Origin of the sequence: Streptomyces sp. NPDC021225, assembly GCF_044332865.1 — a bacterium.
In the GTDB taxonomy this organism is placed as follows: domain Bacteria; phylum Actinomycetota; class Actinomycetes; order Streptomycetales; family Streptomycetaceae; genus Streptomyces.
The window spans coordinates 629219-685909 of record NZ_JBIRPV010000004.1 but is presented as its reverse complement, the minus strand read 5'-3'; the positions used below and the strand labels follow the sequence as shown (position 1 = coordinate 685909).

Genomic DNA, 56691 nt, shown 5'->3' with positions numbered 1-56691 from the left:
GGAGGTTGTAGACCCTGCCGGAGAGCGCGGCCGGGCCGAGCGCGAGCGACCACACCCGGGCGGCGAACCCCTGGAAGGCAAGGGAGGCCGCGACCCTCGGCTCATCGGTGCGCAGCGTCGCGGCGACCGCCTCGACGCGGGCGCGCAGCGGCGGCGCGGCCGTCCCCTCGGGCGTCGTCCGGTAGGCCGCGCCGACCGGCACATAGCCCTGCTCGCGCGGATCGCCGGCGCCGGGGCCGGTGCGCAGGGCGAAGAACGGCCCCACCTCGGACCCCGGCAGCGGCGGGTCAGCCATCGGCGTCGGCCGGCGTCCCGAAAGCCTCCAGCAGCCGGTCGGCGGCCAGCGTCGCCGTCAGCGTGCCGTCGCGCACCTGCTGTTCGAGTACGGGGCCGAGCCGCCGCACCCCGGGGTGTTCGCGCAGCCGGGTCAGCAGCTGGTCGCGGACCATGGACCAGGTCCAGTCGACCTGCTGGTCGCGCCGCTTGGCGTCCAGCGCGCCGGTCGCCTCCAGCACCCGGCGGTGCTGCTCCAGCCGCTCCCACACCCCGTCGAGGCCGGTGCCCTCGCGGGCGCTGCACGTCAGCACCGGGGGGTTCCAGGGCGCGTCCGGGGGCTGGAGCAGCCGCAGCGCGCCCCTGAGTTCGCGGGCGGCGGCCTTGGCGTCGCGCTCGTGGGGGCCGTCGGCCTTGTTGATGGCGACGACGTCCGCGAGTTCCAGGACGCCCTTCTTGATGCCCTGGAGCTGGTCGCCGGTGCGGGCGAGGGAGAGCAGCAGAAAGGAGTCGACCATGCCCGCCACGGCCGTCTCCGACTGGCCCACGCCCACCGTCTCGACCAGCAGTACGTCATAGCCCGCGGCCTCCATGACCACCATGGACTCGCGGGTGGCGCGGGCCACCCCGCCCAGCGTCCCCGCGCTCGGCGAGGGGCGGACGAAGGCGGCCGGATCGACGGCCAGCCGCTCCATCCGGGTCTTGTCGCCCAGGATGGAGCCGCCGGTGCGGGTGGAGGAGGGGTCGACGGCGAGCACCGCGACCTTGTGGCCGAGCCCGGTGAGCAACGAGCCCAGGGCGTCGATGAAGGTGGACTTGCCGACCCCGGGCACACCGCTGATGCCCACCCGGCGCGCCCCGCCCGCGTGCGGCAGCAGTTCGATCAGCAGCCGCTGGGCGAGGTCGCGGTGGTCGGGGCGGGTGGACTCGACGAGCGTGATCGCGCGGGCGATGTAGGCGCGCGAGCCGTCGAGCACACCCTTGGCGTAGGTGTCGATGTCGATAGTGGGTCGCTTCTTCGGCGGCATGGGCCTACAGCTCGTGGCCGAGGTCCGCGGCCAGCGTCCGCACCAGCTCGTACGCGGCGTCGGGGATCACCGTGCCGGGCAGGAAGACGGCGGCGGCGCCCGCCTCGTGCAGGGTCTGCACGTCCTGCGGCGGGATGACCCCGCCCACCACGATGGTGATGTCCTCCCGCCCCGCCTCGGCCAGTTGCTCGCGCAGCGCGGGCACCAGCGTGAGGTGGCCGGCCGCGAGCGAGGAGACGCCGACGATGTGCACATCGGCCTCGACCGCCTGCCGCGCGACCTCCTCGGGCGTCTGGAAGAGCGGGCCGACGTCGACGTCGAAGCCCAGGTCGGCGAAAGCGGTGGCGATCACCTTCTGGCCGCGGTCGTGCCCGTCCTGGCCCATCTTGGCGACCAGGATGCGCGGGCGGCGGCCCTCCGCACGCTCGAACTCCTCGACCAACGCCCGGGTGCGGTCCACGCCGGAGGACGGTCCGGCCTCGTCTCGATACACACCGGAGATCGTACGGATCTGGCCGGAGTGGCGCCCGTACACCTTCTCCAGCGCGTCCGAGATCTCGCCGACGGTGGCCTTGGCGCGGGCCGCGTTCACGGCGAGGGCGAGGAGGTTGCCCGTAAGGCCGGCGCCCGGGCCGGACTCGGCGGCCGCGGTGAGCGCGCGCAGCGCGTCCTGGCAGACGGCGTCGTCGCGCTCGGCGCGCAGCCGGCGCAGCTTCTCGATCTGCTGGGCGCGCACCGCGGAGTTGTCGACCTTGAGGACGTCGATCTGCTCGTCACTGTCGACGCGATACTTGTTGACGCCGATCACCGGCTGCCGCCCCGAGTCGATCCGCGCCTGGGTGCGGGCCGCGGCCTCCTCGACACGCATCTTGGGGATGCCGGCGTCGATGGCCTTGGCCATGCCGCCCGCGGCCTCGACCTCCTCGATGTGGAGCCAGGCGCGCCGGGCCAGGTCGTGGGTGAGCCGCTCCACATACGCGCTGCCGCCCCACGGGTCGATCACCCGGCAGGTGCCGGACTCCTGCTGGAGCAGGATCTGGGTGTTGCGGGCGATGCGCGCGGAGAAGTCGGTGGGCAGCGCGAGGGCCTCGTCGAGGGCGTTGGTGTGCAGCGACTGGGTGTGGCCCTGGGTGGCGGCCATGGCCTCCACACAGGTGCGGGCCACGTTGTTGAAGACGTCCTGGGCGGTCAGCGACCAGCCGGAGGTCTGCGAATGGGTGCGCAGCGACAGCGACTTGGGGTTCTTGGGGTCGAACCGGCCGACCAGCTTGGCCCACAGCAGCCGCGCCGCCCGCAGCTTGGCGATCTCCATGAAGAAGTTCATGCCGATCGCCCAGAAGAACGAGAGGCGGGGCGCGAAGGCGTCCACGTCCATGCCCGCGTCGAGCCCGGCGCGCAGATACTCCACGCCGTCGGCCAGGGTGTAGGCCAGCTCCAGGTCGGCCGTGGCGCCCGCTTCCTGGATGTGGTAGCCGGAGATGGAGATGGAGTTGTAGCGCGGCATCCGCTGCGAGGTGAAGGAGAAGATGTCGGAGATGATCCGCATCGACGGCTGCGGCGGATAGATGTAGGTGTTGCGGACCATGAACTCCTTGAGGATGTCGTTCTGGATGGTCCCGGCCAGCTTGTCGGGCGTCACCCCCTGTTCCTCGGCGGCGACGATGTAGAGCGCGAGGACGGGCAGCACCGCGCCGTTCATCGTCATCGACACGCTCATCCGGTCCAGCGGGATGCCGTCGAAGAGCTGCCGCATGTCGTAGATGGAGTCGATGGCCACGCCCGCCATGCCGACGTCGCCGGTGACTCTGGGGTGGTCGCTGTCGTAGCCGCGGTGGGTGGGCAGGTCGAAGGCGACGGAGAGGCCCTTCTGGCCCGCGGCGAGGTTGCGGCGGTAGAAGGCGTTGGACTCCTCGGCGGTGGAGAAGCCCGCGTACTGCCGGATGGTCCAGGGCTGGTTGACGTACATCGTCGGGTACGGGCCGCGCAGATACGGGGCGATGCCCGGGTAGGTGCCCAGGAAGTCGAGCCCGGCCAGGTCCTCGGGCCCGTACAGCGGCTTGACCCCGATGCCCTCGGGGGTGTCCCACACCAGGTCCAGGGCGTCCTTGCCGATGGCGCCCTGGAGCGCTTCGGCCCATGCCCCGGCGCTGACCGCGCCGGGCGACGCCTCGCCGGGTGTCCCCAGGTCGATCGTGGAGAAGTCAGGGATCTTGCTCACGGTCACGCCACCCCCAGGGTCTCGAGGGTCGAGGCGAGCACCCCGACCGCGTCACAGCCGGCGAAGACGAACGCGTCCACCCCGGCCCGCTCCAGCTCCTGGCGCCGCTCGCCGGGCCTGCCCGCCAGATGGACGCGCAGCGCTCCGGCCGCCTTCAGCCGCTCGGCCACGGCCACCGCCTCCTGCTCGTACACCTTGTCGCTGGAACACAGGCAGGCCACCCGGGCGCCGCTGGCGGCGAACGCCTCGGCGACCGACTCCGCGTCGACCGTGGCGGGTTCGTGCACCGCCTCGATCCCGCCCGCCTGGAAGAGATTGGCGGCGAACGCGGCGCGCGCGGTGTGCGCGGCCGCGGGGCCGAGCGCGGCCAGGAACACCCGGGGCCGGGTGCCCTCCGCCGCCAGGTGGGCGTCGGAGCGGGCGCGCAGCGCCTCGTACGCCTCGTCGCGGCGCACCCGCGGCAGGCCGCCGCCGGGCGGTACGGGCGCGGGCTCGCGCTCCACCGGCTGCTCCGCCAGGTTCGGGAACTCGCTGACGCCGGTGATCGGCTCCTTGCGCCGGGCGAGGTCCTTGGTGCGGCGCTCCCAGGTGGCGGCCAGGCTCCGCTCCACCAGCCCGGAGGACAGGGCCCGCGCCAGCCCCCCGGCGCGCTCGATCTCCTGGAAGAAGGCCCAGGCCGCGTTGGCCACGTCGTCGGTGAGGCTCTCGACGTACCAGGAGCCTCCGGCCGGGTCGATGACCCGCGCCAGGTGCGACTCCTCGAGCAGGATGGTGGAGGTGTTGCGGGCGATACGGCGGGCGAAGTCGTCCGGCAGGCCGATCGCGCTGTCGAAGGGCAGCACGGTGACGGCGTCGGCCCCGCCCACCCCGGCGGCCAGGGCCGCGACGGTGGTGCGGAGCATGTTCACCCAGGGGTCGCGGCGGGTCATCATCACCGAGGAGGTCACCGCGTGCTGGCGCTGGGCGGCCGCCTCGGAGGGCGCGCCGCACACCTGCGCCACGCGCGCCCACAACCGCCTGGCGGCGCGCAGCTTCGCGATGGTGAGGAACTGGTCGGCGGTGGCCGCGTAGCGGAATTCCAGCTGGGCGCAGGCCGCTTCGGCCGACAGCGGCCCGGCGTCGGTCAGCGCGCGCAGATACTCCACGCCCGCGGCAAGCGAGCAGCCGAGCTCCTGCGCCGCCGAGCCGCCCGCCTCGTGGTACGGCAGGGCGTCCACGGTGAAGGCCCGCACGCCCGGATGGTCGCGGTCGCAGACCGCCGCCAGCTCGGTGGCGGCGGACAGGTGTCCCGCGAGGTCGGTGTGGTCGCCGGTGCGGGCCGCCAGGCCCAGCGGGTCGGCGCCGAGGTTGCCGAGGGCGGCGCTCGGCGGCACCTGGCGGTCGGCGAACAGCCGCAGCAGCGCGCGGGCGGCGGGCTCGAAGTCGGCGCCCGCGTCGAGGACGACGGGGGCGAGGTCGAGATAGACCCCCTTGAGGGCCTCCGGGAGCCCTTCCACGGGCAGTCCGGCCGCGCCCACCGCCAGCCACAGCGAGCCGGCCCCGTTCTCCAGGTCCGCGAGCACCGCGCGGTTGGTGTGCGCGGGGTCGGAGTGGGCGTGGCGCTGGCGTACGTCCCAGCCGGAGACCGTGGAGCCCTGCGCCCGCCCGCCGCGCACGAAGGGCGCGAACCCGGGATAACCGGCGTCGGGAGGCGCGTCCTCGGCGGTGTAGAGCGGGTGGACCGAGATTCCGTCCTCGAGGGCGGTGGCGAGCGCCGCAGCGGCCTCCGCCCCCACGGCATCGACCGTGCCGGATTTGCGCAGCACCCCCTCCACGAGGTGGTGCCACTGGTCTCGGGTCGCCTCCGGGAAGTCGGCGGCGAGCGGGAGGTCGTCAGGCAGGACCGTCATGGGAGGAGGCTAGTCCGCGCACCTAAAGCGACAGCAGAGTCTCCTTCTGTGACCTTGCTCTCTAGCCGAATCTCTAGCCCATCCGGACCTGTGATCGCCTTCCGGCGGTCCTGGAACGACGAAGGCCCGCCCGGTGCGACGGGGGATGCACACCGGGCGGGCTCGAGACCTTTTTACCGCATCGAAGCGCAGTTATGCATCAAAAGCGTGTTCGTTTTCCCCGCTACCACGCGACAGGAAGCGAGATCAAGCCATGTGCGCGAATCGTCGGCCGCCGGCGCAGCTCTGCGCGCGGCATGTCGAGACGCAGCCCCGGCAGGCGGCTCAGCAGGGCGTCCAGCGCGGTTTCGGTTTCCAGACGGGCCAGCGGCGCGCCGAGGCAATAGTGGATCCCGTGCCCGAAGGCAAGATGCCCCATTCGGCCATTATTCGGATCAAGTCGGTCCGGTTCCTTGAAGTGGCCCGGGTCGCGGTTGGCCGAGGCCAGGGAGAGCAGCACGGTCTCCCCCGCCGGTACGGTCACGCCGCCGATCTCCAGGTCCTCGAGCGGAAAGCGACGGATCGCCAGCGGCGCCGGGCCGTCGTGGCGCGCGAACTCCTCGACCGCCGCCGCGAGGCCGGCGGGCCGCTCGCGCAGCTCACGCAGCAGCTCGGGGTGGTCGAGCAGCGCGAGCACCGAGTTTCCGATGAGGTGGATCACGTTCTCGTACCCGGCGAGCAGAAGCAGAAAGGCCAGCGAGGTCAGTTCGTCCTCGGTGAGCCGGTCCCCGCCGGGGCCGGTGCCCTCGCCGCCTCCCGCGTCGTCCCGCACCGCGATCAGGTCGGAGAGCAGGTCGTCGCCGGGCTGCTCCCGCTTGCTCGCGATCAGGCCGGTGAAGAAGCGCAGCATGCTGCCGACCGCCTCCTTCGCCAGGTGCGGCCGCGCCGGGTCGGGGGCGATCAGGGCGTCGCTCCAGGCCCGGAAGTCCCGCCGGTCCCGCTGGGGGACGCCGAGCAGGTCGCAGATCACAGTGATGGGCAGCGGCCCGGCGTACGCGGCGATCAGGTCGGCCCGGCCGGCCGGCTCGACGGCGTCCAGCAGTTCGTCCGCGGCGCGCCGGACCGGCTCCCGCATCCGCTCCACGCGGGCGGGGGTGAAGGCCTTGGACACCAGCCGGCGCACGCGCGTGTGGTCCGGCGGGTCCATGTTGAGCAGATTCGCGTCCAGGGCGGGCGGTAGGGCGAAGCCACGGAAGTTGCCGGGCAGCGCGTTGCTCTTGTCCAGGGACAGCCGGGGGTCGGCGAGCGCCCGCCGTACGTCGTCATAGCGCGTCACCAGCCAGGCGGGCCGCCCGTCCGGGCCCGAGATCCGGTGCACGGGGCCCGCCTCGCGCAGCGCGGCGTACGCGGGGTGCGGATCCTCCAGCAGCGCACGGGTGTCGAGCGGCTCGGACGGGCCGGGAACGGCGGTGTTCGCGGTGTTCTGCATGGCCCCGACTCTAGGCCCGGCCCGGGACCTTGACTCCTGCGGCGGGCTCGTCCCCTACCCGCCCCTTCCCGCAACCAGGGGCTTTGCCCCTGGACCCCGGAGGTCTGGGACGGAGCCCCCCCCCGGACCCCGGTCTCCGAGCACCGGCCGTGCATGTGACGCGTGTTGGCCGAGAGGCGGCGCCGGGGCCGAATGTCCCCGGCGCCGCCCTGTGCCACGGGCGGCCCCGACCCCCGTCCAGGGCCGCCTCGTTCTCGGTCCCCCTTCACTGCCGCTGGGCGGCGGACCTTTCGCCCAGCTCTTCGAGCACCTCGTCGACGAGCGGCCGGTGGTACACGTCGGCGACGCGCGCCAGGTGTTCGTGCTCCTGGCCCGGCCCGGCCCCCGTCTCCACCACCACGCTGTCCGCGCCGGGCACCGGCACCCGCCCGGCCGCTTGGTTCAGCAAACCGCGTCGGAGCGCCGCCGCTTCCATGAATGCAACAAGTTGCCAATCCCCGAGTCCCGCGGCACGACCCTTGACACGCGCGATCTCCAGCGCCTCCGGCTCCACATGGCGGCGGACGCCGCGCTGTACGTCCCGGATCTCCGCCATCTGCCGGTTGGCCCGCCACTCCAGGTCCGCGAAGGGCCACCAGCCGGCCCAGCGCGGGCGGCCGATGGGCATGGCCACCTCGGGCGCCTGGGCGGTGACCTCCCGCCACAGCGGGTCCAGTCGGCGCAGCCTGCGCCAGGCGGAGGCGCGCGGCCCGAGCGCCGGGATGGCGAACCCGGCGAGGACCAGCAGGGCCGCGACCGAAGCGGTCAGCGGTGCCACGCCGTTGGACAGCCAGGGCAGACCCCGGCCCGCCCAGGAGAAGAGCAGGCCGATCACCTTGCAGGCGCAGTACGCCAGGCCCAGCCAGCACCCGGTGGCCAGCACCCGCAGCCCCCGGGCCAGCCAGGAGCCGCGCAGGGTGGACGCGTAGCGCCGGCACAGCACCCCGAGCCCCGCCAGGCCCGCGCCGAAAATGGCCAAATACAGCGCCAGGAAGATGACAACGCCGGGGGCGTCCGCGTAGGCGGTGGAGAAGTCGCGGGGGTGCTCGACGGCGTCGGGGCGGCCTACGGCGAAGCCGATGACGGCGACCGACCACGCCGCGCCCACGGCGGCCACCACCGTGCGGGGCCGCACCGCCGAGCCGGTCCAGCGCAGCATCAGCACCAGGGCGCCGGTGGCGAAGACCATCACCGAGGAGTAGAGGAGGACCATGGCCAGGTTGGCGACGCCCACCAGGCGGTCGAACCAGCGGTAGACGCTCGGCGCGGAGAGCAGGAACACATTCGCCACCCCGGCCGTCATGACGCAGGTCAGACCGAGGTCGGCGTTCTGCCGGTCGCGGAACCAGGCGCGGGCCTTGTACGCGACGATCGCCCACGCGGCGGCGCCGAAGCACAGGTACACGACGTCAAACATCCGCGCCCCCGCCTTGGACGCCGTGGGAGCCACCGGCCCGCGCGCCGCGCACATGCCGCAGCGCGGGTCCGAGCGCGGCGGCGAGTTCGGCCGCCCGCCCCTCGAGCGGCAGCCCGTCGTCGGGCGAGGCCGGCACCACGCGCTCCATGAGGAGGGTGCCCAGCACCTCGGTCTCGCGCTCGGTCAGATCGTCGTAGCAGTGGTGGCGGGCGAAGTCCGCGGTCATCCCCAACCGGCGCATGGCGGTGGTCACATCGACCGACGGCGCCCACATGCGCAGCGCGTCCTCTGTCACGGCGGGGTCCTGGTCGTGGCCGAGCAGCAGATGTCCGACCTCGTGCAGCACGATATGGGTCTGGTGCCAGGGGGACGTACGGAGCTCGTAGAAGATCCAGAACCCGTCGTCGGTGCTGGCCGTCATGCCCGAGACCACGCCGCCCAGGCTCATCGGCACCAGGTGGACGGGGCGGCCGACGCGGCCCGCCACGAGGTCGCACAGACCCCGCAGATCGGTCGCGGCGGGCAGCCCGAGCTCCTTGATGAGCTGCTTGCACCGCCGCCGTATCCGCCCGACTCGCACGCCTGCACCGTCCTCGCATCCGGTCCGCCGCCAGGATTGGAACAACCGCTCCTGGTCACCGTCGACCACTGGGCGCCCCGTTGTCCGGATCCCCCGGGTCACCCGGGCCGCCCGCGTCGGCCGGGTCCGGTGGGAGGTTCATCTGCTGTCGGAACTGGGAGATGATGGCGGTCAGGCTGTCCTGGACCTCGGGTGGCAGGCCCACCGAGCGCAGCGCGATGCCGCGCACCCGCTTGTCGCGCATCGCGACGAGAAACCGCACCTCTTCCTCGACCCGCTCGGCCTGCGACGGGGACAGGTCCCCCAGCAGATAGCCGACGGGCACGCCGAAGAACTTCGCCAGGGCCCGCAGCACGTCCGGGCTGGGGTTGGTGCGCTTGCCGTTGCGCAGCATGGACAGATACTGCTCGGTCAGGCGGACCCCGCCGTACTCGTCGCCGCCGCTGATGGCCTCGGCCACATGCGCGTTGGTGTAGGGCGCGCCCGGCGGGTGCATGGCGGTGAACAGATAGTTGAGCCGCCGCGCCAGCGGGCTGTCGTCGGCGTCCGGCGACCGCTCGGTCCCCACTGCCATCCGCACCCCCTCCTGCTGGTCACCGCGCACTCACTCACGGTTGGTTAAGGCGGACTCGGCCGCGCGATGCATCCTGCCATGGGCATCGGGCGACACACCAGCCCACCCCCGGCCGACGATGGCCGGGTGGACTTAACCGTCAGTTGAGGCGCGCGGGCGGCGAGAGGAAGGGGAATGCGGGGAGCGCCGCGTTCTGCCGCGCGGGGCCGTTAAGTTCGACGGGGTCGCCGGGTCAGTCCACGCTCTGGAGGATGTGCGGCTCGGCCAAGTCGTCCTCGTACCCGGCGAGCCGGATCGGGGCCGATCTCGCCCAGACTTCCAGGTTGCCCACCTCCGACCGATCCGCGAGCATGTCGCGGTCCCGTGTCGGCGAATCGTCGCTCTGTGTCTTCTCGGGGGTCACCGCACACTCCCTAGTGTCGGCTGAACCGGATGTGTCGCCAGATTAACGAGATCCAGAACGGCGTGCGCGTTGATTCCCAAGGAGTGGACACCCCGTCCCGGGACCGGGTACGGCGGCCACCGGCCCGCGTCGCGCTGAATCGGGCCACGACGGGGCCGGTCAGGGGCCCGGGCGGGGGCCCGGGACGGGAGCCTCCGAACGGGTCACGGAGGGGCGCACAGCGTGCGGTGCGCCGGCGCCCGCCATGGGCCCGCGAGCCCCGCGGCCCGGGTCCGCACCCACGGGGCTCGCCTCGTCTCGGCGCACGCTTCGGCCCGTCTCAGCTTGCGGACCCGATGTCCTCGGCCAGCGCGTCCCGCTCCAGCCGCTCGGCCCGGTTCTCGGCGGGGGTGTGCCGGGCCGCCTCGGCCGCCTGGGCCCGCTCGGCGTCGGCCAGCAGGGAGTGGCCGGTCGACAGGATGGCCAGCCCGACCAGGACCGCGGCCGCCCCGACGTAGAACGGCACATGCGTGTCGTAGTGCTCGGCCAGCCGGCCGGCGGCGTAGGGCGCCAGGCCGCCGCCGATGAACCGGACGAAGCCATAGGCGGCGGAGGCCACCGGGCGCTCGACCGGGGAGACGGTCATGACGGCCTGGGTGGTGATGGTGTTGTTCACGCCGATGAAGGCGCCGGCCGCGATCACGGCGGCGATCAGCGTGGCCCGGGAGTCCGTGAACACCCCGATGACCAGGATGTCCAGGGCGAACAGCGCCAGGTTGAGGTACAGGGTGCGGGCTATGCCGAAGCGGGCCTGGAGCCGGGGCGCCGCGAACACGGAGAAGACGGCCACCAGCACGCCCCAGCCGGTGAACACATAGCCGAGCTCATGGGTGCCGAGCTCCATCGGGAACGGGGCGTAGCCGAGGACGGTGAAGAAGCCCCAGTTGTAGCAGAGCGCCATCAGGCCCATGGTGAGCAGCCCGCGGTGGCGGAGCGCCTTGAGCGGATCGAGGATCGAGGCGCGGCGGGCGGGGGTCGGGGTCGGCTGTACGAGGGCCAGGGTGGCGATCAGCGCGATCGCCATCAGCACCGCGACGCCGAAGAAGGGCCCGCGCCAGCTGATGCCGCCCAGCTCGCCGCCCAGCAGCGGGCCGACGGCGATGCCGACGCCGAGCGCGGTCTCGTAGAGGATGATCGCCCCGGCGAAGCCGCCGCTCGCCGATCCGACGATCACGGCGAGCGAGGTGGCGATAAACAGAGCGTTACCCAGACCCCAGCCCGCGCGGAAGCCGACGATGCCGCCGATGCTCCCGGAGGCGCCCGCGAGGGCGCTGAACACCACGATGACCGCCAGGCCCGCCACCAGGGTCCGCTTGGCGCCGATCCGGCTGGAGACGAAACCGGTGACCAGCATGGCGACGGCGGTGACCACCAGGTAGCTGGTGAACAGCAGCGACACCTGGCTGGGCGTGGCGTGCAGCTGGCTGGACAGGGCGGGCAGGATGGGGTCGACGAGCCCGATGCCCATGAAGGAGATCACGCAGGCGAAGGCCACGGCCCATACGGCCTTCGGCTGCCGGAACGGACTCGGGGCGCTGGCATGAGCGGACAAGGTGTACTCCAGTCAGGAATGCGTTCTCTGAATGCGCTCTCGGGTGATGGAGTCGGGGCGCGGCAAGAAGGGGTGACGGCGCGTCACGAGGCAGGCGTCATCAGTGGCGTGACGGCGCCCGGGCCCGGGTGACGGGGCGTCACCCGGCGGGCGGCGCGGACCGGCCGCCCAGGTCGGTGGCGGCCGCCACGAGGCGCCGCAGGGCGGGCGCGGCCGAGCCGACCGCGGCGGCGAGCGTCGTCTGGTCCTCGGGCGGGAGCGCGGCCAACAGGTCGGACAGGCGCGCGACACGGTCCCGGCGGCGCTCGGCGAGCAGTCGCCGCCCGGCGTCGGTGATGGACACGAGCACGGCCCGGCCGTCGTCCGGGTCGGCGACCCGGGCCATCAGCCCCTGCTTGGTCAGACGCTGCACCAGCTGGGTCATGGCGGGCTGGCTCACCCCTTCGTCGGCGGCCAGGGCGGTCAGCCGGGCGGGGCCCTCGCGGGCCAGCCGGCCGAGGGCGGAGGCGGCGGTCATGCTGATGTCCCGCCGGCCCAGTTGGCGCACCGCGAGCACGGCCAGCTGCTCCAGGAGGTCGGCGATCTCCGCGCGCCGCTCGCGGTCGACCGGGCTTACACGTTCTACAGCTGCATCACCCATGCATTCATTTGTATCACGCACCTATATAAATGGACGAGCCCTGGGACGCCGCTGGTCCGGAACGCTGGGTTAATGTCTCCTGCGCGCCGTACGCGCGCTGATCGCATCCGTGGGGGGACCGTGTCGATTTCGCGTGCCGTCAAGCCCGTCGCCCTGGTGCTGGCGGGGGTCCTGGTGTCCTGGGCCGTGGTGTTCCACTGGCTGGGGTGGTCCGCGCTGTCCAGCGAGTCGAACGGAGCGTGCGGGGGCAGGCACGCCCCGTGCCCCGAAGGGCTCCCGCCGGTGCTCATCCTCGCGTTCGTCTTCACCTTCGCCGGTGTCATCGGGATGTCCTTCGCCGTCGGGGCGAACAGCGGGTCGCTGGCCAGACCCTGGATGGTGTCGCTGGTCGTGGCGGGCCTGGCCGGCGGCGTGTGGACGGGCGTGCTCGGGTACGAATGGCTGCGCGGGCCGCACCTGGACGTGGCCTGGGAGGCGCCCCGGGACCGCCCCTCTTCCGCGCGGGCCGTCGGAGAGTGGATGCCGGGGCCGTCCACCCTCATCAGGGCGCGCAACGACGGGCTGTTCGCCTACGACACCTCGGACGGCACCCGGCGGTGGACCGTCCCGGCGCCCGAGCGGAGATCGGTGTGCGCGATGAGCCGCACCACGCCCTCCTCCATCGGTCTTGTGGGCCTCGGACGGTACGAGAAGCCCTGCGACACCGTGGTCGCCGTCGATCTGTCCTCCGGCCGTGAGCTGTGGACGAAGAAGATCAACGCCGATGACTCCGTCAACCGGGCCACCGACGCCCGGCTGGTGGGCGCCGGCGACACCGCGGTGGTCCTGGAGGAGAAGGCGGTCGTCGGGCTCGGGCTGCGCGAGGGCGCGCCCCGGTGGCGCAGCCCGCTGGACCGGAACTGCCAGGCCCTGGCCGTCGACGCGACGCCCGAGCGCGCCCTGGTCATGGAGCAGTGCACCGGCACCGACGGGGACAACACGAAGATGCGGCTGTCCGCCCTCGACCCCCGGTCCGGCGCCCGGCAGTGGCGCAGCACGCTGCCGACGGAGAGCCGCTGGGAGAAGGTGTTCATGCTGTCGGCCGATCCGATCGTCGTGTATGTGAAGGAGGACGACGATCGCGGAACCGACGCGGTGATCAGCTTCGACGACAAGGGACGGCGGCAGGCCGTGATCCCCCGGCTCGGGCAGGAGGACGACCTCGACTTCGAGGTCATGCAGTACGGCTACGGCCAACCCTTCGACGCCCGGCCGGTCTTCCGGTCGGTGGTGACCAACGGGCTGTTCATCAGCGCTGTCGGCCCGGCGGACCAGAACGATCCCCAGCACGTCGCCGCGTTTTCGCTCAAGGACGGCAGAGGCGTCTGGAAGACATCGCTCGGCGGGACCGTCGCCGCCCTGACGCAGGACCGCTCCGGAGAACTCGGTCTCCTGGCCGGTGGCGACCTGTGGCGCCTCGACCCGGCCACCGGCGAGAAGCACGACAGCACCCTGCTGCGCGGCGCACCGCTCAGCAGCGTCCTCGCCCTGCACCGGATGCAGGGCGGCCGGTATGTGATCGTCAACTCGGACGGGGCGAAGGACACGCCACCGGTGTTCGCGATCAAGTAGCCGAGGACGCCCGCCACCGCCTGCCGCCCCACTGGCCCTGGCAGTTCGACGTACGCATTGCCCCCGGCACCTCCCTCGCGCGAGCCAACGCCACCTCCCGCCACCGGGGGAAGAGGATTTCGCTCCGCCCAGCGATGTGGGCCCGTACCCGCGGATGACACGTTGATCCGCGGATCCGGTCCGGTCGCGAGGGAAGGCGCGTATGTCGAAGACGAAGAGGGACAGAGGGGTCGTGGCGTTTCTCGCCATCACCTTCGGCGGTACCTGGGTGTGGCTGTGGGTGGCCCATGGTGTCCTGGGCCTGTCGGCGCTGAACCCGCTGCTGCAACTGCCGGGGTTCTGTGTGCCGGGGATCGCGGCGGTCGTGGTGCGGCGCTGGGTCACCCGGGAGGGGTTCGCCGACGCGGGGCTCCGGCTGCGGCCGCGCGCCGCGTGGCCGTACTATCTGGCCGCCTGGCTCGGCCCGCTCGCACTGGCCGCGGCGACCATGGCGCTCGCGGCCGTTCTGGGGCTGTGGCGGCCGGAGCTGTCCCCGCTCGACGAACTCGCGCCCGGGATGTCCAGGTGGACGGCGTTGCTCGTCCTGATGCTGGTCGTTCCGCTGCTCACCCCGGTGTACTGGGGCGAGGAGTTCGGCTGGACCAGCTACCTCAGGCCGCGGCTGTTCGGCGGCCGACTCGTGCCGTCCGTCGTGGCCACGGGCGTCATCTGGGCGGTGTGGCACTATCCGCTCGCCTTCGTCGGCTACACCGACTTCGAGAACATGCCGCTCGGCCTGGTGATCTGGACGGTGTCCTGTCTCTGCCAGGAAGTCGTCCTGGCATGGCTGTTTCTGCGCAGCCGCACCGTCTGGGTGGCGAGCCTGGCCCACGCCGGGAACAACATGGTCCTGTTCCTGCTCACCGGCCAACTGCTGGGCACCGGGGCCGACGGCCTCGGGGCGATCGCGACCATGCTCCTCACCACGGTTCCGGTGGCGGCGCTCGCCGGGTGGCTCGCATGGCGCTCGCGCCGCGGGGCGCGGGCGTTGAACGCGCCGCCCGTGCGCTCCGTACTCCACGGGGCGGGCAATGAGACCCGCGGCTCGGGCCAGGAGGGCTGCATCGGATGACCGCACACCGCACCGCTACCGTGGCCGCCCTTGTCGGGGCGGCCCCGCTCCTGCTCACGGCGCTGGCCGCCGGGCCCGCCCGGGCGCATGGCGCGCCGACGGACCCGGTCAGCCGGGCGGTGGCCTGTTCGCCCGAGGGGGGCGAGAACGCCCGGTCGGCCGCGTGCAAGGCGGCCGTGGCCGCGGGCGGGGTCGCGGCCGAGTGGGACAATCTGCGCGTGGCCGGGGTGGCGGGCAAGGACCGGCAGCGGATCCCCGACGGCAAGCTGTGCAGCGGAGGGATCGACGCATACCAGGGGCTGGACCTGCCCCGCGCCGACTGGCCTTCCACACGGCTGACCGCCGGGGCGGACCTCACCCTCACCTACCGCTCGACCATCCCCCACGCCGGGAGCTTCGAGCTGTACCTCACCAAGGAGGGCTACGACCCCACGCGCCCGCTGAAATGGTCCGATCTGGAGGCGAAGCCCTTCGCGACGGCCACCGACCCGGCCCTGGTCGACGAGGCCTACCACATCGAGGCCAAGCTGCCGGCCGGCCGGACCGGCCGTCAGCTCCTGTACACGATCTGGCGGAACACCAGCACACCGGACACCTACTACTCGTGCTCCGATGTGGTGTTCGGCGGAGCCGAGGACACGACAGGCAAGAAGGCCCCGGCCGCACCCACCGCCGAGCCCACCGACACACCCACCGCCGAAAGCACCGCCGAGCCCACCGACACACCCACCCGCGAAAGCACCGCCGAGAACACCGGCCAGGACACCGACCGCGCCGCCGACGCCAACGAGAGCACCTCGCTGACGCTGTACGCGGGCGGCGCGGCGGTGCTCGCCGTGGGCGCCGGCGCGGCCGTCACCCTGCGACGGCGACGCCCCCGGCGTCCCCGGTGACGACGAGGTCGGCCCGGTCCCGGGTGCGGGCCACCAGGTCGGCGTTGCGCTGGTCGGTGCCCAGGCTCCAGGCCACCGCCGCGGCGTGGTCCTTGCCGAACCGCTCATGGCGGGCGACGAGCCGGCGCACCCGCTCCTCCTCGTCCAGCTCGCAGTACCAGACCTCGTCGAGCTGCGGCCGCACCCGGGCCCAGTCCCCCTCGTCGTGCAGGAGGTAGTTGCCCTCGGTGATGATCAGCCGGGCGGTGCGCGGTACGGGGATGCTGCCCGCGATCGGCTGCTCCAGTTCCCGTTCGAAGCCCGGCGCGTACACCACCTCGTCCTCGTCCTCGTGCAACCGGCGCAGCAGGGCCGCGTAGCCCGCCGCGTCGAAGGTGTCCGGGGCGCCCTTGCGGTCGCGGCGCCCCAGTCGGTCGAGTTCGATGTCGGCGAGGTGGAAGCCGTCCATCGGCACATGCGCGATCCAGTCCCCGGAGCCGTCTCCCCCGTCCGCGGCCGGGCCGCAGCGCAGCGCGGCCAGGAGGTGCTCCGCGAGGGTGGACTTGCCGGCCCCGGGGCTTCCGGTGATTCCGAGAATCGCCCGCCTCCCGGGCCGCACCAGCGCGCGGGCGCGGGCCGCGAGTTCCTCGATCGCCATGGGCGTCGGCGGCGTCGGCGGTGTTGTCGGCGTCATCGGCCGCGGCCGCTCACGGCGAGCTGGTTGGTGATGAAGGTGTGGGCGTGGCGGGCCAGGTCCTCGCCGTCGGACCACAGGTCGCGCCAGACGGCGAGGTCGTTGGACAGGCCCCGGGCGACGACAGCGGAGGAGAAGGACTCGAAGGTGATCGGGCCCTGGTAGCCGATGTCGGCGAGGGCATGGAAGAAGGCGGTGAAGTCCAGGTGTCCGGAGCCGAGGTAGCCGCGGTGGTTCTCGCCGATGTGGACGTAGCCGAGCCGGTCGCCGACCTCGTGCACGGGTCGGACGAGGTCGTCCTCTTCGATGTTCATGTGGTAAGTGTCCAGGTGGATCAGGACGTTGTCCGCACCGATGTCATCGGCCAGCGCGAGCGCGTCGCGGGCGGTGTTGATGACATTGGTCTCGTAGCGGTTGCAGATCTCCAGGCCCAGCGTCATGCCGAGCCCCGCCGCCTCCTGGGCGAGCCGCTTCAGTACGGTGACGACGTTGCGCCGGCCGGCGGGGGTGAGCGGACCGGCGTACTTGCCGAGCGCGCTGTAGAGCGCGCCGGTGAAGTGTGTTCCGCCGAGGCCGTGGGTCACGGCGAGGGAGCTGTGCAGGAGTTTCTCGCCGCGCTCGACCACGGCGAGGTCCTCGCTGGAGACATCGGCGTCGAAGGCGAGGCCGCGGGAGCAGGCGACCCGCAGTCCGGCGTCCTCCAACTGGCGCCGCGCCGCGGGGACATCGATCGAGTCCGAGTCGTGCAGCGACAGTTCGAGGAGGTCGTAGCCGGTGGCCTTCGTCTTGTCGATGGCGTACGCGAGCGACGCGGGAGAGGTGTCGCCCGCCCAGACGAGGGCGTGCACGCCGATCGGGCTGGCCTGGGTCACGGTGGTCATGAACAGTGTTCCTTTGTGTGGCTGGTCGGTGGGGGGTGGCTAGCCGGCCTGGGCCCCGGTGATGAGGGCGACGATCTCCTCGCCCGTGGTCTCCTCGGTCCGGCGGCCCGCGACGCAGCGGCCGGACCGCATCACCCAGACCTGGTCGCTGAGCCGCATGACCTGTGCGAAGTTGTGGCTGATCAGCAGCACGGCGTGGCCGTCGTCGCGCAGCTTGTGGATGAGCTCCTCGACGCGCGCGGTCTCCTGGACACCGAGGGCGGCCGTGGGCTCGTCCATGATGACCAGCTGCGAGCTGAATCCGGCCGCCCGGCAGATGGACACGGCCTGGCGCTGGCCGCCGGACAGCCGCCGCACCCGCGAGGTAACCGCGGGGACGTTGACCGCCAGGGTGGAGACCATCTCCTGAGCGCGGGTCTGCATGGCCTTGCGGTCGAGGAAGGACACCGGCCCGATGCGCCGGACGATCTCCCGGTTGAGGAAGAGGTTCTGCCAGACGGTGAGGTCCTCGACCAGCGCGAGGTTCTGGTGCACGGTCTCGATGCCGGCGTCGCGGGCGTCCTCGGGCGAGCCGAAGTCGACCTGCGATCCGTCGAAGAGGATGCGGCCGCTGTCCGGCCGGTGGATCCCGGACACGCACCGCACGAGGGTGGACTTCCCCGCGCCGTTGTCGCCGACCAGCGCGGTGATCTCGCCGCGGCGCAGGGTCACCGAGACATCGACGAGGGCGCGCACGTTGCCGAAGGACAGCGAGACGTCCTCACAGCGCAGCAACTCGTCCGACGCGGTGGCCGCGGGCTGGGGCTCGGACTTCACGGTCGTCATCGCTGAAACCTCATCAGGAAGGCCGCGAGCACCACGACGATGCCGACGGACAGCGGCTGGTAGAACTGGGAGACGCCGAGCAGAGTCAGGCCGTTGACCAGTGCGGTCAGCAGCAGGGCGCCGATGACCGGGCCGAGGACGGTCGCCCGGCCGCCGAACAGGCTGACCCCTCCGAGGACCACGGCGGCGACCGAGTTCAGCAGGAACGAGGTGTTGGCGGCGGGCTCGGCGGCCCCGACCCGCGCCACCAGCAGGATGGAGGCGAGGCCGGCGAGGAGCCCGGCGACGGCGTACACGGCGATCTTGATCCGCGCGGTGCTGATGCCCATCGCGGTGGCCGACTCGGGGGATCCGCCGGTGGCGAGCAGATGGGTGCCGAACCGGGTGTGGAAGAGCACCACATGGGCCACGATCGCGACGGCGGCGGCGATGAGGAACATCCAGCCCAGGATTCCGATGCCGTTGGTGGACAGCCGCAGCAGGGCCGGTTCGATGACGGTCACGGGCTTGCCGTTGGAGACGATGAGGGCGAGCCCGGAGGCCGCCGACAGCATTCCGAGGGTGACGATGAAGTCGGTGATCTTGCCGCGGGCCACCACGAAGCCGTTGACCATCCCGGCGAGGGTCGAGGCGGCCACGGCGACCGCGCAGGACGCGGCGAGTCCCCAGCCGGCCGAGTACGCCTGGCCGAAGCCGACCGCGCCCAGGGTCATGGTGGAGGCGATGGACAGGTCGATGCCGGCGGTGGCGATGACGAAGGTCTGCCCGACCCCCAGGATGATCAGGATCGCGGCGGCCTCCAGCATGGACTGGATGTTGCCGGTGCTCAGAAAGGTCGGGTTGGCGGCCTGGAAGACCACCACGAGAACGATGAGCCCGACCAGGGCCGCCCAGTCGGCCCAGAAACCGATGTCACGCAGGCGCGTGGGCCAAGTGTCACGGTCGGGTGCCGCGAGCGTTGCGTTTGCCATGTGTGTCCTCCTGGCGGTGGCGGGTGGCGTGGCACGCCACCCGCCCGCCGGATTCGTCGCTGCTAGGGGGCGGCCCTAGCGAAGGAGCTTCTTGAAGGGGTCGTCGTAGCTGCCGAAGGGCTTCGGGGTGGCGGCCAGGGCCTTGCCCGCGTTGTCCTTGGTGACCAGCTCGACCGGTGCCTTGACGTCGGCCGGCAGCTTCTTGCCCTTGGCTGCGGCCTGGCAGGCCTCGAGGCCCATCTGGCCGATGGCGTACGGGTACTGGGCCACGGTGGCGTCCAGGGTGCCGGACTCGACGGCCTTCAGCGCGTCCTTGACCCCGTCCACGCTGATGACCTTGACCTTGCCGGTCTTGCCCGCGTTGGCGACGGCGCGTGCGACGCCCAGGCCCATGTCGTCGTTGGCCACGAAGAAGCCGGACAGGTCCTTGTTGGCGCGCAGGACGTCGGTGGCCTTGGTGAGGGCGGTCTGCCGGTCCCAGTCGGCGGCGACGGTCTGAACCACCGTCAGCTTGCCGTCCACGCCCTTCTTGAACCCTTCGACGCGGGCGTTGCTGGTCACATCGCCGGCGATGCCGCCGATGACGGCGACCTTGCCGCCCTTGGGCAGCAGCTCGGTCATCCGCCGGCCGGCCGTCTCGCCGGCCGCCACGTTGTCGGTGCCGATGTAGGTGGCCGGGGTGGCGCCCGCCGCCTTGGCCGCCTTGGCGTCGACGGGGTTGTCGATGTTGACGATGGTCTTCTTCGCCGCGGCGAGCTTGGCCAGCCCCTGGACGAGGTTGGAGCCGGAGATCGGGTTGACGATGAAGCAGCCGTAGTCCTGGCCCGCCAGCCCGTTCAGCTTGTCGGCCTGGCCGGTGGTGTCGGTGATCGAGTTGGCGGCCTGCACGGTCGTCGACATCTTGGCCGACTTGGCCTGGGTCTCTATGCCCTGCTGCATGCTCTGGAAGAACGGGTTGTCCAGCCCCTTGATCACGGCGGCGACCTTGGTGCTGCCCGACGCGCCCGTGTCACCGGATCCGCAGCCGCTCAGGACCAGGGCTCCGGCCACGACAGCGGCGGCGGTGGCGACAACGCTCCCTCTTCTCACGGTGGCTTTTCTCCGCATCAGGCGTCCCTTCCGATGGTGATGCGGCTGAACGTAGCCCTGGTTATGAGATCAAGCAACCCTTCTTTCAACTTTTTCCGTCACAAGACGAGCATCTTCCGTCGCATCAAGCCCATCGCTAGAGTGTGCGGGTGGACACCATCAGCGCAGGCGCTCTCCGGACCGGGGTCGCTCTCGGCGATGTTCTCGCCCTGTTCCGCGATGTCGACGAGGGCCTCACCAAGGCGGATGTGGTACGGCTGACGGGCCTTTCGCGGACCACCGTCAACCAGCGCCTGGACAGCCTCCTCGGCGCCCAACTCCTCGTCCCGGCACCGGAGGACGCGCGCACCCGCGGCCGCCCCGCGAGCCGATTCGTCGTCAACCGCCACCGCGGAGTGCTGCTGGTCGCGGACATCGGCGCCACCGGGCTGCGCACCGCCGTGTGCGATCTGGGCGGGGAGGTACGGGCGGAGCGCGAGGCCACCTCGGATGTGACGGCCGGGCCGACGGCCGTACTGGCCCTGGTCGACGAATTGTTCGGCCGGCTGCTCAAGGAGACGCGGCACGACGAGACGGACGTCCTCGGCGTGGGCCTCGGTGTGCCGGGCCCGGTGGACTTCGCCACCGGGCGCGTGGTCAGCCCGCCGATCATGACCGGCTGGGACCGCTACGACATCCCCGGCTGGTTCGCCCCGCGCTACGACTGCCCGGTGCTGGTGGACAAGGATGTCAACGCCATGGCGTACGGGGAGCAGCGGCTGCGCTACCCGGACACCGCCCATCTGCTCATGGTCAAGATCGGCACCGGGGTGGGGACCGGCCTCATCGCCAGCGGCCGGATCCACCGGGGGGCCGACGGGGCGGCGGGTGACGTGGGTCACATCCAGGTGACCGTGGACGATGTCACCGAGCCGCCGGTCTGCCGCTGCGGCAACACCGGCTGCGTGGAGGCGTACGCGGGCGGCTGGGCGCTGGTCCGGGACCTGAAGGAGGCCGGCTACGAGGTGACCACGGTGGACGACGCCGTGCGGCTCATCCGCTCCGGCGACGCGACCGCCGTGCGGCTCGCGCGCCGCGCCGCGCGCATCCTCGGCGGGGCCATCGCCGACGCCGTCAACATGTTCAATCCCAGCGTCATCGCCATCGGTGGCCAACTCGCCCACACCGACGAGCAGTTGTTCGCCGGGATCCGTGAGGTCGTGTACGGGCGCTCGCTGCCGCTGGCCACCCGCAACCTCCAGATCGTGCGCAGCGAACTGGACCCGCACGCCGGCATCCTCGGCCTGTCCCAGCTGCTGACCGACGGCCTCTACGCGCCGGAGCGGGTGGTGCAACTCGTGGAGGGCACCGCCTCGTAGGGTTCGGGCCGGCCGGCTACGACGACATCGAGCCGGCCGAGGGCCGAGCGCCGCCGGGCGGTCCGCTGCTCTCGCGGACCACGAGCTCCGTGGCGACCTCGACCCGGGTGGTCTCGGGCTGTTCGCCGGCCAGCAGCTGAAGCACCATCCGGGCGGCGAGCGCGGTCATGTCGGCGAGCGGGGTGCGCACGGTCGTCAGCCGCGGGGTCACCCAGTCGGCGAAGGGCAGGTCGTCGAAGCCCACCACACTGAGGTCCTCGGGGATGCGCAGGCCCAGGGTGGCGGCCGCGCGGAAGGTGCCGAGGGCCTGGTGGTCGCTGCCCGCGAAGATCGCGGTCGGCCGCCGGTCCAGGGCGAGCAGGTCCAGGGCGTGCCGGTGGGCGAGGTCGTGGGTGAAGTCGCCGTAGCGCACCAGCTCCGGGTCGAAGGGCAGTCCGGCCTCCTCCAGCGCGGAGCGGTAGCCGTCCACGCGGGCGCGTGAGGTGAGGCGGCGGGGCGGACCGCTGATGATCGCGATACGGCGGTGGCCCAGGGCGATCAGATGGCGGGTGGCGGCCAGCCCGCCGGGCCAGTTGGTGGCGCCCACCCACGGCACGCCGGGCGCGGGCTCGTCGACCGGGGCGACCAGCGCGAAGGGGAGGGAAAGGCGGCGCAGCTCCTCGTGTTGCGCGGTGGTCAGCTCGGGCACGACCAGGATCGCGCCACGGGTGGGCCGGGTGGCCAGGGAGTCCAGCCACTGGCGGGCCGCTCTGGTGCGGCCGTGGGTGGCCGAGACGACCAGGCCCATGCCGACCCCGTGCAGGACCTCTTCCGCGCCCCGGATCAGCTCGACCGCCCAGGGGCTGTCCAGCTCGTTGATGACGAAGTCGATCAGCCCGCCGCGCGGCAGCGCCGGGGTCGCGGCCCGGTGCCGGGCGAGATAGCCGTGCCGCTCCAGCAGGCGTTGGACCTTGGCTCTGGTCTTCGATGAGACATCGGATCTGTCGTGCAGCACTTTTGAGACGGTTGACACGGAAACGCCCGCCTCTTTCGCTATCTCGGCCAAAGTCGCCCCAGCCATTTCGTCCCCAGCCGTTGACCCCATCCGATGTTTCTCCTACCTTTCGGGGCGATCTCGGTGTTGCGAAAACTATCGCAACATCAACTCCCAGGTATTGAGGTGGTCTTCGAGGGATGACCGACCGCAACGAGTTGCAGGGCTTCGCGCGCCGACTCACCGAGCCGCTGCTGCCGCACTTCAGCGCGGGCCGGGCCAGGCTCAGGCTCGGCGTCAACACCGCCATCCACGACGACACGGCCGCCGAACTGGAGTCCTTCGCCCGGCCCCTGTGGGGTCTTGCGCCGCTCGCCGCGGGCGGCGGGGCCTTCGAGCACTGGGGCCACTGGGCGCGCGGCCTGGCCGCCGGCACCGACCCGGACCACCCCGAGTACTGGGGCGAACCCGGCCCCCACGACCAGCGGATCGTGGAGATGGCCGCGATCGGCTTCGCCCTCGCGCTCGCCCCCGACCGGCTGTGGGATCCGCTCAAGGGGCCCGAGCGGGACCGGGTCGCGCGCTGGCTGCGCTCCGCCCTCGACCGCCCGACCACCGAGAACAACTGGCTGTTCTTCCCCGTCCTGATCGGCCTCGGCCTGGACCGGGTCGGGGTGTCCCACGACCGCGGCCCGATCAAGGCCAGGCTGGACCGGCTGGAGTCCTTCGCCCTCGGCGACGGCTGGTACGCGGACGGGCCCACCGAGCGCCGCGACTACTACGTGCCCTGGGCCATGCACTTCTACGGACTGCTGTACGCGGCGCTGGCCGGTGAGCGCGACCCCGAGCGCGCGGTGCGCTTCCGGATGCGCGCCTCGCTGTTCGCGGCGGACCTGCGGCACTGGTTCGCCGACGACGGGGCCGCCGTCCCGTACGGCCGCAGCCTCACCTACCGCTTCGCGCAGGCCGCGTTCTGGGCCGCGCTGCCGTACGCCGGGGTCGAGGCGCTCCCGTGGGGCGTGGTCAAGGGGCATCTGCTGCGCCATCTGCGCTGGTGGCAGCGGCGCCCGGAGGCCGTGGGAGAGGGGCTGCTGTCCATCGGGTACGGCTATCCGCAGCCCGCGCTCGCCGAGCAGTACAACGCCCCGGGCTCTCCGTACTGGGCGATGAAGTCCCTGCTGCCGCTCGCGCTCCCCGCTGACCACCCCTTCTGGACCGCGCCGGAACTGCCCGCCCCCGCCCTCGCCCCGGTCAGCGCCCAGCCCCACGCGGGCGCGGTGCTGATGCGCACGGGCGGCGAGGTGACCCTGCTGGCCGGCCGTCAGCACCACGCGTGGGTGCGCCACGGGGCGGAGAAGTACGCCAAGTTCGCCTACTCGACCCGGTTCGGCTTCAGCCTGCCCGCGGGGCCGCTGGGCTTGGAGCAGGGCGCGTACGACTCGATGCTCGCCCTCAGCGAGGACGGCGCCCACTACCGCGTCCGCGAGGAGCCCGGCTCCACCGAGGTGGACGAGGACACGGTCCGCTGTGTGTGGCACCCCTGGCCGGACGTGGAGATCACCACCTGGCTGACCGCCGCCCCGCCCTGGCATCTGCGCACCCATCGCATCCGCACCGGGCGCGCCCTGCACACCGCCGAGGGCGGCTTCGCGATCGACCGCGACCAGGGCCTCACCCGGCAGGGCTGCGCCGGGCGGGCCCGCGCCTGGGGACCGGCCGGGCTGACCGGGCTGATCGACAGCGACGGACAGCGCACCGGACAGGTCGTCGACTGTCTGCCCGGCACCAATGTGCTCGCCCGGCGCACCGCCCTGCCCACGCTCACCGGACACCTTCCGCCCGGCGAGCACTGGCTGCGCTGCGCCGTCCTCGGCACCGCCCCGGGGCCGGACGGCGAGGCTGCCTGGAGACGCCCACCCGCACACCCGAACACTGGAGGACGCACATGAGATCCGCGCTCAGGCTCGTGTCCATGGGCGCCGCGGCAGCGGCGGCCCTGGTCACGCTCTCGCTCCCGGGGGCCGCGGCCGCCGACACCGCGCCCGGCGCGCCCCGGGGCCACACGTACCACGTCGCCACCTGGGGCGCCGACCGGGACAGCGGCAGCGCGGAGCGTCCGCTGCGCACCATCGGCCGCTGCACCGAGCTGGTCCGCCCCGGGGACACCTGTCTGGTGCACCGCGGCCGCTACCGCGAGCGCGTCGCCCCGCCCTCGGGCGCCAAGGGCGCGCCGGTCACCATCGCCGCGTACGGGGACGGCACCGTCACCGTCGACGGCACCAGGACCGTCACCGGCTGGCGGGAGGCGGGGGACGGGCTGGTCGCCGCCGACGTGGACCTGCCGCTGCCCGCCACCGAGAACGCCCTGTTCGTCGACGGCGAGCGGGCCATGGAGGGCCGCTGGCCCAACTCCGGGCCCGATCCGCTCAACCCGTCCTGGGCCGTGGCCGAGCGGACCTCCACCGATCAGCACATCGACGACCCCGACCTGCCGGCCGGCGACTTCACCGGCGCCACCGTCCATCTGTGGGCCGGCTCCAACCCGTGGAGCCAGCAGACCGGCACGGTGACCGCCACCGCCCCGGGCGCGCTCGACTTCAAGGGCGGCAACTACCGCTGCACCCCGCTGTGCATGGGCAACCAGAACTACCGCAACTACTACCTGGTGGGCGCCAAGTCCACGCTCGACCAGCCGGGCGAGTGGTACTACGACAAGGACGCCAAGCGGCTGTACCTGGTGGAGCCCAAGGGGGGCCTCGCGGGCCACACCGTGACCGCGAAGTACGAGAGCTGGGGCGTGGACCTGAGCGACAGCTCGTATGTCACCGTCCGCGGACTCGACCTGTGGGGCACCTCGCTGCGCACCGGCGCCGACAGCACCGGTGTGCTCGTCGAGAAGCTGCGGGCCCGCTACATCTCCGAGTTCTCGACGCTGCCCATGCCGCGCGACGACGAGCTGGCCATCCCGCCCTTCGAGGGCCATATCGTCGCCTCCCGGGTGCTGGACTCGGGGGTGCAGATCCTCGGCAGCGGCAACACCCTGCGCGACAGCGACATCGGGTACTCCGCGGGCACCGGCGTGCTGCTGCGCGGCAGCGGCAACACCGTCACCAACAGCTATATCCATGACGTCGGCTGGATGGGCAGCTACACCCCCGGCATCGAGGTCAACGGCAGCGGACACACCGTCACCCGCAACACCATCCGGCGCACCGGCCGCGCGAGCATCGACACCGCGTGGCAGCTCAACGGGGTGCCCTTCCACGACAACCGCATCGCGTACAACGACCTGTCCGAGGCCATGCGCACCTCTCGTGACGGCAGTCCGTTCTATGTGTGCTGCAACCTGGACGCCAAGGGCACCAGCGTGGACCACAACACCGTCCACGACGCCGACGGCCAGGTCGGCTACTACATCGACAACTCCTCCGGCAACTTCCTGCTGCACCACAACGTGGCGTACAACACCGGCTCCCGCGGCACCTTCTTCAACGGCCACAGCAGCGTGAGCCTCGGCAACCGCGACCACAACTCGTCCTACGGCCTCGGGGTCTCCACGGCCGTCCGGCTCAGCGGCGCGACCGACGCCTCGGGCACCTATGTCAGCAACGACGTGGCGCTCGCGCCCATGGAGATCAGCGGGCCGGGCGACCCGGCCCCGGTGGTGCGGAGCAACCTGCTGCCGCCCGCCGACCCGGGCTACACCGACGCGCGCAACGGCGAGCTGTGGCCGCGCGCGGGCTCGCCCGCCATCGACGCCGGGGAGGCCGTGGACGGGGTGACCGCCGAGGTGCGGGGCGCGGGCCCCGACCAGGGGGCGTACGAGTACGGCGCGCCGATCTGGTCGTCCGGCTGCGACCTGCCGGGCTGCCAGTCCCGGGTCCGCAACGACGGCTGGAAAGCCACGGCTTCCGACGGATCCGACGCCTCCGCCGCCGTGGACGGCGTCCAGACCACCCAGTGGAAGGGCGCCGCCGCACAGGCCCTGGGCCAGTCGCTCACGCTCGACCTGGGCGCGGCGAAGACCTTCGGCCGGCTGTCGCTCGACGCCGGGATGGACGCGACCGGCCACCCGTACGGCTTCACCGTGTCCGTCAGCGACGACGGCAGCCACTGGGGCGCGCCGCTCGCCCGGGTCGGCGGCCGCTCCTTCACCCAGGACGCGGTGTTCCCACAGCAGACCGCCCGCTATCTGCGCGTCGAGCTCACGGCCCCCGGCGAGCAGCCCTGGGCCGTGAACGAGATCCGGCTCTACGCCGACGGCCCCGACGCCGCGGCCACCCTCCAGGCCGAGCAGGCCACCTCCGTGCGCGGGGCGGAGCGGGGCGACGCGGCCACCGGCGTGCTGGGGGCGGGCGACCGGATCGGCTTCCGCGGGGTGCGGTTCGGCGCCGGCGCGGACCGGCTGACCGTACGGCTGGCCTCCGCGGGCTGCGGACACGGCTGCTCGCTGGAGCTGCGCCTGGACGCCCCGGACGGCCGGGTGGCGGCCACGCTGCCCGTGCGGGACACCGGGGGCACGGACACCTGGCGGGAACGGTCGGTGGCGCTCCCCCGCACCGTCACCGGCACGCATGACGTCTATCTCGTCGCCACCAGCGGCCCGCGGGTCGCGGCCCTCGACTGGCTGACGCTGCGCCGCTGATACCCGCGGGACACATGGCTGGGACGGGCCGGGTCAGGCCCGTCCCAGCAATGCGTCCCGGTGGAGCGAGGCGAGCCTGAGCAGAGCGGCGCCGGCGGGCTGCATGGGTTCGACGGTGGTGAGCCGCTCGATGTGGTCGGCCCGGAAGGGGACGCCCAGGGAGCGGCCGGTGCCGTCCTCGACGCCGACGAGATGTCCTTCGTCGTTGGTCGCGGCCAGGTCCCGGAAGAGCTCGTCGAAGACCTCGGCGTCCAGGACGAGGACGGTGAGCATGTCGGTGACGAAGGTCAGCGGGTCCACGCCGAGCCCCAGCCAGTGGACACGTGCCGCGCCGGAGGCGCGCGCCTCGCCCAGGGCCCGGTGGAAGGGCCACCCGTCGTAGTCGATGGGGGCGGTGTCGCTGCCGTAGTCCTCGCTCGTGCCCAGCAGTTCCTCGCTGAGCTCCCGGACGGTCGCGCGCCACAGGCCGAAGTCGTTGGCCTCGTTCCACGGGGCGTCGTGGGACGGCTGGAACATGCCGACCGGCGTCACCTGGTGGAGCCCGCCCCCGGTGGCGACCTTCGCCGGATCGCGCCAGTGGAGGATGAATTCGGCGTGATGGGCCGTGTCCTGGCGCAGAAGGAGAGTGCTGACGGCCGCCATGACCGGGCGGCGCGTCAGATCGGTCGGGTCGCCGACGAGAGCGCGGAACGGCGTGCGGGGCGTGCCGCCGCCGAGCGAGGCCGCGGCGAACTCGTGTGCCACGGCCTCGCAGATGTCGATGACGTCGAAGTAGTGGCCGCGGCCGAAGGTGAGCGTGGGTGCGTCACCGCCCCTCACCCGGAGCAGCCGGTAACACGCGCGGTTTTCGAACAGGCGGGGGCGTGCCAGCTCACCGACGGCGTCGGAGTAGGAGGCATACGGTGTGCCGTCGTCGCGCAGCGGCCGGATGGGGTCGAGCGCGGGGCTGTGCCCGTCCACCTCAGTGGCGGGGGCCTCGCCGGTCCACACCAGCCGCACCCGCTCCAGCGGGACGGGCCGGTCGGGGATCCACCCGGGCCGGGCGAGAAGGGGGGTGCCGGCCACCCGCCGGTGGGCGGGAAAGGCTTCGGCGGCGCGGGCGGTCAGGTCGGACCGGCGCCGGTTCAGCTCCGCACGTACGGAGCGCCACTGGTCGCGGGTCCGGCCGGGCCGGTCGCGCGGGGTGGATTCGGGATGGTCATGGGTCACCTTCCCCTCTCTACCAGTCTTTACCTGCACGCGTTGCGGTGTGCCCGGCCGGTGGCGCGGCCACCGGCCGGGCACGGCCGTCACCTCCGGTACTCGACGGCGCCGAGGTCCGGGGAGCCCTGGTAGAGCCGGGTGCCGATGTAGTCACGGCCACCGTTGTCCGCGGTGGCCGCGCCGGTGTCGATCAGCGGTGAGCCCTCGGCCGGGGCGAGGCCCAGGGCCGTCTTGAGCTGCGGTCCGGTGGCGGCGGTGCCGTACGGACCCGATACGGCCGGGTCCCGGAACAGCGGGTCGCCCGTGCGGGCCGCCGTGTCGGTGGCGGGGACCGGCAGCGTGGCGCCGCCGTAGAAGTTGCGGGAGTAGGTGATGGTCGGGCTGGTCGTCAGGGACGCGTCGGCGACCGACGAGTAGAAGGCGTTGTCATGGAGGTCGTAGCGCGCGGCGAGGGAGGAGCCGTAGCCGTACACGACATAGCGGCTGGTGGTGTTGGACACCGTGTTGTTGTAGACCTCGGCGGTGGCCGCCTTGTCGGAGTGCAGATAGAACGGGTACCGGGAGTTGCCGCTGAGGATGTTGTAGCGGACCACGACATCGCCGAACGCGAACTGGCAGAGCAGGAGGCCGTCGCCGTTGTCATGGACGAAGTTGTACTGGATGACGACCCGTGTGGTGCCCTTGTCCGCGTCGATGCCGTTGGAGTCGGCGCCCCCGGCCTTCTGCTGCGTCCGGTACACCTCGTTGCGCTGGATCACCACGTCGTCGGAGTAGTACGTCTCGATGCCCGAGGTACCCGTGGCGTCCACGACGTTGTGGTCGACCAGGGCGCCGCGCACATTGGTCAGATACACCCCGTTGCACCCGTAGGCCGTGCCGGCCTGGGTGATGTAGTTGTCCCGGATGGTGACGTCGGTGTGCGGGGTGAAGGTGGTGTCGCCAGCCGAGGTGCGGGTGCCCCAACCGGTCGGCGTGGCGATGGTGTTGCCGTCCGCGTCCTTCCCGTCACCCGTGTACTGCTTCACCACGATCCCCGCGAACGAGGTGTTGCGCACCGTGGAGTGGCGCACCTGTATGTCGTTGAGGACCGTCGGGGCGGCGGGCGGCGTGGTGATGTCGGGCACGGTGGTGTCGAAGATGATGCCACCGGTCTTCTTGGAGCCGTCCCAGCCCGTCTTGAAGTGGATTCCCGGGGCGTTGTTCGAGACGCTGCCGCTGATCCAGTTCACCTCGCCGGTGACGTCGTGGACATCGACCCGCTCGATGACGAAGTGGTCGAGCCGCCGCGAGTCGTCCCCCGACACGTGGATGCCGCGCAGGTCGCGCAGGTTCTCGCCGGGTGTGCCGGTGGCGGGGACCTCGTTACTGACGTCGAGGTCGCGGATCTCCCAGTACTCCTGGTTGAACAGGCGGACCGCGTCATCGACGCGCCCCTCCCCCTGGATCCGCGGCTTCGGCCCCTTGCCGTAGCCGCCGATCGCGATCGGCCGGTGCTCCTCCCCCGACCCCTTGGGCCACAGCTGTCCCTGCCATGACCCGCCGGCCTTGAGCAGAATGCGGTCGCCGGGCTGGAACGTCGTCCGGTTGACCTGGTCGAGGCTCCGCCAGGACGTGGTGGCGCTGGTGCCCGGGGCGCTGTCGTCCCCCGAGCGCGAGTCCACGTAGTACGTGGTTCCACCCGGCACGTCGGCGGCCAGGGCGGTGGCGGGCTGCCCGAGCAGCGAGAGGGCGCCCAGGGCGACCGCGACGAGCGGGCCGAGCAGCCGCCCGCGTCTGACGCGTCCGGCGCGCCCGGCTGGGTGTACAGGTGTCATCATCGACCCCTTCCTCGGGATGGGTGCCGCGCTGCGGCCGAGTCATGGAAAGCGCTGTCAGCGATCCCTGTCAAGACATCAGACGCCCGTTTCGCCGAACACGGCCTGTGCAGTGCCACTTTGTCGTCCCCGGCGGACACCCCTCGGACCTTGTCGCCGACTGCTGGAGACAGCGCTTTCTAGCCCCCGGGGCGGCCGCCCAGATACCCCCGGGGGTAATTCTGCTAGGGTCGGCGATATACCCCGGGGGGTAAATCACACACGAAGGGAGAGCGCAGGTGTTCTTCATCGACACCGTGGACGTGCCGGGGCTGGGCAACCGCGGCTATCTGGCCGGCGGCCGCGAGACGGCCGTGGTGGTCGACCCGCCCCGCGACATCGACCGGGTCATCGCCATGGCCGCCCGGCGGGGAGTGCGCGTCTCGCATGTGGTCGAGACGCATGTGCACAACGACTATGTGACCGGCGGCCTGGAGCTCGCCCGGCTCACCGGCGCCGCCTACCTGGTCCCCGCCGGGGCGCGGGTGGCCTACGAGCGGGTGCCGGTCGACGACGGCGACACCGTGGACATCGACGGCGGGCTGGCGCTGCGCGCGCTGGCCACCCCCGGCCACACCCCGCACCACACCGCGTATGTGCTGGAGGAGGCCGGGCGCGCGGTGGCCGTCTTCACCGGCGGGTCCCTGCTCATCGGCACGGTCGGGCGCCCGGACCTGGTGGAACCGCGGCTGACCGAGCGGCTGGCCCGGGCCCAGCACGGCTCCGTCCGCAGGCTCGCCGCCGAGTTGCCGGACGAGACCGCCGTGCTGCCCACCCACGGCTTCGGGAGCTTCTGTTCCTCCGGGCCGGCCACGGGTGACACGACCACGATCGGCGAGCAGCGCGCCACCAATGAGGCGGTCGCCGAGGACGCCGACACCTTCGTCGCCCGACTGCTGTCGGGGCTCGACGACATACCCGCGTACTACGCACACATGGGCCCGGCCAACGCCGCCGGACCGGCGCCCGTCGATCTGACCCCGCCCGCCCGCGCGGACGCCGACGAGATCGCCGCGCGCCTGGCGGCCGGCGAATGGGTCGTCGACCTGCGCGGCCGCGTCGCCTTCGCCGAGGGTCATGTCGCCGGGACCTTCAACTTCGCGGCCGACGGCCAACTCGCCACCCATCTGGCCTGGTTGATCCCCTGGGGCAAGCCGGTCACCCTGCTCGCCGAGTCGGCCGGGCAGCTCGCCGCCGCCCAGCGCGAGCTCGTGCGCGTCGGCGTCGACCGGCCCGCTGCCGCCGCCACCGGCCCCCTCGCGGGATGGCTGCGGGACGGGGAGCGCCCGCGCTCCTTCCCGCGTGCCACCTTCGCCGAACTCGCCGCCCGGACCGCGGACCGGGACACGGACCGGGCCACGGACACGGTCGTCCTCGACGTACGCCGCGCGTCCGAGCGCGCCCGGGAGCATCTCGCGGGCTCGGTGCACATCCCCCTGCACCAGCTGCGGGACCGGCTCGCGGAGGTGCCGCCGGGCACCGTGTGGGTGCACTGCGCCGGGGGTGCGCGGGCCGCCGTCGCGGCCTCGCTGCTGGACGCCGCCGACCGGTCCGTCGTGGCCGTCGACGACGGTTTCGACTCCGCCCGGAACGCCGGGCTCCCCGTCGTCTCCGGCGGCCCGGGCGACGGCGGCGCGACGGCGTGAGCGCACCGCTCCTCGCCCTGGCCGCCGGGGCCGTCATCGGCCTCGCGCTGGGCGCGCTCGGGGGCGGCGGCAGCGTGCTGGCCGTCCCCGCCCTGATCTATCCGCTCGGCTTCTCCCCCGCCGCGGCCACCACCGCGAGCCTGATCCTGGTCACCGCCACCTCGGCCACCGCGCTGTACGCACATGCGCGCGACGGCCAGGTCCACTGGCGTACGGGGGCGCTCTTCGCGGCCGCGGGGCTGCTGCCCGCGGCCCTGGGCGGACTGGTCGCCGGCCGGCTGCCGCCGGCCCTGCTGACCGGGGCGTTCGCGCTTGTCGCGGCCGCCGCCTCGCTGCGTATGTTCCGCCATGCGCCCGCCCCGGAGGACGACCGTCCGGTGCGGCCGAACCGGGCGGCCGCGGCCGGGGCCGGTCTCGGCGCCGTGACGGGCGTGCTGGGCGTGGGCGGCGGCTTCCTCGCCGTACCGGCTCTGGTGGGCGCGGTCGGCCTGCGGATGCGGGCCGCGGTCGGCACCAGCCTGCTGGTCATCACCGCCAACTCGCTTGCCGCGCTGCTCACCCGCGGCGGCAGCGCCCACGGCATCGACTGGGCGGTCCTCGCGCCCTTCACCGGGACCGCGATCCTCGGCGCCTGGGACGGGAAACGCCTCGCGGCCAGGGTCTCCGGCGGCGCGCTCCGCCGCGTCTTCGCCTCGGTGCTGCTGGCGGTGGCGGCGTTCATGCTGATCGACGTGATCGCATGAGCGTCACGGTCACGCGAGCGAGAGAAACAGCTTCTCCAGCCTGGCGCGCATCTGCTCGCGGTCCTCGTCCGCGTTTCCGCCCGCCTCGACATCGGTCAGACACTGCTGCAACCCGGTGGCGATGATCGCGAAGCCCGCCCGGTCCAGGGCGCGGGACGCGGCGGCGAGCTGAGTGACGACGTCCTCGCAGTCCCGCCCCTCCTCGAGCATCCGGATCACGCCGGAGATCTGCCCCTGGGCACGCCGCAACCGGTTCAGCACGGCCTTCAGCTCCGCGCTGGCGAGATCCAGTTCCACGAAAACTCCTCCACGAAATACCCCTAGGGGTAATTTACTCCCCGCCCGGGGCATCGTCGACAAACACTCAGGATGGCATCCACCATGAACGCTCCCCACGCCTGCACCGCCGACCAGGCCCGCGCCCGGCTGCACGACCTCACGGTCATCGACGTCCGCACACCGGGCGAGTACGCCTCGGGGCATCTGCCCGGCGCCCACAACATCCCCCTCGAGCAGCTCGTCCGCGCCCTGCCCGCGATCGAGGAGGCCGCCGGGAGGGGCGGGATACTGGTGGTCTGCGCGTCCGGCGCCCGCTCCGCGAAGGCGTGCGAGACGCTCGCCGAGCACGGGGTGGCCGCCGCGACCCTGACCGGGGGGACCGGCGCCTGGGCGGACCGCGGCCATGAACTGCACCACCCCACGGCCGCCTCCCGCGCCACCTGGAGCATGGAGCGCCAGGTCCGCTTCACCGCCGGGGCCGTCGTGCTGACCGGCCTGGGCCTCGGCCTGCTGCACCCGGCCTGGCGGCTGGTCTCGGCGGGCATCGCGGGAGGTCTGGTCTTCTCGGCGCTCACCGACACCTGCGGCATGGCCGCGCTCCTCGCCCGGCTCCCCCACAACCGCCCCCGCCCCGCCGACCTCGACGCCACGCTGGCCGCCCTGCGACGGGGCTGAGCGCGGAACACCCCCCGCGGCCCATCGGGCGGGACGCGGGGGGTGCGGTGTGTCAGAGCTTGCCCACGACCTTGGTCGGAGTGACCCGTACGACGAGACGCTCACCGTCGTCCTTGGATGCCGGGTTGAAGGTGGCGTAGTCCTTGCCCGTGTACTTCTGCGACACCTTGTTCAGCACTTCCTTGTCGGTGTCCGGGGTGAGGGTGGCGGTGCCACGCACCTCCGCGTAGACGTACGGGTTCTCCGGCGGGTTGACCATCACGGTTATCCGCGGGTCACGGCGGAGGTTCTTGCCCTGGAGCCGGTCCACGGTCGTGGAGAACAACAGGTCGTCGCCGTCGCGGATGACCCAGACGACCGTCAGGTGAGGGCGGCCGTCCAGTGAGATGGTCGCCACGGTCGCGAAGGCGCGTGATTCATCGAGGTACTTCTTCAAGCCGTCCGAGAGGCTGGCCGCCACAGTTCAGAGCCTTTCCGCAGGGGGCAGGTACCGCGACACCCCGGGGGTGTCCGGCCGGAACGTACCACCTCAACACCCGCACGGATGCGCGCATTCCCCGGACCCGGCGGCGAACCGGCCACCGGTCACCAGCCCTTGGTCACCCGGTGCTCCCTCAGGGACCCGCAGTTGCTCCCGTAGGTCCAGGTCGACTGGTTGTCGATGCCACCGGCCCAGTCCACGCACTTCCCGCGCGCGGAGACGTACACCGGGCCCGCGTACGACGTGTAGTTGCCGGTGTCCTCCTGGTACTCGCCGTCGTACGCATAGAGATAGGCGAACATCGGGACCGCGGAACCCGCGGCGTTCCGGACGGTGACCACGCAGTTCTTGCCCTTCGTGGCGTTGTACGTCAGGTAGACGGTGCCCTTCTGACCGATCGGCGCCGAGTTCACCACCTTGTAGCCGCTCCCGCAGACCCCGTTGTACGCCGCCCTGGTGGCGGCCGTGGCCTGCGGGGCCAGGGCCGCGGTGCCGGCGACGGCGGAGGCGAGGACCGCGGTGGCGGCCATATAGCGAGAAAGCTTCATGTATCCCCCTTATTACCTCTGGACGCTGTTTGCGTCATCCAGGAGACATGCGAGGGGGTCGGATGGTTGTAGGTGCGACCGTGGGACGACGTCATCGATCCGCGGACCGTAGCCGTGGGAGCGCTCCCGTGGGACCATTCCCTCGCCCCACGGGATTCCCATCGGAACGGAGGATCTGGCATGAGATCCCTGTTATTGACATGGCCGCGACGATTAATCGTGGCGGCGGCCATGCTGGCACTCACCGTCGCACTGGGCGTGACACCGGCGGCCGCGCGCCAGCAGGGACCGACCGCAGCGGCGGCCAAGACGGTGTACATCCCGCCCAGTTGGGCGGCCACGGGCGAGGTGCCGTGGGCCCAGAACAGAACCAAGGAGTCGAACAATTTCATTCTGCTGTGGGGGGAAAAGTCGGGCACCGATCCCAAGAACGCCTCCGGGCAGTACCGGTTCGACCCCGACAACATCCTCAGCCAGCTGGAGCAGTTGTACTCCTTCTACGTCAACACGCTGAAGTTCACGCCGGAGACGGGCCTGCTGGCCCAGCACAAGATCGACGTGATCATCACCCAGACCTGGAACAACAGCAACCTCAACGCCTGGGCCACGGGCGGCCAGGCCGACGGCCGGGTCGGCGTGATCAACATCGCCCCCGGCGCGGCCCAGCCCGGCTCCTGGGGACTGGCCCATGAGCTGGGCCATGTGTTCCAGAACTACACGTTCATGGGCAAGGGCGGCGGCGCCGGGCTGACCGACCCCTCGGCCGGGACGTTCTGGGAGACCGGCGCCGAGTACATGGCGATGCAGGTGTACCCGGACGGGGGCGCGGGCGATCTCACCCGGTTCCTGCGCACCGAGAACCTGGCCTACTCCTCCAGCCGCCACCACTACGGCAACTGGATGCTGGTGCAGTATCTGGTCGACCGCTACGGCGGGATGAAGACCTTCACCGACATCTGGAACCAGGCGAGGAACAACGAGCACCCGCTGGAGGCCTACCGGCGGATCAACAACCTCACCCAGGAGCAGCTGAACACCCGGGTCGCCGAGTACGGGCAGCGCCAGGTCACCTACGACTACTCCAACCGGTCCCACATCATGCCGTTCATCAACAACGTCTACGGCGCGGGCTTCATCAACGCGTACAACGGCGTCCCGGTGAACGCGGTCAACCAGGCCACCGGCCACTACGCCATCCCGGACGCGCTCGCCCCGTCCGACTACGGCTACAACAAGATCAAGCTGGTGCCCAGCAACGACGGGGCGCTGATCAAACTGCACCTCAAGGGCCATGTCAACGGGGCCGCCGGGTCCGGCTGGTCCTACGGCTTCGTCGCGGTCAAGAACGGCACCCCGCGCTACGGACCCGTCTCCACCAGCGCCGACGGTCAGCTCAGCTTCCAGACCCAGGCCGGTGAGAAGGAGGTGTACCTGGTGGTCACGGGCACCCCGACCACCGTGCACCACTACGCCTACCTCGACGGCTACACCAAGAACTACCGCTACCCGTACGAGTTCCGGATCAGCGGCGCCGTCCCCTCCGGCTATGAGCCGGGCTACCAGAAGCCGACCGCCACCGGCGGCGGACACTGGCACTCCAACGGCGGCGGCTGGGTCGACAACCGCGCCAACGTCGCGGCCACCGCCTATGTCGGGCCGCGCGCCGCGGTGTACGGCAACTCGACCGTCACCGGCAACGCCCGGATCGACGGCCTGTCCTGGGTCAACTCCGGCGCCACCGTCGGCGGCAACGTCGTGGTCAAGGACAACGCCATCGTCCAGGGCGGAGCCAATCTCTCCGGCAGCGTGGTCCTCGGCGGCGACGCCGAGATCGCCATCGGCTGCTCCTCGGGCACCTATCTGATGTTCAACCCGGACCGGGGCTGCGACGGCCGCGGCGGGGAAACGGACATCAACCCCGCCCACGGCACCTTCACCGACGACGAGCTGGCCATCACCATCTCCTAGGGCCCTCGCCCCGTGCCCCGTCAACCGCTGAGGGCTGCCGCGCCAGGTGCGCGGCCGCCCTCTGCGGCGTGGTGTCACTCGGACGGACCGGGGCTCAGCCCCGGGCCGCCATGTCCTTGCCCAGGTTGTTGGCGTAGGAGGAGATCCAGGCCAGCGGGGCGTTCCAGTTGATGGTGATCTCGTTGGTGGAGAACGCCATGATGTTGTCGGTGTAGCACATCGCCGGTGCGCAGCCCTTCAGCTTCTTCTGGGCGACCGGGTCCTCCAGCCCGGAGTTCGGGCCTCCGGCCAGCGACCCGCGGGCCGGGTGCGGCAGCTTGGGGTCGATCTGGTGCGCCCAGAAGCGGTGGTGCTGGTTGTGGGAGCTCCGCTCGCCGTAGCCCGTGACATAGGACTGGTTGAGCGGGTTGGCGCCCAGCAGGTAGTCCATGCCGCGCAGCACCGCGTCACGGTAGCGGGTCTTGCCGGTCAGGTCGTGTGCGGTGGCGAGCACGACCATGTTGTTCAGCACCTGGCTGTTGGAGCCCCACTCGTACTTGCCGTCCTTCGGCGCGTACGGGACGCCGTACGCCGACTTCTCCGATTCCGCGGCGTAGCGGTCGGCGGCCCGGATCACCGTCTTGCGCACGTCGGCGCGCTGCTTGGCGGTGAGCTTGTTGTCCACGGTGGCCAGGTCGAGCTGTCCGAGGCCCGCGGTCGATGCCCAGGACACGGCGCTGGTGCGCGGGAAGAGCGCTTCGACGTCGCCGTGCAGCGGCGACTGGAGGAGCTCCGTGCGGTAGGCGTTGTCACCGGTGGTGATGAACAGCTCGGCCGCGGCCCAGTAGAACTCGTCGCTGACGTTCGCGTCGCCGTACGCGCCACCGCCCGTGGAGTCCTGGTCACTGGCGATCATGTTCGGGTTTGCCTTGGCAGCGGCCCAGGCGGTCTTGGCCACGTGCAGGCTGCGGGCGGCGAACTGCGGGTCGTAGGGCTTGAAGAGGCGGGCGCTCTGGGCGGCGGTGGCCGCCAGGTTGAGCGTGGCGGCGGTGGACGGCGCGTGCAGCTCGCGCTGCTGCTTGTCCTGGTCCGGCCGCGTCGGGAACCCGGTCCACTCCTTGTCGTGCACCTTATGGAACGCCATGCCGGCGAGCGGCTTGCCCTTGGGCACCTGCATGCGCATCAGGAAGTCCATCTCCCAGCGGGCCTCGTCGAGGATGTCCGGGATGCCGTTGCCGTGCTCGGGCACCCGGAGCTTGCCGTCGCCCAGCGGCTTGGCGTCGGCGCCCTTGGTGGTCTTGGTGCGCTCGAACTCCGACATCAGCTGGGCCACGGAGATACCGCCGTTGACGACGTACTTGCCCTGGTCGCCGGCGTCGTACCAGCCGCCGGAGACATTCCGGCGGTAGTCGCAGACGCCCGTCTGGCACGGCACGTTGGTGTCGCCCCCGTGCGGGGCGGCCTTGTCGTGGCCCGCGGGGCGCGCGTACTTGCCGCCGACGATGTCGGTGTCGATCTTGATGCCGCTGCGGTTCTGGTAGAAGTACTCCAGCGAGTCACGGACCAGCGGGCTGTAGATGTTGTCATCGATGGAGAACGGTTCGCTCTGCTTCCCGTCGATGTTGATCGTGTATCCCTTGCCCTTGGCGGTGACCTTGCTGAAGTCGAAGGTCTGGACGTTCTGCCTGGAGCTCGGGTCGACACCGGCGGGGGTCGTGGTCCCGCGTGCCCGCGCGGTGCCGTCGGCGGCCCGGAGGGTCCACTTCAGGGGCTTGGTGGCGCTGGTGACGACGGTGCCCTGCTTGGGGCCATGGGTGAGGTAGCCGACCTGGTTGACCCGTACCGGGGAACCGGTGTCGAGCTTGGGGCCGGTCTTGGCACCGGCCGTCTTGGCACCGCTCAGGGGGCCGTGGCCCACGGCCCCCGCCGCGGGCGCCGTCAGGGCGCCGAGCGCCAGGCCCGCGGCCACCGCCGCGCCCACCATGCGCTTGCGGCGGCGGCCGGGCTGATCGAGGGCGGGACGTACGCGAGAGGCAGGAGGAATCACGACTTCAGCTCTTCCGAAAGGAAATGGGGTGTATTACCGCGGAAAAATCCGCGGCGTCTTTTTCCATCCCTCGGAGGCTATGAAAATGACCTGGCCTGCATCTTCGTACGCTTAGCCGAAATCCGAATACACCAATTGAGAGAATTCCGACTCATTCAATTGAGGTAGGCGCGGCAGCGTGCACCGTGAAGGCCGCGGTGTGGACCCTGCCCTGGTGCTTGAAGTCCAGGAACAGGCGGTAGGCGCCGGCGCTCGGCGCCGTGGCCGTGAAGGAGATCTCGGGGCCGGGCTTCGTCTCTCCGTCTCCGGGCTCGCCGTTCGGGTGGACGTGCAGATAGGCGAGGTCGCCGGAGCGCAGGGCGACCAGGTGGCCGTAGGCGCCGAGGTAGGGCTGGAGGTCCCGCACCGGCTTGCCGTCCCGGGTGACGGTCAGGGTGAGCTCGCCGCTGCGGCCCGGCGTCAGCGCGCCGCCCAGCTCGACCTCGTAGCCGTCGACGGTGGCCTTGGCGTTCCGCGCGGGCAGCGCCGCCGGCTCGTACGCCCCGGAGACGGCCAGGTCGGCGCCCAGGGTGAGCCCTTCCCCGCCCTTGGGCCTGAAGTCGGCGAAGACCCGGTAACCGCCGGCCTCGGGCAGTTTCACGGGGGTGGACCAGGTGCCGTCGGCCGCCCTGGTCGGGTGCAGATGGCGGAAGGTCGCCAGGTCCTGTGAGGCGACGATCAGGTGCAGTTCCTTGTCGTGCTCGCGGGCGTACGCGGTGAGCGGGCGCCCCGTCCCGTCCCGAACGACGGAGAAGCGCAGGTCGGCGCTCTTGCCCGCCTCGAGGCGCGGAGTCCTCAGATCGAGGCTGTAGCCCCCTTCGGATACCTGGAGGCCTCCGGGCGGAGCGGACTCCTGGCCTCCGACATGGCCCTGCCCGTGACCTCCGTCACCGCTCTCGCCGTGCGAGGGGGCCGAGTGTCCCTGGTGAGCCCCGCCCGACGGCTCGGGTGAGATCTCGCCGACCCCGCTGCCCACGCCGTACGCGGTGCCGAAGGTCGCGGCGAGCGCGGCGGCGAATGCGGCGATCCGCAGTCCGGTGTTCATGACGCACTCCTCGTCTTCCGGCCGCCCGTGCTCGCGGCCTCCGTGCCCACGCGGCGGAGCCGCATATCGTGACCTCAACATACCCCCCGGGGGTATGAAGTCAAGTCGGCCACGGCCTTGCGAAGGATACGGGTGGGGGGTATACAGGAACACGCCACAGCGATACCCCACCAGGGTATCTCGATCGACGACGGAGGATCCCATGTCGGACTGCTGCACCCCCGAGGGAAGCTGCCACACCACGTCCACCACCCGATACCGGGTCGAGGGCGTCGGCAGCGCTCACTGCCAGGGCGTCGTCGCCAAGGCGGTGGGCGCCCTGGACGACGTCAAGGCCGTCGAGGTCGAGATCGGCACCGGCCTGGTGACCGTGACGAGCTCCGCCGCGCCCGACGAGGCGTTCGACCAGCTACTCGCCAAGACCGTCGACGAGGCGGGCTACGCCTTCGTCGGCCGAGCCGACGCCTGACCCGCCCCACCCGGGCGGGGCCACCGGCCGCGGCCCCGCCCGCCATCCCGTGAGCTGCGAGGAGCAGACATGACCACCACCACGCCCGGCGCCGCCGAGGTCGAACTCGCCATTGGCGGCATGACCTGCGCCTCATGCGCGGCCCGGATCGAGAAGAAGCTCAATCGCATGGACGGGGTCGAGGCCACCGTCAACTACGCCACCGAGAAGGCGAAGGTCACCTTCCGGGAGGACATCGCCGTCGCCGACCTGATCTCCACCGTCGAGGCCACCGGCTACACCGCGCGGGAGCCCGAGCCGGACCGCGGGCGCACCGGGTCCGCCTCCGACGGCGGCGCGGACGCGGAGGAGGAGGCGTCCGACGAGCTGCGGCCGCTGCGCCAGCGGCTGACCACCGCCGTCGCGCTCGCCGTCCCCGTGATCGCGATGGCCATGGTCCCGGCGCTCCAGTTCGAGTACTGGCAGTGGCTGTCGCTGACGCTGGCGGCGCCCGTGGTGACCTACGCCGCCTGGCCCTTCCACCGGGCGGCCTGGACCAACGCCCGGCACGGCGCGGCCACCATGGACACCCTGATCTCCGTGGGCACGAGCGCGGCGTTCCTGTGGTCGCTGTGGGCCCTGTTCTTCGGCACGGCCGGGACGCCCGGCATGACCCACCCCTTCGAGTTCACCATCGCCCGCACCGACGGCGCCGGGAACATCTATCTGGAGGCCGCGGCCGGCGTCACCGCCTTCATCCTGGCCGGCCGCTATTTCGAGGCGCGGTCCAAGCGCAAGGCGGGGGCGGCGCTCAAGGCGCTGATGGAGCTGGGCGCCAAGGAGGTCACCGTCCTGCGCGGCGGCCGCGAGGAGCTGATCCCGGTCGGCGAGCTGAAGGTCGGCGACCGGTTCCTGGTCCGGCCCGGGGAGAAGATCGCCACCGACGGCACGGTCGTCGAGGGCTCCTCCGCGGTCGACGCCTCCATGCTCACCGGCGAATCCGTGCCCGTCGAGGTCGGCGCGGGCGACGGCGTCACCGGCGCCACGCTCAACGCCGGAGGCCGCCTGGTCGTCGAGGCCACCCGGATCGGCGCCGACACCCAGCTCGCCCGCATGGCCAAGCTGGTGGAGGACGCGCAGAACGGCAAGGCCGCCGCCCAGCGGCTCGCCGACAAGATCTCCGCGGTCTTCGTCCCGGTCGTCATCGCCCTGGCGCTCGGCACCCTGGGCTTCTGGCTCGGCAACGGCGCGGGCCTGTCCGCCGCCTTCACCGCCGCGGTCGCCGTCCTCATCATCGCCTGCCCCTGCGCCCTGGGCCTGGCCACCCCGACCGCGCTCATGGTCGGCACCGGCCGCGGCGCCCAGCTCGGCATCCTGATCAAGGGCCCCGAGGTCCTGGAGACCACGCGCAAGGTGGACACCATCGTCCTGGACAAAACCGGCACCGTCACCACCGGCCGGATGGCCCTGCTCGCCGTCCACACCGCCAAGGGCACGGAGGAGACGGACGTCCTGCGGCTCGCGGGCGCCCTGGAGCACTCCTCGGAACACCCCATCGCCCAGGCCGTCGCCGCCGGCGCCGGCGCCCGGGTGGGCGCCCTGCCCGCCCCCGAGGACTTCGCCAACCTCGCCGGCCTCGGTGTCCAGGGCGTCGTCGAGGGCCACGCCGTGCTGGTCGGCCGCGAGAAGCTGCTGGCCGAATGGACCATCTCGCTGCCCACCGAACTGGAGCGCGCCAAGGCCGAGGCCGAGGCCTCCGGGCGCACCGCCATCGCGGTCGCCTGGGACGGCGAGGCGCGTGCGGTCCTCGAGGTGGCGGACGCCGTCAAGGACACCAGCCCGGAGGCGATCAGCCGGCTGCGCTCCCTCGGCCTCACCCCCATCCTGCTGACCGGCGACAACCGGACCGTCGCCGAGGCGGTCGCCGCGGAGGTGGGCATAGCCCCCGAGCAGGTGATCGCCGAGGTCATGCCGCAGGACAAGGTGGATGTGGTCAAGCGCCTTCAGGGCGAGGGCCGTTCGGTGGCGATGGTCGGCGACGGGGTCAACGACGCGGCCGCGCTCGCCCAGGCCGACCTCGGGCTGGCGATGGGCACCGGAACCGACGCCGCCATCGAGGCGGGCGATCTGACCCTGGTGCGCGGCGACCTCCGGGCGGCCCCGGACGCCATCCGCCTCTCCCGCAAGACGCTGGGCACCATCAGGTCCAACCTCTTCTGGGCCTTCGCCTACAACGTCGCCGCGCTCCCCCTCGCGGCCTCCGGGCTCCTCAACCCGATGATCGCCGGGGCCGCCATGGCCTTCTCCTCCGTGTTCGTGGTCGGCAACAGCCTCCGGCTGCGCGGCTTCCAGCCGGCGGACAGGTGAGCCGGCGACGGCGATCCGCCCGGCGGTGACGGCCTCACGGGGCAGCAGCGGGCCGCGCTCCGCATGTCGGCCTCGGGCATGAGGGACGAGAAGATCGCCCTACGATGGCCCTTCGTACGGGGTGCCGGAGAGGGAGGAACGGCCATGCGGCGGTTGGGGGAACTGGAGGCGGAGATCATGGACCGCCTGTGGAAGTGGAAGCGCCCGGCGACAGTCCGCGACATCGTGGACGACATCAACAAGACGCGGCCCCTCGCCTACACCACTGTGCTGACCGTGGCCAACATCCTTCATGCGAAAGGCTGGCTCCTGCGCGAGAAGAAGCAGGGCAGAGCCTGGCTGTACGAGCCGGTCCGCACCCGCGAGGAGTACTCCGCGGCCATGATGGAGGACGCCCTGGGCGCGAGCGAGGACCGTCCGGCGGCACTCGCCCACTTCGTCGGGCAGATGTCCCCCACCGAGGTGGCCGCGCTGCGCGAGGCCCTGAGGACCGCCGGACGGCACACGGACACATGACCGCGGTCCCGGCATTGATCGGCTACGCGGCGGCGGTCGGCCTCCTCGCACCCCGGCTGATGCTGCGCGGCTGGGCCCACCGCTCGCCCGCGCTCGCCGTCTTCGCCTGGCACGCGCTGGCCGTGTCGTTCACGACCGCGGTGGCTCTTGCCGCCTATCACCTGGCCGTCCCGGCCCCACACCGCCACACGGGAGCGGCCGGTTTCCTGCACGCCTGCGGGCCGGCCGACACCCCGGAGAGCGGCGTGTCGACCCCGGGCATCGCGGACGCCCTCGCCATCGCCGTGCCCGCCGCCGTACCGCTGGTTCTCCTGGGATCGTTCGCCTTGGAGGTGGCGCACGCGCGGTGGCGACGCTCGCGCCATCTGCGCGTCCTGGACGTCGTCGGCCGCCACTCGGCAGCGCTGCGGGCCACCGTCCTGGACCATGACCTGCCCACCGCCTACAGCCTGCCCGGCCTGCGCTCCCGGGTCGTCGTCAGCCGGGGCGCCCTGAGCCTGCTCACCGCGGACCAGCTCGACGCCGTACTGGAACACGAGCGCGGCCATATCGCCGGCCGCCACCACCTGGCCCTGGCCGCCGCCGAGGCGTTCGCCCGGACCTTCCGCCGACTGCCGCTGGCCCGGCACGCCAGGGAACAGACCGCGATCCTCCTGGAGATGATCGCTGACGACCGCGCCCTGCGCCGCCAGCCGCGCGCGGTGCTCGCGGCGGCCATGTGCGACATGGCCGCCGCGAAGACACCCCGGGGCGCGTTCGCCATGGGCGGCGCCGACGTACTCATACGGCTCCGGCGCGTACTGGCTCCGCGGCGCCGCCCCCATCCGGCGCTGTCGGCCGCGATGGCCGTCGGTGTGACGGCGGTTCCGGTGCTCCCTTTCCTGGTCGGTTGCCCCCCGGTCCTCGGATAGTTTCCACCGGCCGGTGGAGGGGCGGCGGGCGGTGCCGGGGACCGTCCGCCGCCCGTTTCCCGTCCGTGGCCCCCTCAGGCCGCCGCGGGCCGCGCCCCGGGAGCGGGCATCGCCGCGAGGCGGCCGGTGTGGTGCAGCCCGTACAGCGCGGCGGCGCACGCCAGGCCCAGCGCGAGCAGCGCGCACCACGGCAGCGCGGACATCCCCGCCGCCCGGGCCGCGTCCAGCGCGGCGCCGGTGAGCAGGTTGCCGAGGGTGATGCCCACCCCGCAGATGGTGTTGTACAGCCCGTAGTGAGTGGCCACGAGCCGGTCACCCGAGAGCCGGACGATGGTGTCCATCTCGAAGGGATAGGCGATCATCGTCCCCAGAGCGAGCAACAGCGCCGAGAGCGCGGGCGGAACGGCCGCGAGCAGCCAGCGGCCCACGCCGCCCTCCGGTTCGGGAACGGCGGTCGCGGCCAGCAGCGGCACGAACGCCACGCCCATGGTGAGCAGTCCCCAGGCCAGCGCCCGCCCCGGCGCCATCCGGGCCTTGCACCAGGCCGTGACCTTCGTCTGCCCGAGGATGGTGGCCAGGCCCGAGACGGCGAACAGCAGCGCCACCGCCGCGGTCCCGCCCGCGCCCTGGCCACCGAGGCGGCGCACCTCCAGCGGCAGGGCCAGATAGACCTGGAACGACAGCACATACGAGCCGATCATGGCGACGGAGAAGAGCAGGAACGGCCGGTTGGCCACCACGTCCCGCCACTGCGACCACACGCTCTCGCGCGCGGCGCCCCGACCGCCGTCCTCGGCGTCGTCGGCCCGGCGGGACGGCAGCGCCCGGATCTGGACGACGCTGAGCACCGCGAAGACCGCCGCGGCCGTAAGGCAGGTGACGCGGAAGTCGATGCCGGTCAGCACCATGCCCACCAGCGGGCCGAGCAGGATACCGGCCTGGTAGAAGACGTTGAACAGCGCGAACGCCTCCACCCGGCGCTCCCCCGCGTCCGCTGCGACATACGCCCGTACGGCGGGATTGAACAGCGCTCCGGCGAGCCCGGCGGCCGCCGAGGCCGCGAGCAGCGCGGGCAGGGAGTCCACGAGCCCGAGGGCCGCGAACCCGGCGGTGCGCAGCACGCATCCGGCGACGATCAGCGGCTTGTAGCCGAACCGGTCGGCCAGGGTGCCGCCGACCAGGAACATGCCCTGCTGGCTGAAGTTGCGCACCCCCAGGATCAGTCCGACCAGCCAGCCGGCCAGTCCGAGGGTTCCGGACAGATGGGCGGCCAGGTAGGGCATGAGCATGTAGAAGCCCAGGTTGATGGTGAACTGGTTCACCATCAACAGCTGGACGCTGCGCTCGTAGGAACGCGCCTGCGTGAACAGTGCCTTCACCGGCCCTCCTCCTCGCCGGCGTCCTCGGTGGCGCCGTCGTGGGAGAGGGGGTCGACCACGGTGGTGCACCGGGTCCAGCGGGTCGCCTCCTTCTCGTCGAGGTGACCAATCACCTCCGGTTCGGGTGCCGGGGGCGAGTCGAGCAGACCGTGGGCGGCGCAGTAGTCGTCGTCGTAGACCGTCCCCAGGTAGCGCTGCGGGCCGTCGGGGAAGATCGCCACGATGCGAGTGTCCGCGGGGCTGGTCCGGGCGAGCCAGCCGGCCACCAGGGCGACCGCTCCGACACTCCATCCGCCGGTGGCGTAGTGGGACGCGGCCAGCTGACGGCACGTCCACACCGCCTCCGCCGGGGCCACCCAGTGCACTTCGGAGAACTGGTCGTAGGCGACGTTGCGGGGGTAGATGCTGGATCCCAGTCCGCGCATCAGGCGGGGCCTGGCAGGCTGGCCGAAGATGGTCGAGCCGGTGGTGTCGACCCCGACGACCTTCAGGCCGGGGTAGAGCTGGCGCAGGACCCGGGAGACGCCCGCGGAGTGGCCGCCGGTGCCGACGCTGCACACCAGGGTGTCGATGTGGCCGAGTTCGCCGGCCAGTTCCAGCGCGAGCGGGGTGTAGGCGGCGACGTTGTCGGGGTTGTTGTACTGGTCCGGACACCATGAGCCGGGGTGTTGGTCCCGCAGGCGCCGGACGCGGTCGCGGCGGGCCTGCTGCCAGCCGCCGGTGGGGTGGGGCTCGGATACGACGTTGACCTGGGCGCCGTATGCGGTCAGCAGCCGGTTCATGGAAAGCTCGAGACCCGGGTCGGTGACCAGGGTGACCGGGTGGCCGTAGACCATGCCGGCCAGGGCGAGTCCCAGTCCGAGAGTGCCGCTGGTGGACTCGATGATCCGGCCGCCGGGCCGCAGTTCGCCGCGGGCCCGGGCCCGTTCGACCATGTGCAGCCCGGGGCGGTCCTTGATGCCGCCGGGGTTGAAGCCCTCAAGCTTGGCCCAGAAGCCGCGGCCGGCCGGGGCGAGGGGCTCGGACACCCGCAGCAGAGGGGTGTTGCCGACCAGGTCGGAAATGGCCGACCTTGCGGTGAGCGAACCGGTGTCGGTGGTCGTGGTGGATTGCATCTTCGTGTTTTCTCCGCAGAGCGTGAAAAGTGTCGGGTCGTCTTTGACCGCGTCACGGCCGAGCCGCGGCGGGCTTCCCGATCCGGGGAGGCCCCTCGCGTGCGGTGGCGGGACGGCGGTGGCGGGCATGGCCTAAATGCGCCACCGGCAGACGACGGCGAGTCTGGAAATCCCGGACCGCGCTCGGCTGCCCCGTTCCTCCCGGGGCCGTATCGCCGCGCGGAAGGCCGCCCTGGCCGGCGCCGGGAGCGCACCGGCAGTCGGCGTCAGATCGCGGGACGGCGCCGGTGGCCGCGGCGTGGACAGGCCGGTGAGGCCGAGGGGAGCGCAGGATTCGACGCCGCGCGCCGCCTCGGGTGCGTCCGGGTCCCCGGGGGACGCCGCCGTGGGCGGCCCGGAGGTGGTCTGCGCCATGGCGCGCGGGTCGGCCGGCTCCTTGTGCGGGCCGAGGCAGTCGACAGCGGTCAGCAGCAACCCGCACAACAGAAGCGCGACAACACCGCGATACCACGACGAGCCCGGTAAAAGGGCATGGCGGACGTGGGAGTGGAACGGCAACGGTTCCTCCGCATGACACACCTACCCCGCCCTACGGGAGGGCGTGGGTGGTGAGCAGAAGTGGGCATGGGGGGGGTGGCGGCGCCCGGACCTCTCCGGATCAGCGCCCTTGAGCGGCGCGCCACCGGAAGTCGGGGAGCCGTGAGCCGGAAGCGCCTGACCGGGGCGGCGTATGCGGCATACGCCGGCAGGCCGACGGTACGGCGGAGCCTAGATCCTCAGAACCGCGCGGACGGCGGAGTCCTGGAACGGGCACCTGGCCCAGGACATCGGTGCCCGGCCGGTCGCCTCGAGCGGCGCGATCAGGGCAGCCGGCTCCCGGCCGGGCAACGCCGGGCAGGGAGCTGCCACTCCGGAACCGTGCTGTGGCTGGGCGACCAGACACTCGTGTGCGGGATAGGGAGAGCCGTGGTGGCCGTCGTGGTGGTCACGCGTCACGAACGCACCGTCAGAGGTCTTCTCCGAGGCGGCGGATGCCGTCATGACAGCGCCGCCGTGGCCCACGGAAACACCCTGGCCCGCCGCGATGGTGGCGAGGTGCCTCGTCACGCCCTCCGGGCTCACGCCATGCGCGTACACCAGCCCGAACAGGAGCGCGGCCACCCACAGCAGACGCAGCGGGCGCCCCGAGGGGCGGGACCGCGGCATAACGGAGGGCGACCAGGCCGTAACCATGCCGTGACCTTAGCACTGCCGCGGGAGCACCCGAGAAACACCCCTGAAACATCGCGCCAACCTGCCCGCGCGGCGAACGGAATCGGTCACGTACGGCTGACGCAGGCCATCCGGAGCACATCGGCGCCACGGCCCGGAGGGGACCCCCTCGCCACATGGATCGCCGAATGAGCAGGGGCGGGGCGGGCATTCAGGACCGCCGTCCCCAGGGCGGGGAGCCCGAGCAGCAGCGCGCACGGAAACAGCGACTCGACGCGGGCCGGACCGTCACAGGGGTGCGCCATGGACTCACAGCAGCCACCGTCACCGCCCGAGACGCGGTGATCAGAAGGCTGGATTCCGCCCCATCGGTCGACGGATGCCCCGACCGCGCCGAACTCCCGGACGGACACCGGTCCGCGGTGGCCGCCAGGAACGTGAAGCGCGCAGACGAGCGCATGGGCCACGGCGAACAGCGCCAGACCCAGGAGCAACCCCGCCAGCGGGCCGCACTTCCCCGGCCCTTTCACCACACCCCGGAACATGGCGCCGATGTTAGCCAATTGAGAACGCTATGCACGCATAGTTCACTTTTGAGTGAATCACTCACCCGCCGCCGCACACAGATCGCCGACGTCCCCGCCGCGCTCGCCGAGGCCGCCCGCGTCCTGCGGCCGGGCGGACACCTCTACGCTCAGCCCTCCGTGCGTCATCGGCGTCGCCCGCAAGGGCCACCCGCGAGAAACCACGGAGTGACGCCGGGGGCCACCGCGGCCCCCAGCGTCAGGCAATGGGGATCAGGCCCGATAGGCCACCATCGCCATCATCCCGGCCTCGCCGTGGTAGGCGTTGTGGCAGTGCAGCATCCACTGGCCGGGGTTGTCGGCGTCGAAGACCACGGACAGCTTCTTCTTCGGCAGCACGATCGCGGTGTCCTTACGCGGGCCGGCCTTCCCGAGCTGGTAGGTGTGGCCGTGCAGATGCATCGGGTGCCACATCTGCGTGCTGTTGACGAAGTCCAGCCGGACCCGCTGGCCCTCCTCGACCGTGATCGGGTCGGCCGTCGGGTTACGCATGTCGTATGCCTTGCCGTTGATGGCCCAGTTGTACTTGGCCATGCCGCCGGTCAGCTCGATCCGGTGCACCCGGTCGACCTTCTTCGAGGGCAGCCGGACGCCGTCCGCCGCCCGGAGCCGGGACGCCGTCATGATCATGCCGTTCAGCTCCTTCGGCCGTACGGTCGCTTTCGGCGCACCGCCGGAGCCGGTGCGGACCAGGGCCATGGCGGTCGCGTTCTTGCCCTCCGCGAGCGCGACGAGCGGGAAGACGCCGTCGGCGAGGGTGACCAGGACGTCGTAGCGCTCCCCCATACCGATCAGCAGGGCGTCGGCCTGTTCGTGCTCGACGGGGAAGCCGTCGGTGTGGGTGACGGTCAGCCTGTGGCCGCCGAGCGCGACGCGGTAGGCGGTGTCGCCACCCGCGTTGATGATCCGGAGGCGGACCCGCTTGCCGGGCTTGCCCCGGTACACGTCCGGGTCGGCCGGCACGCGGCCGTTGATCAGGTGGTACGGGTACTTCACATCGCCGGCGTCGCCGCCGAGCAGCTCGCTCTCCGCGCCCATCAGCATGAACTTCATCGACATGCCGTCGCCGGAAGCGGACGGCGAGTCACTCGTCCCGGCCGTGCCGCCGCCCATGTCCATGCCGTCCATGCCGTGGCCGCCCGAGTGCATCCCGTCCATGCCCCGCTTCACCTCGGCGAAGACCTGGTCGGGGGTGCCGGTGACGCCGTCGACCCAGTCGTCCAGGACCACGACCCACTCGTCGTCGTACGACAGCGGCTCCTTCGGGTCCTCGACGATCAGCGGGGCGTAGAGACCGCGGTCGAGCTGGACACCGACGTGCGGATGGAAGAAGTACGTCCCCGGGGCGTCGGCGATGAAGCGGTAGGTGTGGTTGGCTCCGGACCGCACGGCCGTCTGGGTGACCGGGGGAACGCCGTCCATGTCGTTGCGCATGGCGATGCCGTGCCAGTGGATGGACGTGGCGGTCCGGTCCGGCAGCTGGTTGGAGAGCTCGGCAGCCACGGTGTCGCCCACCGACACCCGGAGCTCCTTTCCGGGGGTCCGGCCGGAGAAGGCCCAGCTCCTGGCCATGACACCGGCGCCGAGGTCCAGCGTGGCGGGCGCGGCGGTCAGGGTCGTCCGGTGCACCCTGCCGGTGCCGGCGCGCTTCTTCTCGGCGGCGGCGACCGCCGCACCGGACGGCTGGACCAGCTTGGGGGCGCTCCCGGAGCCCTCCCCGGAGCCGCTGCACGCGGCGAGCGCTCCCGCGCCCGCGAGGCCGAGCCCGGCCAGCAGGACGGAACGACGGTTGATGCTGTTCATGGGGATGGTGTCCTCTTCTCGACATGCCTTCTGTTCGGTCGCGTGCGGGCACGGCTGTTCGCGCGCGGGCGCGCGGACGGCCGTGGGGCGGCCTACAGGAGCAGTCGGGAGAGAACGGAGAGATCGGGCGGGGCGCGGCTCACGGTGCCGGGGACATCGCGCCCGGCCGGAGCGGCGCGGGTGTCGCGGCCGACCCCGACACGGAGTTCGGCGGGCGGGGCGATTTTGACCACGTCGACACCGGCGGTCGCGCAGTGCTGCATGGCCATGCCCGGACAGGGGCCGACGTCGCTGTCCGCGACCGGAGCGGCGGGCCACGCGGCGCTGCCGTGCCCCGTCGCGTCCAACGGCGTCGCAGTGGCGGGCGCGTGGCCCATGCCCGGCATCCCGCTCATGGCGGTCGCGTGCGCCGGGGCGGAGACGGCGGCCGTCTCGTGGTGGACGAGCACGACGAGCGCGGCGAACAGCGCGATGACGGCGACCCGCGTCCAGCGGACCGCGCCACCACGGGCGCGGATCCGCCGAGTGCCCGCTGTCGTCATCGCTTCCGTCCGTGTTTCCGGTGGGTGTCGCCGCCAATATACCCCGCGGGGGTAAGACGGGCTCACCCGCTGAACATTCTCCTAAGCCACTACGTACTAAGAGCATCAGTAGTTGAGGGGGACGGGAAAGGGTGATGATGGAGACCTTGGCTCTGAGCTGGTCCGTGGCGGCGATCGCCGCACTGGTGGCCGCCGTCAGCATGGTCCGGGTGGCGACCACCAGCGGCGAAACCCGCTTCGCGGCGGGGAGCGATCTACTGATGGGCGTGTGCATGGCCGTCATGGCGCTGCCCGCGACGACGGCCTGGTACGCGGGGTACGGCATGTGGTGGGCCACCGCGTTCGCCCTCCTGGGGCTCGGCGGCGTGGCGATGGCCGTCAAACACACCCGTGAGTGCGGCTGGAGCCACGGCCGCCACTGGGTACACCTCATCGTCGGCAGCGCCGGAATGGTGATCATGACGCTCGCCATGACGACCACATCCTCGGGGCCGGTGCTCGCACTGGGCGGTTCTTCGATGGCCGGGATGCCTGGAATGGAGAACATGCCGGGCATGGAGAACATGCCGGGCATGGAGCCGGCGCCACGCGACACCGGATCGGGGCACGACATGGGGTCGATGCCCGGGATGAGCATGCCGGGCATGACCGCCGCCGACACCACCACCGCCTCGGCTTCGGGCTCCGTCTGGCGTTTCGTGATCGCGGGGCTCGCCGTGTACTTCCTGCTGTCGATCGGCGCGTCCGTGTGGGCCCGGGTCCGGGGCACCGGCCGCAGGCGTCCGATCGGCCGCGAGGGCGGCCGGGGTCGCGGCTGGGGTCGCTGGCTGCTCGCCATGCCGGACACGGTTGTGGTGTTCCTGGCATCGCTGACCCTCTCGGTGTGGGACCGGGCCAGGGCGACGGAACGGGGAAGCCACGGCCGTCGGCGCAGGCTCGGCGCGGCGCCTGACGCGGCCCTGGCCGCTCATATCGGCATGGGCGGAGCCATGTCCGCGATGCTGCTCATGATGGTGGCGTGACGGGCTTCACCTCACGCGGCGTGGGTCATGTGTCGTCAGCGGCGCTCATGGCGGCCGTGTCGAAGGACACCTCGCCGCTGAGGTAGCGCTTCGGAGAGGTGCCGACGGTCCGGCGGAACGCGGCGAGAAACGCGCTCGGGGTCGCGTATCCCACGGCGTGTGCGACACGGGACACCGGCCGGCCCTCGGCGAGGAGGGGCAGCGCGGCGCGCAGCCGCGCATGGGTGCGCCAGCGGTCGAAGCTCATGCCGGTGTCCTGGACGAACAGCCGGGTCAGGGTGCGTCGGCTCGCACCGGCGGCCCGTGCGTGCGCATCCAGACCACGGCGGTCGGAGGGATCGGCGAGCAGGGCGTCGGCCACGGCGCGCACACGGTCATCGACGGGCCGCGGCACGTCGATGGGCAGGGCGGGCAAGGGACGGAGCAGGTCCGGCAGGACCGCCTCGGCGCGCAGCCGCGCGTCGTCGGCGAGGTCCTCGCGACCGAGGTAGGTGATGAGGTGGGCGAGCAGCCCGTCGACACCGACCGGCATGGGTTCGGTCCAGTCCAGACCGCACCGCGCGTGCGCGACATAGACGCTGCAGAGGACCGCCTCGCGGGTCGCGCCGGCCCGGTGGACCACCCCGGCCGGCACCCACAGCGCCCGGGTCGGCGGCAGCACCCAGTAGGTGTCGTCCACGGCGACGCCGAGCACACCGCGCCGCGTCCAGGCCAGCATGTGGTGTTCCGGATGGCTGTGCGCGGAAATCCACTCCCCCGACAACAGCGGAAACTTCCCGACGACGATCGCGCCGACCCCCGGTGGGACGGCACGCGAGACTTCCTCGGTCATGCGGCACAGCGTATGGCCTCAACGCGATATGACATGGCCTCATGGCGGATGGTGGCCAACTCGGCCCGTCCATAGCGTCGTCGTATGCCGATCACACCTTCGCGCCCAGCGCGCCGCCCCGGTACTCATCCGCAGCCGAACCCTGCGGGACGGCCGTCATGACCGCCACGCCTCAGGCCCGGACCACGGCCGCGAACCGTCGCCGGCTCGCGCTCGTCGTGCTGTGTTTCGTGCAGTTCATGCTCGTCCTGGACGACACGGTGGTGAACGTCGCTCTGCCCAGCATCCGGAGCGAGCTCGGCTTCGGCGCCGCGGGGCTGGCCTGGGTCGCGGGCGCGTACTACCTCGCCTTCGGCGGGCTGCTGTTGCTGTTCGGCCGCGCGGCCGACCTGCTGGGCCGCCGGCGCGTCTTCCTCGGCGGCGTGGCGCTGTTCGGCGCCGCGAGCCTGTTCTGCGGGCTGGCCCAGGAACCCTGGCAGCTCGTCACCGGGCGGTTCGTCCAGGGTGCGGGCGCGGCCATGGCCGGCCCGGCCGCGCTGTCACTGATCACCCTGCTGTTCCCCGGCACCGAGGAGCGGGCCAAGGCGCTCGGTGTGTGGGGCGGCATCGCGGGGCTGGGCGGCACGATGGGCCTGGTGATCTCCGGCGCCCTGACCGGTTTCACGTCCTGGCGCTGGATCTTCCTGATCAACCTGCCGGTGGCCGCCGTGGCCCTCGCGCTCGTCCCCCGGCTGGTCGCCGAGAGCCGGGCTCCCGGCCGGGTACGTCCGGACTTCCCCGGAGCGGTCCTGGGCACCGGCGCCCTGCTGTCCCTGGTCTACGGTCTGACCCGGGCCGGGGAGTCGGGCTGGGGCGACCCGCTCTCCGTCACGCCCGTGATACTCGCCGTCGCCCTGGCCCTCGCCTTCCTCGCGGTGGAGTCCCGTACGGCCGAGCCACTGGTGCCGCTCTCGTTCCTCTCCTTCCGCACCCGGGCCGTCGCCAACGCCGCGACGCTGCTGTTCTCCGCGGCCTTCTACGCGATGGCGTTCCTGCTGATGGTCCACCTCCAGACGGTGCTCGACTACGGCCCGCTCACGGCCGGAGTCGCGTATCTGCCCTACGGCGCAGGCATCCTCACGGGGATATGGCTCTCGTCCCGTGCCGTCATCGGGTTCGGGGTGCGCCGGACCCTCGTCGGGTCGTTCCTGATCTGCTCGGCCGGCCTGCTGCTGCTCTCCGGAGTGGCGCCGAGCGACGGCTACGCCTCCGGGGTGCTGCCGGGCATACTCGTCACCAGCCTGGGCTCCGGGCTGAGCCTGCCCGCTCTCACCGTCGCGGCGGTGACGGGCACCACCGAGGAGAACGCCGGGCTCGGCTCGGCCCTGCTGAGCTCGGTCCAACAGGTCGGCGGCGCGGTGGGGCTGGCGGTCCTGGTCGCCCTGGCCACCCGGCGCAGCGAGGCCCTGACCGCGGAGCGGGGCCCCGAGCACGCCGCCACGGAGGGCTTCTCCCTCGCCCTGACCGTCGCGGCCGCCCTGCTCGCGCTCGGCGCCGTCCTCATAGCCGCCCTGCTCGGCAAGGACCACCGACGAGAACCCGCGCTCGAGGCCGACCGGGCGTGATGTGTGCTCCGCTCCTGGTGTCAGTGCACGTGGGGGCCGCCGGACGGCCGCGGCTTGCCGCGCGGTACGAGGAGCAGGGCGACGGGCAGGCTCGCGGCGGCCACGATCGCGCTGAGCGTGAACGCGTCCGTGAAGCCGTCGATCGCTCCGCGCTCGATACCGGCCGCGGCGACGGTGGACATCACGGCCACCCCGACCGAACCGCCCACCTCGTGGAAGGTGTTGACGACCCCGGAGGCGAGCCCCGCCTCCTCGTGGGCGACCATCGCGAGCGCGGTGGTGGTGGCGGTGACGAAGACCGCGCCGATGCCGAGCGAGGCGACGGCCAGCCCGGGCAGCAGCCTCGCGTACACGCTGCCGTCGGCCGGCAGCCACGCCAACGGCACGGTCCCGGCCGCCGCCACCGCCATGCCCGCCACGGCCGTCGGACGGCTGCCGATCCGGCCCACGAACCGCGACCCGAGGTGGGCGCCGAGGCCGGTGGCCACGGCCACCGGCAGGAACACCAGCCCGGTCTTCAGCGCGTCGAGTCCGCGTATCCCCTGGAGATAGACCGAGCCGAGGAAGAAGAACGCGATCAGCAGCGCGGTGGCGACGAGCATCAGGAACGCCCCCGCGACCACCGGGCGCCGGGTGAACATCCGCGGGTCCATCAGCGGGGACCGGGCGGCGCGTTCGACGACGACGAACACCGCGTACAGGACGAGCGCCGCGAGCAGCGGCAGTACGGCGGTGACATCGCCCCAGCCCGCGTCCCCCGCCTTCACCAGGCCGTAGATGAGCGACGCGGTGCCCGCGGTGACCAGCACGGCGCCGGGCACGTCGAGCCGGACGGGCTGGGGCGCCCGGCGCGGGAGCAGCGCCGGCAGGGTGGCGAGCGCGAGAACACCGACGGGGACGTTGAGGTAGAAGACCCATTGCCAGCCGGGCCCGTCGGTCAGGACGCCACCGAGCAGGACGCCGAAGGCCGACCCGGTGCCGCCGATCGCCGCCCACACCCCCAGGGCCTTGTTCCGCTCCTCGCCCAGGAAGGTCGTGGTGACGACGGACAGGGCCGAGGGCGACAGCAGCGCGGCGCCGACGCCCTGGCAGATCCGCCCGGCGAGCAGCGTGGTGGCGTCCGTGGCGACCCCGGTGAGCAGGGACGCCGCGGTGAACACCGCGAGCCCGGCGAGCACCGTGCGATGGGCGCCGAGCGCGTCCGCGAGGCGGCCGCCGAGCAGCATCAGCCCGCCGAAGCAGAGCGTGTAGGCGGTGACGACCCAGGTGAGCGTCTCGCGGCCGAGATGGAGGTCGGCGGCCATGTCGGGCAGGGCGACGTTCACGACGGTGACGTCCAGGATGAGCATGAACTGGGCCAGGCAGAGCAGCGCCAGCATCAGCCATCGGCGCGGCGGGACTTCCTCGTGGGGCGCGGGCGGATGCTGCGCGTGGGCGGTGTGGTGAGAGTGGCTCATGACGATTCCTCCGTACGGGCCTGACGCACGCGATGCGCGGACACATGAACTGTACGGTTCAGTTCAACTGAACTCAACCGTACAGTTCAGATGCCGGGTAGACTCATGCCATGAGCCCCGAGACGGTCAGGACACCCGCGAAGCAGCCGCCCGCCGGGCCACGCGCCGAAGCCAAGCGGCGGGCCATCGTGACGGCCGCCCGCGCACTGTTTCTGCGCGAGGGCTTCGAGGTGAGCGTCGATCTGATCGCCGCGCGCGCGGGCGTGTCCAAGGTGACCGTCTACAACCACTTCGGCAGCAAGGAAGCCCTGTTCATCGGGGTCGTCAAGGACTCGCTGGACGCGCCGCTCAGCGGCGACCTGGTCGCGGCGATCGACGGACTCGCCGACTCGGACGACCTGCGGGCGGCACTCGTCACCGTGGCCCGGGCCTGGGTGGACGGCATCCACGCCGACCCGGACATCCTCGCCCTGCGGAACGTGGTCGCCCGGGAGCTGCACCGCTTCCCCGAACTCGGCGCCGTGTGGCACCAGTCCGGCCCCGAGCACCACCACCCCGCCGTGGCGGGAGCGCTCCGGAGACTGGACGAGGACGGCCGGCTCGCCATCCCCGATATCGAGGTGGCCCTCCTCCAGCTGTACTCGCTCCTGGTCTTCCCGCACCTCGTCTTCAGCGCCTACGGCGCCGACGTCGACGACGGCCTCACCGACCGCCTGATCGCCGGCGGCGTCGACATGTTCCTCGGCCACTACGCACCGCGATCCGCCCGGCCATCGATTTGACGCCCGAAGTGTCGAGCGTTGTGCTGGGTACGGAAGGGAACGGACGTGGCCAGGAGCCCGGCGGCCGAGGCGGGCGTCATCCAGCTCGCCACGCCCAGCCTGGGAAATCGCAGCTACTTGATCACGGATGGCGCGGTCGCGGTCGCCGTGGACCCGCAGCGTGACATCGAGCGGATCACGGCCGCGCTCGACGCGGGGGCGCTTCGGCTCGGGGCGGTGGTGGAGACCCATCTGCACAACGACTACGTCACGGGCGGTCTGGAACTGGCCCGACGCCGCGGTGCCGACTATGTGGTGCCGACGGGTCCGAAGCTGGGCTTCGACGCCGTAAGGGCGGGCGACGGGGACGAGTTCCGGGCCGGGGAGCTGCGGATCCAGGTGATCGCCACCCCCGGCCACACCGACCATCACCTCGCGTACGCGTTCGCGCCCTGCGACGGGGCGCCACGGCTCGTCTGCAC

Annotated in this window: 51 protein-coding genes (2 of these 51 only partly in view); 18 read left to right on the top strand and 33 right to left on the bottom strand. The window is 72.1% G+C overall.

The genetic code is table 11. The features are described 5' to 3' along the window. The 11 genes from ACH4S9_RS21405 to ACH4S9_RS21355 all read right to left on the bottom strand — a co-directional run. Positions 1-295 carry the start of a (2Fe-2S)-binding protein gene (locus ACH4S9_RS21405; RefSeq protein ID WP_398373564.1) on the bottom strand. 440 nt of this gene lie to the left of the window's left edge, so 295 of the gene's 735 nt are visible here — the first part of the coding sequence; its start codon is at positions 293-295; the stop codon falls past the left edge of the window. Further along, positions 288-1301, bottom strand: coding sequence for a methylmalonyl Co-A mutase-associated GTPase MeaB (gene meaB, locus ACH4S9_RS21400; RefSeq protein ID WP_311729028.1), 1014 nt, complete (start codon positions 1299-1301; stop codon positions 288-290). The genes ACH4S9_RS21405 and meaB overlap by 8 nt, the downstream gene beginning before the upstream one ends. A 4-nt stretch (positions 1302-1305) precedes the next feature. Beyond that, positions 1306-3525 (bottom strand): methylmalonyl-CoA mutase, encoded by a 2220-nt coding sequence (gene scpA, locus ACH4S9_RS21395; RefSeq protein WP_398373563.1) that lies wholly within the window; start codon positions 3523-3525, stop codon positions 1306-1308. Further along, positions 3522-5408, bottom strand: coding sequence for a methylmalonyl-CoA mutase small subunit (mutA, locus tag ACH4S9_RS21390; protein ID WP_398373562.1), 1887 nt, complete (start codon positions 5406-5408; stop codon positions 3522-3524). Before mutA ends, scpA begins: the two co-directional genes overlap by 4 nt. 223 nt (positions 5409-5631) lie before the next feature. After that, positions 5632-6876 carry a cytochrome P450 gene (locus ACH4S9_RS21385; RefSeq protein WP_398373561.1) on the bottom strand — a complete coding sequence of 415 codons (1245 nt, stop codon included), beginning with the start codon at positions 6874-6876 and terminating at the stop codon, positions 5632-5634. Positions 6877-7141: 265 nt separating this feature from the next. Then, entirely contained in the window at positions 7142-8332 is a 1191-nt protein-coding gene (locus ACH4S9_RS21380; protein ID WP_398373560.1) for an MAB_1171c family putative transporter, read from the bottom strand. Then, entirely contained in the window at positions 8325-8912 is a 588-nt protein-coding gene (locus tag ACH4S9_RS21375) for a hypothetical protein (protein WP_311729023.1), read from the bottom strand. The genes ACH4S9_RS21380 and ACH4S9_RS21375 overlap by 8 nt, the downstream gene beginning before the upstream one ends. A gap of 55 nt (positions 8913-8967) precedes the next feature. After that, on the bottom strand, positions 8968-9486 hold the full coding sequence (locus ACH4S9_RS21370; RefSeq protein WP_361185391.1) for a helix-turn-helix transcriptional regulator: 519 nt from the start codon (positions 9484-9486) through the stop codon (positions 8968-8970). Between the two features lie 232 nt (positions 9487-9718). Next, positions 9719-9889 carry a hypothetical protein gene (locus ACH4S9_RS21365; protein WP_311729021.1) on the bottom strand — a complete coding sequence of 57 codons (171 nt, stop codon included), beginning with the start codon at positions 9887-9889 and terminating at the stop codon, positions 9719-9721. Positions 9890-10208: 319 nt separating this feature from the next. Continuing rightward, on the bottom strand, positions 10209-11480 hold the full coding sequence (locus ACH4S9_RS21360) for an MFS transporter (protein ID WP_398373559.1): 1272 nt from the start codon (positions 11478-11480) through the stop codon (positions 10209-10211). Between the two features lie 139 nt (positions 11481-11619). Further along, positions 11620-12120 (bottom strand): MarR family winged helix-turn-helix transcriptional regulator, encoded by a 501-nt coding sequence (locus tag ACH4S9_RS21355; protein ID WP_398373558.1) that lies wholly within the window; start codon positions 12118-12120, stop codon positions 11620-11622. Between the two features lie 120 nt (positions 12121-12240). Between ACH4S9_RS21355 and ACH4S9_RS21350 the strand changes: the two genes are divergently transcribed. The 3 genes from ACH4S9_RS21350 (at position 12241) to ACH4S9_RS21340 (ending at position 15735) form a co-directional block, all read left to right on the top strand. After that, complete coding sequence (locus ACH4S9_RS21350; RefSeq protein ID WP_398373557.1) at positions 12241-13731, top strand: PQQ-binding-like beta-propeller repeat protein; 1491 nt, start codon at positions 12241-12243, stop codon at positions 13729-13731. A 202-nt stretch (positions 13732-13933) separates the two neighbouring features. Further along, positions 13934-14842, top strand: a complete 909-nt coding sequence (locus tag ACH4S9_RS21345; RefSeq protein ID WP_398373556.1) for a lysostaphin resistance A-like protein — start codon at positions 13934-13936, stop codon at positions 14840-14842. After that, complete coding sequence (locus ACH4S9_RS21340; protein ID WP_398373555.1) at positions 14839-15735, top strand: lytic polysaccharide monooxygenase; 897 nt, start codon at positions 14839-14841, stop codon at positions 15733-15735. The genes ACH4S9_RS21345 and ACH4S9_RS21340 overlap by 4 nt, the downstream gene beginning before the upstream one ends. Here the strand turns inward: ACH4S9_RS21340 and ACH4S9_RS21335 are convergent. From ACH4S9_RS21335 to ACH4S9_RS21315, 5 genes are all read right to left on the bottom strand, one after another. Continuing rightward, on the bottom strand, positions 15698-16408 hold the full coding sequence (locus ACH4S9_RS21335; protein ID WP_361185380.1) for a nucleoside/nucleotide kinase family protein: 711 nt from the start codon (positions 16406-16408) through the stop codon (positions 15698-15700). The two genes, ACH4S9_RS21340 and ACH4S9_RS21335, sit on opposite strands and share 38 nt — an antisense overlap. Then, positions 16405-17289, bottom strand: coding sequence for a sugar phosphate isomerase/epimerase family protein (locus tag ACH4S9_RS21330; protein ID WP_311729014.1), 885 nt, complete (start codon positions 17287-17289; stop codon positions 16405-16407). Before ACH4S9_RS21330 ends, ACH4S9_RS21335 begins: the two co-directional genes overlap by 4 nt. Positions 17290-17328: 39 nt before the next feature. Beyond that, entirely contained in the window at positions 17329-18114 is a 786-nt protein-coding gene (locus ACH4S9_RS21325) for an ATP-binding cassette domain-containing protein (protein ID WP_385351709.1), read from the bottom strand. Continuing rightward, complete coding sequence (locus tag ACH4S9_RS21320; protein WP_311729012.1) at positions 18111-19085, bottom strand: ABC transporter permease; 975 nt, start codon at positions 19083-19085, stop codon at positions 18111-18113. The genes ACH4S9_RS21325 and ACH4S9_RS21320 overlap by 4 nt, the downstream gene beginning before the upstream one ends. Before the next feature lie 75 nt (positions 19086-19160). Then, on the bottom strand, positions 19161-20174 hold the full coding sequence (locus ACH4S9_RS21315) for a substrate-binding domain-containing protein (protein WP_361191442.1): 1014 nt from the start codon (positions 20172-20174) through the stop codon (positions 19161-19163). A 149-nt stretch (positions 20175-20323) separates the two neighbouring features. On the opposite strand from ACH4S9_RS21315, the gene ACH4S9_RS21310 reads away from it, so the two are divergent. Next, positions 20324-21532 (top strand): ROK family protein, encoded by a 1209-nt coding sequence (locus ACH4S9_RS21310; RefSeq protein ID WP_398373554.1) that lies wholly within the window; start codon positions 20324-20326, stop codon positions 21530-21532. Between the two features lie 16 nt (positions 21533-21548). Here ACH4S9_RS21310 and ACH4S9_RS21305 read toward each other — a convergent pair whose 3' ends face one another. After that, entirely contained in the window at positions 21549-22592 is a 1044-nt protein-coding gene (locus ACH4S9_RS21305; RefSeq protein WP_398373553.1) for a LacI family DNA-binding transcriptional regulator, read from the bottom strand. A gap of 113 nt (positions 22593-22705) precedes the next feature. Here ACH4S9_RS21305 and ACH4S9_RS21300 point away from each other — a divergent pair, with 113 nt between their 5' ends. Beyond that, positions 22706-24454: a DUF2264 domain-containing protein gene (locus ACH4S9_RS21300; RefSeq protein ID WP_398373552.1), complete on the top strand. Its 1749-nt coding sequence runs from the start codon at positions 22706-22708 to the stop codon at positions 24452-24454. After that, positions 24451-27150: a carbohydrate-binding protein gene (locus ACH4S9_RS21295; protein WP_398373551.1), complete on the top strand. Its 2700-nt coding sequence runs from the start codon at positions 24451-24453 to the stop codon at positions 27148-27150. The genes ACH4S9_RS21300 and ACH4S9_RS21295 overlap by 4 nt, the downstream gene beginning before the upstream one ends. A 33-nt stretch (positions 27151-27183) precedes the next feature. On the opposite strand, the gene ACH4S9_RS21290 is transcribed toward ACH4S9_RS21295, so the two are convergent. Both ACH4S9_RS21290 and ACH4S9_RS21285 read right to left on the bottom strand, forming a co-directional pair. Further along, entirely contained in the window at positions 27184-28359 is a 1176-nt protein-coding gene (locus ACH4S9_RS21290; protein ID WP_398373550.1) for a hypothetical protein, read from the bottom strand. 80 nt (positions 28360-28439) lie between these two features. Beyond that, on the bottom strand, positions 28440-30170 hold the full coding sequence (locus tag ACH4S9_RS21285; RefSeq protein ID WP_311729005.1) for a right-handed parallel beta-helix repeat-containing protein: 1731 nt from the start codon (positions 30168-30170) through the stop codon (positions 28440-28442). A 275-nt stretch (positions 30171-30445) separates the two neighbouring features. Here ACH4S9_RS21285 and ACH4S9_RS21280 point away from each other — a divergent pair, with 275 nt between their 5' ends. Both ACH4S9_RS21280 and ACH4S9_RS21275 read left to right on the top strand, forming a co-directional pair. Beyond that, positions 30446-31852 carry a rhodanese-like domain-containing protein gene (locus ACH4S9_RS21280; protein WP_398373549.1) on the top strand — a complete coding sequence of 469 codons (1407 nt, stop codon included), beginning with the start codon at positions 30446-30448 and terminating at the stop codon, positions 31850-31852. Continuing rightward, positions 31849-32595, top strand: a complete 747-nt coding sequence (locus ACH4S9_RS21275; protein WP_398373548.1) for a sulfite exporter TauE/SafE family protein — start codon at positions 31849-31851, stop codon at positions 32593-32595. Before ACH4S9_RS21280 ends, ACH4S9_RS21275 begins: the two co-directional genes overlap by 4 nt. A 9-nt stretch (positions 32596-32604) precedes the next feature. Here the strand turns inward: ACH4S9_RS21275 and ACH4S9_RS21270 are convergent, their stop codons facing one another. Then, on the bottom strand, positions 32605-32892 hold the full coding sequence (locus ACH4S9_RS21270; protein WP_311729002.1) for a metal-sensitive transcriptional regulator: 288 nt from the start codon (positions 32890-32892) through the stop codon (positions 32605-32607). Positions 32893-32976: 84 nt separating this feature from the next. Here ACH4S9_RS21270 and ACH4S9_RS21265 point away from each other — a divergent pair, with 84 nt between their 5' ends. After that, positions 32977-33549, top strand: a complete 573-nt coding sequence (locus ACH4S9_RS21265; RefSeq protein ID WP_398373547.1) for a rhodanese-like domain-containing protein — start codon at positions 32977-32979, stop codon at positions 33547-33549. 52 nt (positions 33550-33601) lie between these two features. Here the strand turns inward: ACH4S9_RS21265 and ACH4S9_RS21260 are convergent, their stop codons facing one another. Further along, positions 33602-34009 (bottom strand): PPOX class F420-dependent oxidoreductase, encoded by a 408-nt coding sequence (locus tag ACH4S9_RS21260; RefSeq protein WP_311729000.1) that lies wholly within the window; start codon positions 34007-34009, stop codon positions 33602-33604. A gap of 125 nt (positions 34010-34134) precedes the next feature. Next, the gene (locus tag ACH4S9_RS21255; RefSeq protein WP_385349034.1) at positions 34135-34578 is read right to left on the bottom strand and encodes a spore-associated protein A; all 444 of its coding nucleotides are present in this window, start codon (positions 34576-34578) and stop codon (positions 34135-34137) included. 231 nt (positions 34579-34809) lie between these two features. Here ACH4S9_RS21255 and ACH4S9_RS21250 point away from each other — a divergent pair, with 231 nt between their 5' ends. Next, positions 34810-36546 carry a DUF6055 domain-containing protein gene (locus ACH4S9_RS21250; protein ID WP_398373546.1) on the top strand — a complete coding sequence of 579 codons (1737 nt, stop codon included), beginning with the start codon at positions 34810-34812 and terminating at the stop codon, positions 36544-36546. A gap of 94 nt (positions 36547-36640) precedes the next feature. Here the strand turns inward: ACH4S9_RS21250 and ACH4S9_RS21245 are convergent, their stop codons facing one another. Continuing rightward, positions 36641-38509, bottom strand: a complete 1869-nt coding sequence (locus ACH4S9_RS21245; protein WP_385349051.1) for a glycoside hydrolase family 9 protein — start codon at positions 38507-38509, stop codon at positions 36641-36643. A 214-nt stretch (positions 38510-38723) separates the two neighbouring features. Continuing rightward, positions 38724-39656 carry a hypothetical protein gene (locus ACH4S9_RS21240; RefSeq protein WP_398373545.1) on the bottom strand — a complete coding sequence of 311 codons (933 nt, stop codon included), beginning with the start codon at positions 39654-39656 and terminating at the stop codon, positions 38724-38726. Between the two features lie 202 nt (positions 39657-39858). Between ACH4S9_RS21240 and ACH4S9_RS21235 the strand changes: the two genes are divergently transcribed. The 4 genes from ACH4S9_RS21235 (at position 39859) to ACH4S9_RS21220 (ending at position 43898) form a co-directional block, all read left to right on the top strand. Next, positions 39859-40125 (top strand): heavy-metal-associated domain-containing protein, encoded by a 267-nt coding sequence (locus ACH4S9_RS21235; RefSeq protein WP_398373544.1) that lies wholly within the window; start codon positions 39859-39861, stop codon positions 40123-40125. Between the two features lie 69 nt (positions 40126-40194). Beyond that, the gene (locus ACH4S9_RS21230) at positions 40195-42471 is read left to right on the top strand and encodes a heavy metal translocating P-type ATPase (protein WP_398373543.1); all 2277 of its coding nucleotides are present in this window, start codon (positions 40195-40197) and stop codon (positions 42469-42471) included. 144 nt (positions 42472-42615) lie between these two features. After that, complete coding sequence (locus tag ACH4S9_RS21225; RefSeq protein ID WP_311728995.1) at positions 42616-42987, top strand: BlaI/MecI/CopY family transcriptional regulator; 372 nt, start codon at positions 42616-42618, stop codon at positions 42985-42987. Beyond that, positions 42984-43898 (top strand): M56 family metallopeptidase, encoded by a 915-nt coding sequence (locus tag ACH4S9_RS21220; RefSeq protein ID WP_311728994.1) that lies wholly within the window; start codon positions 42984-42986, stop codon positions 43896-43898. The genes ACH4S9_RS21225 and ACH4S9_RS21220 overlap by 4 nt, the downstream gene beginning before the upstream one ends. A gap of 74 nt (positions 43899-43972) precedes the next feature. Here the strand turns inward: ACH4S9_RS21220 and ACH4S9_RS21215 are convergent, their stop codons facing one another. The 7 genes from ACH4S9_RS21215 to ACH4S9_RS21185 all read right to left on the bottom strand — a co-directional run bounded on the left by ACH4S9_RS21215 (position 43973) and on the right by ACH4S9_RS21185 (position 50533). Then, complete coding sequence (locus ACH4S9_RS21215; protein WP_361191463.1) at positions 43973-45277, bottom strand: MFS transporter; 1305 nt, start codon at positions 45275-45277, stop codon at positions 43973-43975. Then, positions 45274-46392, bottom strand: coding sequence for a PLP-dependent cysteine synthase family protein (locus ACH4S9_RS21210; RefSeq protein ID WP_311728992.1), 1119 nt, complete (start codon positions 46390-46392; stop codon positions 45274-45276). Before ACH4S9_RS21210 ends, ACH4S9_RS21215 begins: the two co-directional genes overlap by 4 nt. Positions 46393-46524: 132 nt before the next feature. Continuing rightward, positions 46525-46866, bottom strand: coding sequence for a hypothetical protein (locus ACH4S9_RS21205; RefSeq protein WP_385349013.1), 342 nt, complete (start codon positions 46864-46866; stop codon positions 46525-46527). A gap of 294 nt (positions 46867-47160) precedes the next feature. Continuing rightward, positions 47161-47625: a hypothetical protein gene (locus ACH4S9_RS21200; RefSeq protein ID WP_311728990.1), complete on the bottom strand. Its 465-nt coding sequence runs from the start codon at positions 47623-47625 to the stop codon at positions 47161-47163. Positions 47626-47711: 86 nt separating this feature from the next. Continuing rightward, a complete protein-coding gene (locus ACH4S9_RS21195) occupies positions 47712-48167 on the bottom strand; it encodes a hypothetical protein (RefSeq protein WP_398373542.1) in 456 nt (151 codons plus the stop codon). Between the two features lie 234 nt (positions 48168-48401). After that, positions 48402-49991, bottom strand: coding sequence for a multicopper oxidase family protein (locus ACH4S9_RS21190; RefSeq protein WP_398373541.1), 1590 nt, complete (start codon positions 49989-49991; stop codon positions 48402-48404). Between the two features lie 92 nt (positions 49992-50083). Then, on the bottom strand, positions 50084-50533 hold the full coding sequence (locus tag ACH4S9_RS21185) for a hypothetical protein (RefSeq protein WP_398373540.1): 450 nt from the start codon (positions 50531-50533) through the stop codon (positions 50084-50086). A 134-nt stretch (positions 50534-50667) separates the two neighbouring features. On the opposite strand from ACH4S9_RS21185, the gene ACH4S9_RS21180 reads away from it, so the two are divergent. Continuing rightward, positions 50668-51555: a DUF5134 domain-containing protein gene (locus tag ACH4S9_RS21180; protein ID WP_398373539.1), complete on the top strand. Its 888-nt coding sequence runs from the start codon at positions 50668-50670 to the stop codon at positions 51553-51555. A gap of 25 nt (positions 51556-51580) precedes the next feature. On the opposite strand, the gene ACH4S9_RS21175 is transcribed toward ACH4S9_RS21180, so the two are convergent. Then, complete coding sequence (locus ACH4S9_RS21175; protein ID WP_398373538.1) at positions 51581-52387, bottom strand: helix-turn-helix domain-containing protein; 807 nt, start codon at positions 52385-52387, stop codon at positions 51581-51583. 158 nt (positions 52388-52545) lie between these two features. On the opposite strand from ACH4S9_RS21175, the gene ACH4S9_RS21170 reads away from it, so the two are divergent. Beyond that, positions 52546-53991, top strand: coding sequence for an MFS transporter (locus ACH4S9_RS21170; protein WP_361191479.1), 1446 nt, complete (start codon positions 52546-52548; stop codon positions 53989-53991). 20 nt (positions 53992-54011) lie between these two features. Here the strand turns inward: ACH4S9_RS21170 and ACH4S9_RS21165 are convergent, their stop codons facing one another. Further along, positions 54012-55448: an MFS transporter gene (locus ACH4S9_RS21165; protein WP_398373537.1), complete on the bottom strand. Its 1437-nt coding sequence runs from the start codon at positions 55446-55448 to the stop codon at positions 54012-54014. Between the two features lie 110 nt (positions 55449-55558). On the opposite strand from ACH4S9_RS21165, the gene ACH4S9_RS21160 reads away from it, so the two are divergent. Both ACH4S9_RS21160 and ACH4S9_RS21155 read left to right on the top strand, forming a co-directional pair. Continuing rightward, on the top strand, positions 55559-56230 hold the full coding sequence (locus tag ACH4S9_RS21160) for a TetR/AcrR family transcriptional regulator (RefSeq protein WP_311728982.1): 672 nt from the start codon (positions 55559-55561) through the stop codon (positions 56228-56230). A 45-nt stretch (positions 56231-56275) separates the two neighbouring features. Continuing rightward, positions 56276-56691, top strand: the beginning of a protein-coding gene (locus tag ACH4S9_RS21155; RefSeq protein ID WP_398373536.1) for a rhodanese-like domain-containing protein. The gene runs 964 nt beyond the window's last position; the window shows 416 of its 1380 coding nt (coding positions 1-416); its start codon is at positions 56276-56278; the stop codon falls past the right edge of the window.

Excerpts from the sequence above, each read along its gene's own strand:
- ACH4S9_RS21200 (WP_311728990.1), bottom strand. The coding sequence starts at position 47,625 with ATGGTTACGGCCTGGTCGCCCTCCGTTATGCCGCGGTCCCGCCCCTCG.
- ACH4S9_RS21165 (WP_398373537.1), bottom strand. The coding sequence starts at position 55,448 with ATGAGCCACTCTCACCACACCGCCCACGCGCAGCATCCGCCCGCGCCC.
- ACH4S9_RS21320 (WP_311729012.1), bottom strand. The coding sequence starts at position 19,085 with ATGGCAAACGCAACGCTCGCGGCACCCGACCGTGACACTTGGCCCACG.
- ACH4S9_RS21355 (WP_398373558.1), bottom strand. The coding sequence starts at position 12,120 with ATGGGTGATGCAGCTGTAGAACGTGTAAGCCCGGTCGACCGCGAGCGG.
- ACH4S9_RS21250 (WP_398373546.1), top strand. The coding sequence starts at position 34,810 with ATGCTGGCACTCACCGTCGCACTGGGCGTGACACCGGCGGCCGCGCGC.
- ACH4S9_RS21305 (WP_398373553.1), bottom strand. The coding sequence starts at position 22,592 with ATGGCTGGGGCGACTTTGGCCGAGATAGCGAAAGAGGCGGGCGTTTCC.
- ACH4S9_RS21385 (WP_398373561.1), bottom strand. The coding sequence starts at position 6,876 with ATGCAGAACACCGCGAACACCGCCGTTCCCGGCCCGTCCGAGCCGCTC.
- ACH4S9_RS21175 (WP_398373538.1), bottom strand. The coding sequence starts at position 52,387 with ATGACCGAGGAAGTCTCGCGTGCCGTCCCACCGGGGGTCGGCGCGATC.
- ACH4S9_RS21160 (WP_311728982.1), top strand. The coding sequence starts at position 55,559 with ATGAGCCCCGAGACGGTCAGGACACCCGCGAAGCAGCCGCCCGCCGGG.
- ACH4S9_RS21370 (WP_361185391.1), bottom strand. The coding sequence starts at position 9,486 with ATGGCAGTGGGGACCGAGCGGTCGCCGGACGCCGACGACAGCCCGCTG.
- ACH4S9_RS21245 (WP_385349051.1), bottom strand. The coding sequence starts at position 38,509 with ATGGTGGGCGCGGCGGTGGCCGCGGGCCTGGCGCTCGGCGCCCTGACG.
- ACH4S9_RS21185 (WP_398373540.1), bottom strand. The coding sequence starts at position 50,533 with ATGACGACAGCGGGCACTCGGCGGATCCGCGCCCGTGGTGGCGCGGTC.
- ACH4S9_RS21330 (WP_311729014.1), bottom strand. The coding sequence starts at position 17,289 with ATGACCACCGTGACCCAGGCCAGCCCGATCGGCGTGCACGCCCTCGTC.
- ACH4S9_RS21325 (WP_385351709.1), bottom strand. The coding sequence starts at position 18,114 with ATGACGACCGTGAAGTCCGAGCCCCAGCCCGCGGCCACCGCGTCGGAC.
- ACH4S9_RS21255 (WP_385349034.1), bottom strand. The coding sequence starts at position 34,578 with ATGAAGCTTTCTCGCTATATGGCCGCCACCGCGGTCCTCGCCTCCGCC.
- ACH4S9_RS21225 (WP_311728995.1), top strand. The coding sequence starts at position 42,616 with ATGCGGCGGTTGGGGGAACTGGAGGCGGAGATCATGGACCGCCTGTGG.
- mutA (WP_398373562.1), bottom strand. The coding sequence starts at position 5,408 with ATGACGGTCCTGCCTGACGACCTCCCGCTCGCCGCCGACTTCCCGGAG.
- ACH4S9_RS21345 (WP_398373556.1), top strand. The coding sequence starts at position 13,934 with ATGTCGAAGACGAAGAGGGACAGAGGGGTCGTGGCGTTTCTCGCCATC.
- ACH4S9_RS21190 (WP_398373541.1), bottom strand. The coding sequence starts at position 49,991 with ATGAACAGCATCAACCGTCGTTCCGTCCTGCTGGCCGGGCTCGGCCTC.
- ACH4S9_RS21220 (WP_311728994.1), top strand. The coding sequence starts at position 42,984 with ATGACCGCGGTCCCGGCATTGATCGGCTACGCGGCGGCGGTCGGCCTC.
- ACH4S9_RS21210 (WP_311728992.1), bottom strand. The coding sequence starts at position 46,392 with ATGCAATCCACCACGACCACCGACACCGGTTCGCTCACCGCAAGGTCG.
- ACH4S9_RS21235 (WP_398373544.1), top strand. The coding sequence starts at position 39,859 with ATGTCGGACTGCTGCACCCCCGAGGGAAGCTGCCACACCACGTCCACC.
- ACH4S9_RS21170 (WP_361191479.1), top strand. The coding sequence starts at position 52,546 with ATGACCGCCACGCCTCAGGCCCGGACCACGGCCGCGAACCGTCGCCGG.
- ACH4S9_RS21295 (WP_398373551.1), top strand. The coding sequence starts at position 24,451 with ATGAGATCCGCGCTCAGGCTCGTGTCCATGGGCGCCGCGGCAGCGGCG.
- ACH4S9_RS21180 (WP_398373539.1), top strand. The coding sequence starts at position 50,668 with ATGATGGAGACCTTGGCTCTGAGCTGGTCCGTGGCGGCGATCGCCGCA.
- ACH4S9_RS21285 (WP_311729005.1), bottom strand. The coding sequence starts at position 30,170 with ATGATGACACCTGTACACCCAGCCGGGCGCGCCGGACGCGTCAGACGC.
- ACH4S9_RS21335 (WP_361185380.1), bottom strand. The coding sequence starts at position 16,408 with ATGACGCCGACAACACCGCCGACGCCGCCGACGCCCATGGCGATCGAG.
- ACH4S9_RS21265 (WP_398373547.1), top strand. The coding sequence starts at position 32,977 with ATGAACGCTCCCCACGCCTGCACCGCCGACCAGGCCCGCGCCCGGCTG.
- meaB (WP_311729028.1), bottom strand. The coding sequence starts at position 1,301 with ATGCCGCCGAAGAAGCGACCCACTATCGACATCGACACCTACGCCAAG.
- ACH4S9_RS21300 (WP_398373552.1), top strand. The coding sequence starts at position 22,706 with ATGACCGACCGCAACGAGTTGCAGGGCTTCGCGCGCCGACTCACCGAG.
- ACH4S9_RS21340 (WP_398373555.1), top strand. The coding sequence starts at position 14,839 with ATGACCGCACACCGCACCGCTACCGTGGCCGCCCTTGTCGGGGCGGCC.
- ACH4S9_RS21240 (WP_398373545.1), bottom strand. The coding sequence starts at position 39,656 with ATGAACACCGGACTGCGGATCGCCGCATTCGCCGCCGCGCTCGCCGCG.
- ACH4S9_RS21230 (WP_398373543.1), top strand. The coding sequence starts at position 40,195 with ATGACCACCACCACGCCCGGCGCCGCCGAGGTCGAACTCGCCATTGGC.
- ACH4S9_RS21380 (WP_398373560.1), bottom strand. The coding sequence starts at position 8,332 with ATGTTTGACGTCGTGTACCTGTGCTTCGGCGCCGCCGCGTGGGCGATC.